Consider the following 57,671-nt stretch of genomic DNA (forward strand, 5'->3'; position numbering starts at 1 on the left):
CCCCCCCCCCCCCCCCCCCCCCCCCCCCCCCCCCCGAAACAATATCTTCAAAATTTATAATTTCTTCTGCTTAAGAAATCCCTTGTAACGATTCAGCTATTTTCAGGTCTAATTAAAATAAAAATGGATTTTGATTTAAGTTCTATAAGGAAATACTATCTGTTTAAAAGCAATGATAATAGAGTATTTCAGAATATTCCGGATGAAACGGCTGAAGATTTAAATCTTGATTTCCTTTTTTTTAAACTGGATCACACAAAATCCAAAATAGGAAAGCAGTATTTTTACTCCAAACTGAGGATCATCCCTCAAAATAAAGATTCTTTCTTTGACCATTACGTTGACTATTGTAGTGAAAATAAAACGGATATTATTGAGAAAGAACTCGGAAAACTGAATAAATTTCATGATTATGAAATCATTGATCTGATTGAAAACAGAATTTTTATCAATCAGAAATACCTTAATTACGCAAAACTTTCACTTACCTTACTCTGTATTATCCTGGTCTGCGGCATTTTTGTGAAACCTGTTCTCGGATTTATTATTCCCTTGTTTTTAGTCAATGCTTATTTTCATTATGCCAATAAAAGCTACGTGGAATATTACAATGCCATTATTTCCAGATTATATACTGCCGTTATAGTAGCGAAAAATATAAGCAAAACAAAGGCTCTGGCGGAAGAATATAAGACAATTGATCTCAAAAGATTGGTGCGGGCCATATGGTCGGCAAATGCAGCACAACAATTGGCGAAAAATGAGTTTCTGATTGTTTTCTGGTTATTGCTGGAAATTGTCAGAATCACCTTCAATCTGGAGATTTTCGGATTCAGCAGGAATGTAAACATTCTGAATGCTTCCAAAGACAATCTGCTGAAAATTTATGAATATATCGGTAAAATCGATACTGCTGTGACCCTTTCTGAAATTAAGCATCAATATACGGTTTGCAAACCGGTTTTCAGTGAAAAGAAAGAGATAAAGGTAGAAAGAATCTATCACCCTCTGATTGATGGATGTGTGAAAAATGATCTGCATATTTCAGATTCCGGTATTGTTCTTACGGGATCGAATATGTCCGGAAAAACAACCTTTATGAGAAGCCTGGCTGTCAATGCATTGATGGCCCAGCTATTCGGATTTTGCTTTGCAGACGCTTATGAAGCTCCTTTCATGAAGATCTTAACCTCAATTTCAATTAAAGACGACATTAATGAAAACAAAAGTTATTATCTGGAAGAAGTATTAAGAATCAAAGATTTCTTTAATGAAAAAGACGGTTTTAATCTGATCCTGATTGATGAAATTTTTAAAGGTACGGGTACCAAAGAGAGAATTGCCATAAGTAAAGCTGTTTTAAAAGCCATGAACTCTGAACGGAACTTAATCTGCATTACCACCCATGATCTGGAAATAGCCAATTTTCTGGAAAGAAATAATTATGCCCTGTACTATTTTTCGGAAGAAATACAGGAAGATAAACTGCAGTTTACTTATCAGCTGAACCGGGGAATCAATCAAAAACCAAATGCCATAAGAATTTTGAAAATGTACGGATACCCCGAAGAGCTCATCAAAGAGTCCTACACCTATCTTGAATAATTATGGCAATGGAATGCGTTTATAGAATACGGATCGGTTTCTTGAATTCATCAATCGCTACAAAAGTGAAATCCCCAACAATAGCTCTTTCCCTTTCATAAGAATACATCTGTTCCGTATAGATTTCAACATTTACTTTCATACTGGTTTTTCCTACATAGGAAACTTTTCCGATCAGTTCTACAATCGTTCCGGCGGGGATCGGTTTTTTAAAGTCGATCTTGTCGCTGCTTACCGTTACCACTCTTTTACGGGCAAAACGGGTTGCTGTAATAAAAGCTACCTCATCCATCAGCTGCATGGCTGTCCCTCCGAAAAGAGTATCATAATGATTCGTAGTATTGGGGAAAACCGCTTTGAAAATTCTGGTTTCGGATGCTTCAATTCTTTCTTCTGTTGTCATATATCATTATTAATTAAAGCGAAATGAAATCAATTAAAACAACAGAACAATAACAGGAACCATAGGAATTCCTGAAACAATTCATCGGATCAATAAACTTCAAATCGCGAAAGTTTTTTGTTTAAAGAAAAGGCAGGTCTCCTGACTTGTAACATCTTTTATCTCCTTCCCGTGCCCTGCACAGTGGATCTTTTGATAAAGACTTCAGTTACTTACAGTTGCGCGACAGTCCGTGATTTTCACACGGTTCCCTTTTAATCTGCGTTAAGCAGAACCACTTTCTATGATGAATAAGTGCAAAACTTTTTCGAGTGCAAAAATAAGGATAATACAGAAAAGAACAGCAATTATTCCGGATTATTATAAATGATCTGGCTCATTACCCTTCCTTCCTTGATGGTCCAAAGGGTAGTGTACCTGTTTTCACCGGAACCGTTGATCATATAAAGATAGATGTGGTCATTATCAAGAGCCGTTACCCCGATATTGTTGAAATCCATGGTGGGCTGAAACATATTTTTAATAGCTTCACGAACAAAGACAGAGCCTCTTCCCGGCTGCTGTACCCTGATTGACTTGATCTCCATCAACCCCTCAGGAAGTTCACCCTTGATGCCCCACGGTTTTACTTTGTCTATGGTTATAATTTTTCCGTCAGCATCTTTTTCCTGTTTACGGTAGCTGGCATTGGAAGGATATACATCAATCACCACTTTGGTTCTTTGGGACGTAGGAATTTTAGGATTACTGTTGTCTGTAAAAATTAAGGATTTCCCGTTTTTAGATTTGGAAGGGGTAAACTGGGGAAGCTGGTCGATAAAAGAAATACGTCCTTTGTTTACCATTCCTTCTTTGTCAAGTGTTTCATATCTTACAAAAGGTTTATCATCGTCCTGTTTTTCAGGATATTTTATCCATATCCATTCCGTTTCTCCCGGTGCAGGTTTTACATAAACAAAAACGTCCCCTTTACGCATACGGATCTTATCGACGATTTTTCTGTAATCCTCCTTGTGTACCCGTACATTGGCATACCCTTCCTCAGCTTTTACAACACCGAAAGGAACTTTATTCTGCCCTTTAACGGATGCCAATAAAGAGAAAATACTGAAAGCGGATAGATATAATGTCTTGTTTACGGAAATCATGATAATTTTTTTTTGACCTTCAAATATATAAATTAAAAACTTTTCGGAAGATAATTAAATCGCCTCAGTTCTTCAAAATCGTTGATCTTTCTTAAATAAGTCCGGGAAAGAAGATAAACATCATCTGCCATCCGGAAGACAGGCTCATAGTTGTGATCGGAAATAATAATACCTTTACCGGCGGCCTGCCCTTTGATAATGCTTTCCATTTCATCACATAATTTAGGGGAAACCCCGCTGAAAGGTTCATCCAGTAAAATAAAATCCGCGTCGGAGTACAGAATCATAAGAGTTTCCACGATTCTTTTTTCTCCTCCTGAAAGATGCCTGGTCTTTTCATCTAAAAACGGTTTTATCAGGTCAAGATGATAAAGTTTTTCCCTGTTTTCTTCGTCACAGAACAATGGGATTAAATTTCTGATTTTAATGCTTTTCGGAAGGAAGGACGTACGCTGAGGCAGATATGCAATTCTGTTTTTCCGGTCGGACAGGGTTTTAAGAACAATATCATTATATCTGATAAACTGGGTGTCGCCTTTTACCGTTCCGAAGATGATCTGAAGCAGAGTAGATTTTCCTCCGCCTGAAGGTCCCAGAATTCCTGAGATTCTTCCGGTTTCGCAACTTATAAAAACGTCCTGAAGAATTTTCCTGGTTCCGAAAGATTGGGTAATACTGTCTGCATGAAGCTTTTTCATAAACCGGATACGATTTTTACCATTACACTTAACGATAGGGTAAAGACCCAAAGAAACAGTCTTGAAAATCCAAAATTGGCATAAAAAAAATATTCACCTTTCAGCCTTATTTCATAGATGAAAAAATGAAGCAGGGGAAGAATTAATAGAAAACATAACCCGAAATTTCCCATACTGAATCCACTTAAAAAAGAAACCAACAGAGAAAATAACACTGCCGGAACAAGTAGTTTCTGATAAAAGATCCGGAGAACCCTGATGTTTTTAATCATATTTTTGAAAATACAGGAAAAGTGTCTGTATAGATCATAAATATAGAATCTTTACTTTAGAAAATATAAAAATATCCGATTTTTTTGGTTTAATTTTAGGACGAAAATGTAATAACCATTAACTATGAGAAAAAAACTACTTTTTATGCTCCTGCTCTGTGCAGGAACGATGTGGCTTCAGGCAGCAGAAATTACCGGGAAAACGATTTCCGTAAGCAACTTCAAAACACCGGTGAATGTTATGGTTTCCAATATCGGAATAACCTCTGCGGATATCACCTGGGACCCGGTTCCCGGCGCAACCAGTTATAATGTGAGATTCAGGCCGGTAGGTAGTCCCGCCTGGATAATGGCAGTAATTACTTCCGGAGCTACTGCTTATCAGATTACCTCTCTTTCTCCCTGCACGGCTTATGAGGTTCAGGTTGCAGATGGAAATGCCCCTTTTTCAGCTTCTGTATTTTTTTATACAGGACTTAATTACTGTTCTTCCGGATCTACGGATTCAGGCATTATGCATATCTCAAATGTGACGGTAATTCCTTACGGAGGAGTACCCCAGATGAACAGTTCTTCGGGACCTTCCGGATATACCGATTACCGGAATGATCCGTCAAGAAGAGTACAGCTGTCCGTTGGAAGCCCTGTCAATACCCTGGCAGTAACCCTGGGTTGGGCAGCTCCTCAAAATACAGTATATATAACAGCCTGGATCGATTTTAATGCCAACGGAATTTTTGAAGCCTCCGAAAGAGTGATGACACAGTCTGCCAACTCTTCAACTCCCGCTGTTTCTTCATTTGCGGTTCCTTCTTTGGCCGCTGTTACACAATGCGGAGTCACAATGAGGGTGATGGTGAGCCAGGCACAGCCTTCAGATGCCTGCGGAACATTCACTTACGGAGAAGTGGAAGATTACGGAATAAACCTGGCCAATCCCTCCCTGTCTGTGAATGAAAATATAAAATTAAATGAACTGGGTATTTATCCTAATCCTGCTTCCGACATTCTGAATATCGAAGGATTATCCTCAGATAAAGCATCCTATGAAATTTATACAGCAACAGGACAAAAAACAGCTGAAGGGAAAGTCTCAGGAAATACAATTACAATCAGCAGGCTTACAAAAGGAGTATATTTCCTGCAATTAAAAGACAAAGATCATACAACCTTCCTGAAATTTATAAAGAAATAAGATTTTGTTACCCTTAAAATCTATGATAAAATTTACATTTCTTCAGGTCTGCAAAAAAGATGAACGCAAAGTTGATAAATAATTCTGCCTTATTTTGAGTGATCAAAGTGATGCGACTTCGTCGATGATGAAAAGGTAGTTATACGTACGCTTCATCGAATCAACGGGGATTCTTATCTTTGTCTCCTAAAATCAACTTTGCCTATAAATGAAGCCTTTGTGTTGAAAAAACACAATGAATGTGAATTAAATAACGATTTAAATGTAATACAAAAAATCAAATTTAGAAATTTATCACATGATCTTAATACAAACTTGATGGTTAAAAAATAAAGACAGCATTGAAAATCAGCGCTGTCTTTTATGTCTGTAAGGATAGATCTGTTAAATTCTTTCTAATTCTTCAGCGTCAATCGTGGTTTTAAAAGTTCCGTAGTTTACGATTACTTTATTTCTCGAAATTTTCTCAATCGTTCCTACACTGGTACTTCCGGTGATTCGCACGCGCTGGCCTACCTTCATCCATACCGCACGGTCACTTTTACGTTTTTCTTCAAGCTTTTCATTGGTTTCAGCGATCTTTTCGATAACATCTTCCTTTTTAAGCTGCTGCGTGATCTTTCTCTTCACAACCTGCAGACGTTTGGACTCGTCCTTGTCGGCCCCCAGCTTTCTGAATTTCTCCTGTTCCAGCAGTTTAACGAAATCTTTTACCACATCCTTCCTGGATTTTCCTTTCGTATAGCTGTCGATAAAAGTTTCAATCTTATTTCCGAACTGAAGTTTGCGGTGTTCCTCTTCATACAGTTTCTGGAAATTAAACAGTTTCTGCTGAAGCTGTTCATTCAGTTTCTGAAGATTGTCGCGCTTATCCTCAACCGATTCTTTTCTTTCAGCAAGGTCGGATTTCAGTTTTTCAACCTCAAACTTTTCCTGCTGCAGCTTTACAATCGTTTTATCAAGGTTAACGATATCGTGCTCTACTTTTTTCTTGGCAGCATGAATGATAAATCTTGGAATTCTGTTCTTTTCCGCCACTTCAAATGTAAAGGAGCTTCCTGCCTGTCCCACTTCCAGTTTATACATCGGTTCCAGTGTTTCCTCATTGAAGAGCATGGCCGCATTCTGGGCGTTCGGAAGCTGTTCGATTACCAGTTTGATATTCGTATAATGCGTCGTAATAATAGCAAAACTCTTCTTGTCGTAAAAATACTCCATAAAGCTTTCAGCCAGCGCACCTCCCAATTCCGGATCCGAACCCGTTCCGAATTCATCAATAAGAAGCAGGGTTTCCGCATCCGCCTCACGGATAATTCCCGACATTTTCTTCAGCCTTGAAGAATAAGTAGACAGGTGGTTTTCGATCGATTGATTATCCCCGATATCCGTCATGATCTTATCAAAGAAAAACATTTCCGATCTGGGATGTACCGGAACCAGAATACCGCTCTGGATCATCAGCTGAAGCAGTCCTACCGTTTTAAGGGTAATAGATTTACCTCCGGCATTGGGTCCTGAGATACAAATAATCCTGTTATGCTCTGTAAGGGAGAGGGTTTGAGGATGGATGGTCTTGTTTTCCTGCTTATTTCTCAGCCATAACAGAGGGTGGAAGGCATCTTTCAGCCGTAATGTCTTGTGGCGGTTGATTTTCGGAAGAATTCCGTTAACCAGTTCCCCGAACTTGGCTTTGGCTCTCGTAAGGTCAAGATCAAAAATATACACCTGGTATCTCCAGAGCTGTGGCTGGAATTCGGCCAGTTCAGCGGTAAGTTTTCTAAGGATCTTATCGATTTCCTTTTTCTCTTCCTCTTCGTTTTCCCGCAGCTTGAAATAATGCTTTACCACACTGTCCGGCTGGATATACGTAATGGATCCTGTTTTCGAAATGCCGAGAACCCTTCCCGGAACCCTTTTCTTGAAGCCTGACTTTACAGCCAGAACCCTCTGGTCTTCAATAATACTTTCGCGGATGTCATCCAGAAACTCACTCTGTCCGTAATTGAACAGGGCACGGTTGAAATTTTCCTGAATCGCTTTCTTGGCATGCTGGATCTCGGTTCTCAGTTCCTTCAGCACAGGAGAAGCCTCACTTTTTACTTCCCCAAAACGGTTAAAGACCTTATCTACCTTATCAATGATCTCTTTTCTGAACTCCAGAACAGAAACTTCTTCCATTAAAGTAGGGAAGGTTTCCGGCATGGTGGGGAAAAACTTCTGAAGTTTTCCGATCTGTTCCGTGATGGCTTTTATTTTGATGAAAGCACTGTTTTCCAGACGGTAATTCTCGATCAGCATGAGCTTCAGCTCACTTTCAATATCTTCATATTCATCGAACGGAATTGCATTTGAACTTTCAAAACTCGAAAGATATTCCGACGTTTTTTTCAGTGAAAGTTCCGCCTCGTCAATTTCCATCGGACGAAGTTGAAGAATTTTTTCTCTCGTTTTCGGAGAATACGCAAATGGAGAAATTTCCGCGAGCAATTGCGGAAATTCTAATTCGTTTAAATCTTCTTTGTCTATATACACAAGGCAAATTTACGGATAATTTGAGAATGAGCAGATTTGATCGTTTGAAAATGTTTGTAATCATCAGGATTCATTATTTTTGAAAAATGAAACTGGAAACCGAAAGACTACAATTAAAAGAAATCAGCGAAAGCCATGTTGAAGATATTCTGAAAATCCGAAGCAACGAAATCACCAATCGGTTTGTTCAGAGAAACTCTCCGAAAAATAATTATGATGCCCTGCAGTTTATTTTAACCATTAAAGAAAGAACTCAAAACAATCAGACTGCTTATTGGGGAATTTCTTTAAAAGATCAACCGGATCTGATCGGAACGATATGTCTCTGGAATTTTTCCGAAGACAGAACCGTGGCCGAAGTCGGGTATGAATTATTGCCGGATTATCACAGACAGGGAATCATGTCGGAAGCTTTGAAAGCCGTTTTGAATGTTGCTTTTAATGACCTGCATTTTCAGGAAATTCTGGCCATGACCAATAAGCATAATGAAAACTCGAAAGGCCTTCTTGTGAAACATGGTTTTACTTTAATGGAAGGCAGAATAGATGAAGGTTTTCCTCACAATCTTGTTTTTAGCTTAAAAGCCGGCAAATGAAATTAGGCAGAAAGAAAAGACTGATCAGTGAATTTTACAGAAAGCTCAAAGAGAAATTCCCTCAAAGTTCCGGGATAATCATAGAGCTGACGGATTCTATTCACAGCAATAGCCAGATAAGAATCAATATTCCGGCGGATGAAGACGAATTCCTTAAAATACTTGCCGGCGGTTTTGAGTATAAGATCAATCATACCTGCTCCTGCTGTGGAAAAACAGGTGAAATGGCCGATCCTTTCTGTATGAAATGTGAATATAGGTTAAAGCGTAAATATGCCATAAAAAAGATTAATACTACAGGTTTTTCCGTTTTCAAAAATCTTTACCGGAAATATCAATGGATTTCTGTGCGATGGGATAGACTGGATAAAGTGGAGTTATCCGGATATGATACCGTTATATCCCTTAAATTTACTGTAAAACCGGAATACATATTCAATAAAAACACGGAATGGGAAGAAGACAGCATTTCCATATTTGAGTTTGAACAGGGATTTTACAGCCTGCTGAAAAATATTCCGGATCATTTGTTTTCCAGAAACAGCTTTCAGAAGAAAAAAGAAATACTGGATCTTGAAAGCTGTGGAATTTGCGGGTATAGGGCAAAAAATAAAAATAAAGACTGCCTGGTTTGCGGTGAGTGGTATTTAAAAGATGATGACCTGTCTGAAAGAATGAAACTGAAATATACCTCAATGTCTGAAATCAATAAATCTGCACAAATCCGCTATCATTTGCAGGCTCAGGCAAAATACAGGTATCCAAAAAGAGAAGAGGAATTCACGAGGGATCATCAGTACAAAATTTTATTTTCAAAGGAAGAGCTGCAGGAAAAACAGAAGGACTGAATTGATTTTTGATCCAACGTCTATCCTTTCTGATTTCAGCCGGAAATTTGATATTGCCTGTTTTTTAATTTATATTTGAACTTTTATCAGACAAACCATGAAGAAATTTTTAACCGTTATTGTTATTGTGGCACTTGTTTTCTTTGTTATTCTGCAGGTTTTTATGTGGTATAACAAAAATAATATAATGAGCAATCAGGCCGTTTTCAAAGTTTACCTGGATGTAAAAGATGAAGATATGGATGACTATTTCGGAATAGAAAAAGGAACCTATGATAAAGATAAACATATGATCGTCTGTGACCTTCCTGTAAATGCCGCTGCATTCAAACCGCACAGCCAGATTGTTGACCGAAATATTGCCGGGATCAGCTGCGATGAAAAATATAATCCGGAGATACACGATAAATACGATCAGACCGAGCTTACCGATGGCGGAAGCATGACCCTGATGATTCTTGATAACAATTCATCCGTTCCTGTTCAGATGGTTAATAAAAACCTGGGAGGATCAAGTATTGTAGCAAAAAGACAGGTCTACTTTGACTATGGAAAAGGAATGATCAATCATATCGTTTTAGCCAAAGACAAAGTATACGATTATTGTAATAAATAATAAACTGAAAGCAAAATTGATAACCGCCCGCCAATTTTCAAATTAACTCATTTTCAAATTTTCAAATTCCCCTATATGACCTGGACAGAAGTTTTAGCCCCGATAAAAAATACAGAATATTTTAAAACCCTTTGGGATAAAGTAAAGCAGGAATATGCCGTAACAAAGGTTTTTCCTCCGAAAGACCAGATCTTCAGAGCACTGGAAATTACTCCTTTTGACGAAGTTGAAGTCGTGATTATCGGGCAGGATCCTTATCACAACGATTATCAGGCAAACGGTCTTTGTTTTTCCGTTTCCGAACAGGTGGCAGCACCGCCTTCCCTTAAAAATATTTTCATCGAACTGAAAGATGATCTTGGAGTGGTAAGAACATCGAAGGAACTGGATGATTGGGGTAAGCAGGGAGTGCTTCTTCTGAATGCCACATTAACAGTCCGGGCACATACTCCTAATTCTCATAAAGATCTGGGATGGGAAAAATTCACAGATTTTGTGATCAAAGAAATTTCAGATAAAAAAGAAAATGTAGTTTTTGTCCTTTGGGGAGCTTTTGCACAGAAAAAAGCCGAACTCATCGATCCGGCTAAACATTTTATCCTAAAATCGGCGCACCCGTCTCCGTTTTCCGTTCACAGAGGATTTTTTGGAAGCAAGCCTTTCTCAAAGATTAATGAATATCTTGTTTCAAAAGGAAAGAAGCCTATTTCCTGGTAGGTAATGAAGCTTCATCTGCCTTTTTAATGCTGATGCCGATCCTGTATTTTCCGGAAAGAGCCCTGGCTCCGTCCTGGGATTTAGGGTAGGGCGTTACTTCTTCCAGCGTAATCATATACCCGTTGAATACCTCCGACTGATGATAATTTCGTCCGGGATGATTTAAAGTGGCCAGATTCAGAACCATAGGTCTGGAAGTGGTCAGCATGGCTTCTACCTGTGCCACGGCGGCTCCGGCCCATATACAGTTTACACCTTCGGGGCAGCGGCTGTCTTCGGAAATTCCTTTAAAGGTAACGTTCATCTGGTATTCATCCAGAAATTTATTTTCCCCTTCATTCAGATAGATCATTGCTTTCCGGTCTTTGGAAACGGTTTCTGAATGGTCAGAACTATTTGTTTCTGTCGTTTTAACCGGGACCTTATCTTTTTTCCGGGCATTGCATCCGGCTAAGACAGACATTCCCAGGGTTAACAGGATGACTTTATGGAACATAACTTTTTTTTGGTTTTTAAATAATATCAAGCATATCTAAAACTACTACCAAAAACATTGCCACACCCACTACAAAACTGAAACCGGTGCCGTAAATAAATCCTATAAAGGCTCCTTTGGTAGATTGTAAGGCCTTATTCATATCCTTGCTGTCATGAAGAAGTTCCCCGATGAAAACACCGGCAAACATACCCACCAGGAAACCTAAAGGAATAGGAATGAATAGCCCGACAATAGTTCCTATGATGGAACCGATGCTTCCCCAGCGGGTGCCTCCGTATTTTCTGTTGGTTTTGGCAGGAATCACATAGCTCAGAACCGCAGAAGCTGCCGTAAGAATTCCAAATGCCCATACATAGATCATGGGAAGATCAGAGTCTGTTCCGAACTTATAGATCAGAAGACCGCAAATGCTGAGCAGAAGACCCGGCAGGATCGGAAGAAATGTTCCGAGTATTCCCAGAAACAGTAAAATAAGGCATAGAATATTGATTAAGGCAGTATCCATTCTTTAAAAATATAAATGCAAGATAGGAAAAAAGAACATTTACAGAAGAGTTTTAAGAATTTGGGATGAAAATTGATGGGAATTGTAACATCATCCTTCTTAATTTTATAAATTTGCTGTAATGAAAGACGAAATTCAGGATACCAAAAATTTTTTGCAGGAAATCAGCGACCAGCTTTACATCTATATCAGCCAGGTAACCCCTGCCGGTCTGGATTGGGTGGTGCATATTATTGTGAAACTTGCCCTGCTCTGTGCTGTTTTTCTTGTGGTGGATTTTGTTTTTAAATTCATTATCAACTTTATTTTCCGGTTTTTCCGGAGCGATGAAAAATATCCGGTCATACGTTCGGTCTATCAGTCTAAGATCACCAATTCAGTAGCTCATTTTGCGGCTCTCCTTGTGGTGGGGGCTGTACATCCTTCTATTTTTCCGGCTACGGCACTGCCGAAAACAACTACATTTATCAACAGGTCGGTTAATTTAGGACTCGTGCTTATCCTCGCAGGGATGCTGTACCGCTCACTGACAGGTTTCAGGAACTACTTTACCATCAAACAGGATTTCTATAAGATCATGGCGCTGAATGCCATCTCGGAAACCGTTAAGATCCTGGGGATTTTTGTTTTTTCCGTAGTGGGAATCTGTGTGATTTTCGGGATCAAAGGAACAACCATTGTGGGAAGTCTGGGAGCGATTACTGCGGTACTGGTACTGGTTTTCAGAGATACTATTCTGGGATTTGTAACCGGAATACATGTGGCAACCTCTAAAAACCTGAAAGTAGGGGACTGGGTAAGTATTCCCAAATACAGCATCGAAGGAAATATTACCGAAATAAGCCTCCTGACCACCAAGATCACCAATTTTGACAAAACCGTTTCTACGATTCCTACTTATGACCTCCTGACCACAGAGATCAAAAACCTGCAGGTAATGTCGGAATCCAATACCAGAAGAATAAAGAAATCGATTTATTTTAACATTAATTCCTTTAAATTTTTAACGGAAGAAGATATCGAACGTCTGAAAGAGATCAATCTGATCTCGGATTATCTTGAAGAAAAGAACCGGGAGATCAAAAAAGAAAAAGAAAGTCTGAGGCATAACGATAAAACAATCAACGGCAGACAGCTTACCAATATAGGAGTGTTCAGATATTATGCCCAGAAATATATAGAGAATGATCCTGATATTGATAAAAACGGGGCTAAAATGGTCCGCCAGCTGGATATTACCCCACAGGGGCTTCCACTGGAGGTATACTGTTTTGCCAATGATTCCAAATGGGAACATTTTGAACAGATCCAGGCTGATATTTTCGATCACCTGCTGGTCGCTTCAAAAGAATTTGATCTGCAGGTAATGCAGGTGAGTGTAAAAGTATAGCAAAAACAGAGGGCTGTCCTTCGGAAAGATAATAATTATAAGAGATATAGAATCTGCTGGGCAACAATTGCACATCCTGATCCGATCTCGAACTTTTAAAAAGATATGACAAAATTAAGCGTAAACATCAATAAAATCGCAACATTAAGAAATGCCAGAGGAGGCGATACACCAAGCGTAACAGAAGCGGCGGTGAAAATCCAGGAATTCGGGGGACAGGGGATTACCATCCATCCCAGACCGGATGAAAGACATATAACCCGAAAAGATGTCTACGATCTGAAACCTCTGGTAACTACGGAATTCAATATTGAAGGAAATCCGCACCGTCATTTTATTGATATGGTGCTTGATGTAAAACCTGAACAGGTAACACTGGTTCCTGATGCCGACGATGCCATCACTTCCAACGCCGGCTGGGATACGAAAAAGCATCTTGACTTCCTTACAGAGATCATTGCTGAATTCCGGAATGCAGGGATCCGTACTTCAATTTTCCTTGATCCACTGCCGGAACTGGTAGGGTATGCAGCAAAAACGGGAGCAGACAGAATTGAACTCTACACCGAAGCTTATGCTAAAAATTACCTTTCCAATAAAGAGCAGGCCATAAAACCCTATTATGATACTGCGGTTGCTGCCGCAGAACATGGATTGGGAATCAATGCCGGGCATGATCTCAGTCTTGAAAATCTGAAGTATTTTGCAGACGGCATTCCCAACCTTCTGGAAGTATCCATCGGTCATGCATTGATTTCAGAGGCCCTGTATATGGGACTTGAAAATACAGTCCAGGCTTATCTGAAGAGACTGGCCAAATGGTAAAAGATAATCAGGCCGGATGAATATCTGGCCTTTTTCGTTTTTTAACCTTTGGCAAAACTGTTTATTAAAGAGGGGAGTATGCCATCTTTCTCTGTCTGATTGGTTTACTTGCTGATCATCAATCTTAAATTCTAATTTTTAAATCAAAACAATGGAAATTTTAAACTCAAAAATATTTGGTGAAAACTTAACGGAAACACCGCTTCTTGTTTTCCACGGATTATTTGGAATGCTTGACAACTGGGGAAGCTTCGGGAAAGACCTGGGAGAATATCTTCCGGTACATTTGATCGACCTCAGAAACCACGGCAGAAGTTTTCACTCAGACCAGATGTCTCATGATGATCTTGCGGATGACATTGCCCGTTATATGGATCATTATGGAATTCAGAAAGCCCATGTTTTAGGACACTCGCTGGGTGGGAAAGCAGTAATGCAGTTCGCTATAAAATACCCTGAACGGGTAGAAAAACTGATCGTGGTAGATATTTCCCCGAAAGCTTATCCTCCTCATCATCAGGGAATCATCAAAGCACTGGAAACGGTGAATTTTGATACAGTTGGTTCAAGAAGTGATGTGGAAGCTGCCCTTGCCCAATATATCCCTGAAAAATCTACCATTCAGTTCCTGGCTAAAAACCTGTATTGGGATGATAATAAAAAACTGAACTGGAGGTTCAATCTTAAAACACTTTCTGAAAAATATAACGAATTTGTTTCAAATGCCATAAAGTTCGGAGTATTTGAAGGGGATACCCTATTTATTGCAGGAGAAAAATCAAACTATATCCTGCCACAGGATGAATACGGTATCAAACAGCAATTTCCGAAAGCCAGGATAGTTACTGTAAAAAATGCAGGACATTGGGTGCAGGCTGAAAATCCGGTTGATTTTGCGATTTTTGTAAAGCAGTTTTTAGGTTTGGATTAAATTAATTCTATGTTTTTCATATTTTAGTTAAAATTTTCTTAAAATAAGATAATATTTCCCCGTATGATGAAATTTTTTGTACTTTAGTTTTAGAGAAAAACTAAAAATATTAACTTATGGAAAAGAAAAACTCAAAAAAACCGTTCTTTGCTTCGTTTTTAGAGAAACAAATTCAGGATCCTGAAAAAATCCAGGGAGGTGGAACCACCGATCCCTCTATGGATATTGTCACACTGCCGACAAAAGATCAGCTGACATCGGTTACGCTTGACAATGTAACTCTTCCCATCAGGGATAACGTTGTGACAATGAAACATCCTTCCGACAGTGACGAGGCCGGAGAACTGGATTATCTGTAACCACAAAACCACAGAAATTTTACTAACCAAACTAAAATACTATGAAAAAGAACAATTCTAAGAAACCGTTTTTTGCTTCATTTCTTGAAAAGCAGATTAATGATCCTGAAAAAGTACAGGGAGGGGGAACCACTCCTGATACTGACGTGATCACACACCCTGCGACAGATGCTTCTACATCACCTATTCTGGATAACATGACAACCCCGAAACAGGATTATATCGAAACTAAAAAGTATCCGTCCGACAGTGATGAAGCCGGAAATTTTTAACCCCCAAATTCTATTATTATGAAAAACAAAAATTCAAAAAAGAAACCGTTTTTTGCAGCTTTCCTTGAAAAGCAGGTTACAGATCCTGAAACTGTAAAAGGCGGAGAATCAGGAATTATCACCATCCCCGAAAGAGATGTGATTACAAGACCGTCAATCGATACAGCAACCTCTCCGAAATTAGATATGGATCATACCTTAAAGTATCCGTCAGACGGAGATGATGATTCACCTACTGTTCCGTTTTAATAACAGATAACAACGTTAATACAATCATATAAAGGAAACTTACCACTAAGTTTCCTTTTTTAATAAAACCGGCAAATGATTCTCTGTATAACCCATTCACAGGACTTTTATAATATCGATATCTTTTTTGAATACCTTACTTCTAAGAATATTCCATATTTCAGACTGAACTCAGACCGTATGAACCATCTTCAGAAAATAAGTGTGAATGAAGATTCATTCGAGCTTACCGACGAAGAAGGAAATACCATTCATTCTGATGAGATAAAAGCCGTATGGCACAGAAAAGCCTGGGGAATAAAAGCCCCTGAGGAACTGGATAAAGACTATGAAAAAATATTCCTTAAAGGGTATGAAAATATCCGTTATAACCTTATTACTGTGCTGGAAGACATTCCATGGATCAATCCTTATGAAAATGAGCGGAAGATTGATGGAAATAAAATGCTTCAGTTGAAGCTCGCCAAAAAAAGCGGCTTAACTATTCCTGAAACCATTTTTTCCAATGATGAAGAAAAGATACTTGCCTTTTTTCACACCATATGCGGGGGAAAAGCAGTGGCAAAACTGCACAGCCTGACCACAAAGTCTATGAGCGGAGAAAGCCTGATATCAACAATGGTTATTGAGGAAACAACATTGGATCATATCTCGGATATCGCATACTGCCCGATGATCTTTCAGCCTTATATTGATAAAGAATATGAACTCCGCATCGTATATATCGCAGGTGAGTTTTTTACCGGAAAGATCAATAACAGTGAGCATGCCGACTGGAGAATTGCCCGTGAAGGCCAGTTCTGGTCAGCATATGAACTGCCGCAGTCCGTTAAAACAGGATTAACCTCCATGATGGAAGAAATGGGGCTGTATATAGGAGCCATCGATATGATCAGAGGAAAAGACGGGGAATATTATTTTCTTGAGGTAAATCCTCAGGGAGAATGGGGAATGCTGCAGAAAGAACTGAATTTTCCCATAGCAGAAAGAATTGCCGACAATCTTATAAAAAGAATCCATACCCATGAATAAAATTTTAATTATTACCCATACCGCAGATAACTTCTCCATTGAAAAAGTAACAGAATACATAGAAAAAAACGGCTGTGAGGTCATCCGCTTTGATGTTGACCTTTACCCGCTTCAAAACAAACTCACCACTTCTTTTCAGGATGGTGAATGGGTAAGTATTCTTGAAACACCGGAAGCTAAACACCGCCTGGATGATATTGCTGCCGTATGGTATAGAAGGGCATACAATATGGGCCACGGACTTAAAGAAGAAATGGACCCTAAATTCTTCGGAGCTGCAATGGGAGAGATCCGGAATACCCTTTTTGGATTCCTGGAATCGATAGATACTTACGCTCTCGGAAAACCGAGCGTTTACAGGAGATTAGACAGTAAGGAAGAACAGCTGAAGATCGCTGACAAAATAGGCCTTAAAATTCCTGAATCCTGCATTACAAACAACCCGGAGGAAGCAAGGAAGTTTATTCTGAAGCATCAGAATGTAATCGCCAAAATGCAGACCGGATTTGCTATTTATGAAGATGGAGTAGAATGCGTGGTGTTCACCAATGTCGTACGTGAAGACAACCTTGAAGAGCTGGACTCACTCCTGTACTGTCCGATGCAGTTTCAGAAGAAAATTGAAAAGAAAAAAGAACTCCGCGTAACCGTTGTGGGCCGCGATGTTTATACTTTTGAAATCGATTCCCAGCAGTCTGAAGAAGCCAAAATAGACTGGCGAAAAGACGGGGTAAACCTTATTAAAAAATGGGAGAGAACAGAATTGCCAGCAGACATTGAAGCGAAAATCCTGGAACTTCTGGACGTTTATAATGTTGATTACGGAGCTATTGATATCATCGTTTCCCCGGAAGATGAATATTACTTTATCGAAATCAATGCTGCCGGCGAGTTTTTCTGGCTGGATAATCTTACAGAAGGGCATCTTATCTCAAAAAGTATTGCCGATGTTCTTTGTGATAAGGCTCCGAGAAGAAATAATATGGTCTTAGCTTAACGAAAGACAGAGATTTTATAGCTCTTGAGTTAAGAAATGATTTTTGTTGGAGAACGCCAAGACGCAAGGCTTTTGACCTGCGATGCAGCTTTTAAGGCGCAAGAAAATCCAAGATTTTCAGCAAGTAATACAGTATGAAATTTTATCGGAGATAAAATCCTCGCGCCTTATACCCATAAAGCTGGAAAAAAATAGCGCCTTTGCGCAAGCTCCAACAAAAAATATATAAATCAAAAAGATCTGCGTCATCCGCAAAATCTGCGAGCGTAAAAAAATCTCGCAGATTTGCAGATGTTTGCATAATAATTAAAACATTATGGGTTTCCAAAACCTATAACGTTTTTTCAATCATAAAGCTCCGGAAAGAAATAATATGGTCTTGGTTTAAGGAAAGTCAGAATTTATTCAATAGAGGTGGACTTTAATCCGCCTAAATAATAAAAAATAATTCTTTGGCTTTAGCCAAAACATCTGTAAATAAACAGACAGGTATATTTCCTATCATGTTATTTTCCTTTCAGAAACCCAAATATTTTATAAATTAAGCAGAATTCTGCTTTAAAAATCGCAAATTTGCAGAAGCAGTTTTTCAGGAGTTTCTGATGATACCGTGGAGAATTGCCGGATAGAAAATATTGTCATATTTTAGTCAGCAATCAAGTAGAAAAATTAATGGTTTTTGTAACGGGTGCAACCGGAATCCTTGGACGGATCATCGTTTTGGAGCTTCTTAAAAAAGGCCGGAAGGTAAGAGCTTCCAAAAGACCGGGCAGCAATTTAAACGATGTAAGGCATTCTTACAGCTTCTATACCGAAGATCCTGATGGTTTTTTCAATAAAATCGAGTGGGTAAATGTAGATTTCGACGATCTGGATTCTCTTCAGGATGCATTGAAAGATGTGGATGAGGTTTATCACTGTGCCGCAAAAGTGGGATTTGATCCGAAAGATGATAAAGAAATGTATCATACCAATGTAAAAGGTACGGAAAACCTGCTGTATGCGTGTGAGGGTTCGGGAGTTAAAAAATTCCTGCATGTGAGTACGATTGCTGTTTTAGATACTTATAATGAAAAGGGAGAGCTGGATGAAAGTTCAGACTTCAATCCCAAAGAAGAGCATTCCGCCTATGGGATTTCCAAACACCTTGCCGAAATGGAAGTGTGGAGAGCATCCGCCGAAGGTCTGAATACCGTAATTGTAAATCCCGGAATGATTATCGGAAGCGGTAACTGGGGGCAGAGCAGTGGAGATATTTTCCCGACCTTTGAAAAAAACAGTTTTACATTTTCCGGAGGAACCAGTTATGTGGATGTAAGAGATGCTGCGAAAATTTCCATAGAATTGATGGATAAAAATGTTTTCGGGGAACGCTTTATCCTTATTGCCGACAATAAAAGATATGCCGATCTGGGAAAACAGATCAGATCGGAGCTTGGTCTGAAAGAAGCCAGAATCCTTACAAAATCCCAGCTCAATATCGGAAGAATAGCCAATATTCTCTTCGGATGGCTGATTCCCAAACTGAGAATGATTACCAGATCAAACATTGAGTCCATCTCATCTCTCAACACCATTTCCAATAAAAAAATCAAAGAAAAGCTGGATTATCAGTTTATTTCCGTAGAAGAAAGCATCGATTTCCATCTTAAAAATTATATTAACGACAAAAAGCTGAATTAATGAACCTTGCAGAGGCAATTATCCTTAAAAATGTAGAAAAACATCCTGTAAAATCAGCAATCGGCTTTAAAAAGAAAGAAGGAGGCTGGAAAGAACTGAGCTGGAAAAAATTCGGTGAAATTGTTTTTAAAACAGCCAACGCACTGAAAAATGCAGGGATTCAGGAAAATGACAGAGTAGCTGTTTATTCAGACAACTCTTCTGAATGGATGATCTTTGACCTTGCTTCAATGGCAATAGGAGCCGTTACGGTTCCCATATATTCCACCAATAATGCCGAGCAGGCAGAATACATCATCAACGATTCCGGGGCTAAAGCCGTTCTCACAGGAAACCAGGCTCAGTACGACGCATGTCTGGAACTGCTTCAGAAAGAGGACAACAGCCTTGAGACGATTGTTGTATCTAAAAAAGCGGTCTGGATAAAGAAAGAATTCAACAGCTTTTACCTTGAAGATTTTATTGCTAAAGCATCCCCAAAACCGGAGATCTGCAAAAAAGAATATGAGGATACTGCTACCCTGATCTATACCTCGGGAACTACCGGAACTCCAAAAGGCGTTATGCTCACCCACGGAAATTTTATCAAAGCTTTTGATGCCCATTTTGAATTTTTTAAATTTAAGAACTTTGAAGAAGAACTCTCACTGGCATTTCTTCCGCTAAGCCACGTTTTCGAGAGAAGCTGGAGCTTACTTTGCCTTTATGGAGGTGCAAGAGTCTATTTTCTTGAAGATCCGAAGAATATTGCAAAGGCTTTGGAAGAAGTAAAGCCGACGATGATGTGCGCTGTACCGCGATTCTTCCAGAAAGTATATGCCGGAGTGCTGGAAAAGGCAGAAGAAGGTTCTTCAACGAAAAAGAAAATTTTTGACTGGGCCCTGAAAACAGGATGGCAGACTGCCGAACTGAGAAGAAACGAAAAACCGGTTCCTTTCGGATTAAAACTGAAAGAATCAGTGGCAGATGCTTTGGTATTCAGTAAAATCAAAGAGAAAATGGGCGGTAGACTGTGGTTCCTGCCATGCGGAGGAGCATCGCTTTCACCGGAAGTCACAAAATTCTTCGAATCCGTAGGAATCCACGTGACCGTAGGATACGGGCTTACCGAAACCACGGCAACCCTTACACTTTTTCCTTTAACTCATTTTGAACACGCCACCAGCGGAAAACCACTTCCCGGAGTGGAAATCCGTATCGGGGAAAGCGACGAGATCCAGGCCAAAGGAAACGGGATCATGAAAGGCTATTACAACAAACCTGAAGAAACACAGAAAGTATTTACAGAAGACGGCTGGTTCAAAACAGGAGATGCCGGAAAATTTGATGATAAAGGAAACCTCATCATTACAGACCGGATCAAAGACCTGATGAAAACATCAAACGGAAAATATATCGCTCCGCAGCAGATCGAAAACCTTCTGACCAACAATAATTTCATTCAGCAGATCATGCTGGTTGCAGAAGGAAGGCAGTTTGTTTCCGCATTGATTGTTCCGAATTTTGAATTCCTTCAGGATTATATGAAGAAAAACAATATTCCGTTCAGCAGCTGGGAAGAGGCCGTGAAAAATGATGATATCAACAGCCTTTATAAAGAAAAAATTAAAGAACTGCAGAGCCATCTGGCCGATTTTGAAAAGGTGAAAAAGTTCACTTTAATGCCTGCTGAATTCGACATCAACACAGGAGAGATCACTCCCACGCTGAAAGTCAAAAGAAATGTAGTGCTTAAAAAGTATGCAGATATTATAGAAAAAATGTATTAAAATAAAATAGTAAGAATCCCCAAAAGCAGATATAAGAGATAAAATCTTAATTTTTGTAACTTAAGTGAGCTTGAATATGCACATTGCTGTAACTAAAACTTAAGTGTTAAAAAAGCTTTTCAGGGTTGCCTCATTTTATCATTCAAATCAGATTATGACAACACAAGAATTTCTGGGAAAACAGGATTTTACCATACATACACAAACCGTTTCAGAGAGCTGCCCGTCTAATATTGCCCTGATCAAATATTGGGGGAAATATGAGAAACAGATTCCGGCCAATCCAAGTATAAGCTATACGTTGAATCATTGTAAAACCAATACTTCAATGGAGTTTCTGGCCAATGAACCTTTCTCTGTGCAGACGTTCCTGGCAGGAAATGAAGAGGTGAAATTCGCGGAAAAAATAGAAAAATATTTCAGGAATATTGAAGAATACCTTCCATGGATTCTGAAAGGAAAATATATCATCCGTACAGAAAATACATTCCCGCACAGTTCAGGAATTGCCAGCTCTGCATCCGGATTCGGAGCGATTGCCAAATGCCTGATGAAACTGGATGAAACCTTTTCCGGGATAGTTTCTGAAGAGGAGTCTTTGAGAAAAGCTTCTTTTCTGGCACGTTTAGGAAGCGGAAGTGCCTGCCGGAGCCTGTATAACGGACTTGTAGTATGGGGAACTTCGGATGAGGTAAACGGAAGTTCAGACCTGTTTGCGGTAAAATACCCGGACAGTGATATTCACGGGATATTTAAAAACTTCAACGACTGGGTTCTGCTGATCCACGAAGGACAGAAAAGTGTTTCTTCAACAGTGGGACACGGACTGATGAACACCAATCCGTACGCTGAAAGAAGGTTTCAGGAAGCCAGAGAAAACTTTGTTCCCATGAAAGAAATCCTGAAAAACGGAGATATGGAACAGTTTATCAAACTGGTAGAACACGAAGCGCTTACCCTGCATGCAATGATGATGATGAGCGATCCTGCTTTTATCCTGATGAAAACCGGAACCCTTGAAGTCATAAACAGCATATGGGATTTCAGAAGAGAAACCGGATTGCCTTTATTCTTTACACTGGATGCCGGAGCCAATGTGCACTTACTGTTCCCGAATGACGGTTCGGAAGAAAAGATTAAGACATTTATAGAACGAAAATTACTGCAGCATACTCAGAAAAACGGAGTAGTGAAGGATGTAATGAAATTTTAACAGCAAAATTATAAATCAGATAATAAGAATCGGCAGAAGACTACTTTTCTGCTGATTTTTTTGAATGATATAGGCTTAAAAAGTTTGTCCTTTTGATTAATCTGCTGAGAAATCAAACTATTCTAATATCTTTTGAAAAATGCAGCCGCAAACCTATAAGGTTTTTATCACCGCGCAAATATTTGCCAATCTGCGAAAAATTTTTTACGCTCGCAGATTTTGCAGATGACGCAGATTTTTTTCTGTGAAATTTGTGCCATCTGTGGGAGCCCTTTTTAGTAAAGGTGAGAATTAGTTGCTGAAAATCTTGGATTTTCTTACGTCTTAAAAGCAGAATAGCAGGTCAAAAACCTGGTGTCCTTTGCGTTTTCCAACGAAATTCCTATAAAAAGGGAGCATTCAGAAAATCATTAAAAGGCTTCATGACCTTAAATATTTTCGCCAGATTCTTTACAGCGTTTTTATTTAAAACATCCTCATCCTTCAAAGAATACACAACGATGAAGTTTTTAAGCTTCAGATATTCGGCCATCGGATCTTCCTTTTCAAATCCCTGGGGAACTTTTTTCAGTTGATCCTCCTGATCCAGCTCCGGGAAATGTTTTTTAAAGTCTTTATGATTGATGATCTTCAGAAAATCTTCCCCGTATAAAGAAATCTCTTTCCTTACCTCTTTCAGAACAGAAGATTCCGGCATATAAATACCTCCTGCCAAAAATGATTTACCGGGTTCCAGATGAAGATAGTATCCTCCTTTCCGGCTTCCTTTTCCCATTCCCAAAGAAGCCCCGAAATTGGTCTTATAAGGAGCCTTGTCTTTAGAAAACCGGGTGTCTCTGTAAATACGGAACAGCGATTTTTTAGCATCAATTTTACCAAGCTCTTCATCAAAGCCGGACATTTCCCTGATCAGTTCATCAAGAAAACCAACAACATTTTCCTGGGAAGCGGTGTAAAGGCTTTTGTTTTCATTAAACCATTCGCGGTTGTTGTTTTCCGTTAATTTCTTTAAAAAATCAAATGTTTTGGGAGAAATGCTGGCTGACATATTAATGGATTTATTTACCGTTGTTTTATCCAAATTTACATAAAACTATTGATATCGCAATGCTTCGGTAGGGCTGGTTTTTGATGCTGTTTTCAGTGGTCTGTGTCTGCGGATACGGGTGGCCTGTGTGAAAATTTCAAATGCCGGAAACGGAAAAATTAAAAAGAAAAATTTACATTTCATGGTCTTATTTTTGAAAATTCATAAATAATACAGAAAAAATCAATCCAATTTAATAAAAAAAAATAATGTTTAACATGTTTTTAACCAAAAGCTTCTTTTTTTGGATTTAATTTTTTAAAAATTAAAAATATATTAAAAGATTCTGAATTTAAGTTTACATATTTAAAACTTTGTTCAAAAACAAATCAAATATTTATTGTATCTTTGCAAAAATTTTAAAATATTTAATGAATTTATTTACGGAGACCAGTTTAAGTCCTGACATCCTTAAGGCAATTGGCGAACTGGGCTATGAGAGCCCGACAGAAATCCAAAAACAGACTATCCCTTTTATTCTTTCAGATATTCGCGACTTGATCGCACTTGCGCAGACAGGGACAGGCAAAACAGCAGCGTTTTCGCTTCCGATTTTGGATATGATTGACGATACGAGTCGCAAAATCCAATTATTGGTGCTTTGTCCGACACGGGAATTATGTCTTCAGATTTCTAAAGACATCAAAAATTACTCCAAATACATGAAAGACATCAAAACCACAGCGGTTTACGGTGGAAGCAGTATTATGGATCAGATCCGCTCTTTGAAGGATAAACCGCAGATTATTGTGGGGACTCCGGGAAGAGTAATCGACCTTATCAACAGAAAAGCACTTGATTTCTCTGCTATTCACTGGCTGGTTTTAGATGAAGCTGATGAAATGCTGTCGATGGGTTTCAAAGACGAATTGGAAACAATTTTAAGTGAAACACCGGAAACCAAGCAGACTTTCTTATTCTCGGCTACGATGAATAAAGAAGTGGAGAGAATTTCTAAAAATTATCTTACCAACCCGCACCGTATTTCAGTAGGTTCCATTAACGAAGTTAAGAAGAACATTAAGCATGAATACTATGTGGTAGGATACCGTCAGAAAAAAGAAGCTCTTAAGAGATTAATCGATGCCAACCCTAACCAGTATTCTATTCTTTTCTGCAGAACAAGAATGGAGACTCAGGAGGTGGCCGATTTCTTAATGCAGAACGGCTATGCGGCAGACGCGCTTCACGGGGATCTTTCCCAGGCGCAGAGAGATACTGTAATGAAGAAATTCAGACTGAAAAATATCGATATTCTTGTCGCGACTGATGTGGCAGCAAGAGGACTTGATGTGAACTCTTTAACGCACGTTATCCATTATTCTTTACCTGATGATCCGGAAGTATTCGTTCACCGTAGCGGAAGAACCGGGAGAGCTGGAAAAGACGGGGTTTCTATGGCGCTGATCAAGCCTGAAGAAAGCAGAAAGCTGAAACAGATCAAATCTGCAACGAAAATTGAAATTACCGAGAAAACAATACCAACAGGAGATGATATTATCAAAGCTCAGGTAGGTGGTGTTTTTGAAAAGCTGTTTACAGAGCACGAAGAAGATATCTTTGAATTTGATGACAGCCTGATTCCTGATTTAAGTGCATTCACCAAAGAGGAACTGGTTCATAAATTATTACAGTTCCAGCTGAAGGATCTTGCTCTTTATTACAAAGATAAACATGATCTTATTGAGCAGAAACTGAGCAGCAGGGATGATGATTACTCAAGAAGAGACAGAGGACGCGACAGAGACAGAGGAAGAGACCGTGACCGTGACAGAGGACGCGACAGAGACCGTGGCGGAAAACCTAGAAGAAGGGATGAAAACATGGTAAGATTCTTCTTCAACTTAGGGAAAAAAGATCATCTGAAGAAGCTTGATGTATTGGATATTATCAATAAGGCAACAGCCGGAAAAAGCAAAAAAAGAGCAGAAATCGGTGATATTGAGATCCTGGAGAAATTCTCCTTCTTTGAAGTTGAAAAGTCATTCAAAGACAATGTGATAAGCAATATTCCTTCGATGAAATTCAAAGGAAAAGAAATGAGAGCCGAAGTAGCAAACTAAACCTCTCAAAATGATACAGAACCGGCCTTGCAGCCGGTTTTTTTATTTGATAATCAGATGTTAACCGAATGTTAACAAAACTTAATGTTATATTGTTTCAGGTAAAATCCTTTTTTAAGAAATTTGCACACGAATTATAAATACTTAAAAATGGGAATTGGTAATATTTTCCACGCTTTTCAACCAAAAGATAAAATTTTCTTTGTACTTTTCGAAAAAGTAACTGAAAACTTAGTTGCAATGTCTGAAGACTTTAACAACGGTATCAAAGATTTCGATCTTAATGACGATACAATGCTGAAAAAGATGAGCGACTATGAACACAAAAATGATGAACTTACCCACGAGATCTTCGTTGAACTAGGAAAAAACTTCATTACACCGTTTGACCGTGAAGATATCCACACGCTGGCTACCGGTCTTGACGATATTGCCGATTATATCTACGCTTCTACCAAATACATTTTCTTATATAAATCACCTGAGATGAAGGCTTATTCAGACTTCTCCCTGCTGATTCACAAAGCTTGTCTTGAGATCCAGAACGCGATGAAGAACCTTAAAGGCTTCAAAAACATGGATCAGGTAAAAGAGGCCTGTATCAAAGTAAACTCTATCGAAAACATCGCAGACGACCTTCTTTCCAACTCAATGGTAGAACTGTTCGAAACCAACGATGCGATCAATATCATCAAAGTTTCATCTGTACTTAATTATCTTGAGGTAGTAACCGACAAAGCTGAGGATGTTGCCAACACGATTGAGAACATCATGATTAAATACGCCTAAAAACAATATAACTTACAGAAATGGAATTTCCTATTTTACTTATAGTTATTATTGCCCTGGCGCTGATTTTTGACTACATCAACGGTTTTCACGATGCAGCCAACTCAATTGCAACAATAGTTTCTACAAAAGTTTTAACTCCATTCCAGGCGGTACTTTGGGCGGCGCTCTGGAACTTTGCAGCCTTTTTTATCGCTGCCTATATCATTGGAGAATTTAAAATCGGTAATACAATTGCCAAAACCGTCAACGAGAATTTTATCAACCTTGAAGTGATCTTTTCAGGTCTTGTGGCAGCTATTGCCTGGAACCTGTTAACCTGGTGGTTTGGAATCCCTTCTTCATCGTCCCACACGCTGATCGGTGGATTCCTGGGAGCAGCTCTGATGCACGCTTTCATGATGGATTACCACGACGTGGCAGCAGCACAGCCCGATCTCGGACTCTGGGGAACCTTAAAAGAGGCTTTCAATCAGGTAACTCACCAGAGTGTCGTGAAATTTGATAAAGTAATTCCTATTTTCCTGTTCATTTTCATGGCACCGGTAATAGGGATGATTATCTCGATTATTATTACCTTAATTATCGTTCACCTTTATAAAAGATCAAACCCTCACAAAGCAGACCAGTCTTTCAAAAGATTACAGCTGGCTTCTTCAGCACTGTTCAGTTTAGGACACGGTCTGAATGATGCGCAGAAAGTAATGGGGATCATCGGGGCAGCCCTGATCTTCTACCACGTTGAAATGCTTCATGATCCGGTATATCTTAACATACCGTCTGCCGGACGTTTCGATTATTTTGCAGAACATTACCTTTGGGTTCCTCTGGTTTCATTCCTTGCGATTGGTTTAGGTACCATGAGCGGAGGATGGAAGATCATCAAAACGATGGGAACAAAAATTACCAAAGTAACTTCCCTGGAAGGAGTAAGTGCTGAAACAGCAGGAGCTATCACTTTATTCATTACGGATCACTTCGGTATTCCTGTATCTACAACCCACACGATTACAGGTTCTATTATCGGGGTAGGGTTAACGAAAAGGATTTCTGCCGTAAGATGGGGAATTACCGTAAGTCTTCTTTGGGCTTGGGTACTGACAATTCCAATCTCTGCCATTGTTGCAGGAGTTACTTATCTTCTGGTAACATTTTTTAGCTAAAATATTTATTTTAACATATTGAACATATACGGACGTTTTAACTGAAACGTCCGTATATGTTTTTATTACTATATGGAAATGCTTAATATTTAAGGTTACATTGAAAATAATAAATCAAAAAGTATTTTCCATTTATATTGTTAATTTGTTGTTGTCTTTTTTTTATACTATTTTCTTATTTGATTGAAGTTTATTGCTTTATGTGTTTTTTGTTTTTACATTTAGGAAAAGTTATCGCGAATACTTTTGTGTAAAAAATTATCATTAACTACAAATTCCAATTAAAATGAAAATTTCCTTAAAATTCGCGTTACCATCATTGGTAATTGTATTGACCTTTATTTTAACTTTACTACCTTCCAAAATGGAAGCAAAAGGTTTTGGCTTAGATACCAGTTACGGACCATGTTTGGAGACATCTCCAGGTAATTATGAAAGACCTGTCTATGAAGACTTGTACGTTTTTTGGATTAGAATACAGCATGAGCCAACTGGAGAATGGGTTTCTTGTTAAAAAGAATTTATAAGTTATTAAAATTAAGTGGTTGTTTTCATTTTTATGAATCAGCCACTTTATACTGTTTATATATGAAAATAATTAAATTATCTTTTCTTTTATTAATGTCTATTTCTTTTGGACAGAAGATAAAGATTATAGATAGTATTGACAATAAATCTATTCCGTATGCTAAAATTTATTTAGATGACAAACTTTTAATAGCAGACTCTTCTGGGCAATATTTTTTTGATAAACAACCCAGTAATTTTATTATCAGATCAAATAATTATCTGGATAAGAAAATATTGAACCTTGAGAGTGATATTATAAAATTATTACCCCACTATAAGAAAATTGATACCGTGAAATTATCGAAAGATCATTTCCCCACCCAGAACCACGTAGGTTTTAAAAAGAGTAAAAATGTTATAGCTATTGATAATAATAGAGAATTTGCTGTTAAGATTATAAACCCTTTTGGTTTATGTAAACTTGAAAACATTGAAATCCCATTCAAAAAATTCCTGCATAATAAAGGATATTTGATTGTTAATGTGTATGGTGATGAAAATAATATGATAGGAGATAAGCTGAACGAAAATGAGTATGTTATACCCCTTGTTGATATAAAGAGAAATAATTCTGTTGAGATTAAAGAAAGGGTCATTGTGGAACAGGCATTCTATATTTCTGTGATGTGGGTTGAAAATATTTATAGTAAAAGTGATGTATTTACTAATAAGGTATATCTTTATGTGAAAAATAATATGGATTTGGGTGAAATGCTTGTCAGAAGAACAGTATACAATTCCTGGAATATAAAGCCATTTAAAGAAAGTTCATCTTCTGAAAATAGCATAATTCCCGCTTTCTCAGCTTCCATTAAATGTAAAGAAAAGTAATTCTTTTTATTTATTATCTAATACAAAAACTTTGTTCTTCCGGGCAAAGTTTTTTGTTTTATAAAGCCTCGAAAAATCGTATTTTTGTTCAAATTATAAGATTTTATGGAATTTTTAGACAGATACCAGCAGATTGTTGCTGATGCCATCAATAAGTATACTTTCAAAGATAAGCCGGCTGAGCTGTATGACCCGATGAACTACATCATTTCACACGGTGGAAAGCGTCTTCGTCCTATTATGGTGCTGATGGCCTGCGACTTATTCGGAGGTGATCTTCAACAGGCGATCAAACCTGCACTGGCTATTGAATTTTTCCATAATTTCACCCTGATCCATGATGATATTATGGATGAAGCACCTTTAAGAAGAAATAAGCCTACCATTCATACCCTGCACGGAATTAATGTAGGAATCCTTTCCGGGGACGGGCTGATGCTTAAAGCTTACAAATTCTTTGAAGACCTTGAACCTGAAATTTTCAAAGCCTGCATCAGAATCTTTACCCATACCGGACTTCTACTGTGTGAAGGGCAGCAGTATGATATTAATTTTGAAACCCAGGAAAATGTGACGTTTGATGATTACATCAGAATGATCACCTATAAAACCGGCGTATTAAGCGCCTCTTCCTTTGAAATCGGAGCACTGATTGCAAAAGCTAATTTTAAAGACGCCAAAGCCATCTTCAATTTCGGAAAACATATCGGTATTGCTTTCCAGATCATGGATGATTACCTTGACGTATTCGGAGACCAGGCCCAGTTTGGCAAGAAGCACGCAGGAGATATTTACGAGAACAAAAAAACCGTTCTTTACCTTCTGGCGAGAGAACATGCTACGGAAGAAGAAAGAAAAGAGCTGGATTACTGGTATGGCAAAAAGACCGATAATATCGATAAAGTATATGGGGTGGAAAAGATCTTCAGAAGAACGAAAGTAGATGAAAAAGCCCTTCGTCTGATCGAAAAACATAACGAGATCGGACAGAGCTATTTAGAGAAGATCAATATTCCTGAAGATAAGAAAAAACCTTTTATAGAATTGGCAAACTACCTTTTAAGAAGAGAAAGCTAAACAGTGGTAAGAGGTTGCAGATTGTAGGCCGCAGAGGTTACCTATGACCTGCAGCCTGCGACCTGAAATCTTTACAATGAAATTCAGAACAGAAGTAAACATCCCCGCGTCGGAAAAGAAAATTGAGATTGAAGATAAAATATTTTCAATAGGTTCATGTTTTGCATCTGAAATGTCGGAACTGTTACAGCAGGGACAGCTTCAGACGCTAAATAATCCTTTTGGAACGATCTTTAATCCTTTTTCCATCTATAAGGAAGTAAGGGTGCTTCATGAGTCGGCATTTTATGAAGAGGATGATCTGATCACGTATAATGAGGAATTTATTTCGCTGGATCATCATACCGCTTTTGATACCCGGTATATTCATCAGACACTGGAAAAGATCAACGGGGCCATAGAAACCGGAAATGCATTTTTACAGGAAGCAGACTGGATCATTGTGACGTACGGAACTTCATTTATTTATGAATTTACCCCTAAAAAACAGCTGGTAGCCAACTGTCATAAGATTCCGCAGAAATACTTTGAGAAAAGACTGCTTTCCCATCAGGAGCTTACCCACGCTATTTACAATACAGTTTTAGATCTTAAAGACATCTGTAAAGAAGGCGTACAGATCCTGTTCAGTGTTTCGCCGGTAAGGCATACCAAAGACGGCATGGTTGAAAATCAGCTGAGTAAATCAAAGCTGATTACGGCAATCCATGAATCTATCTCCATGTTTGAAGACTGTCATTATCTGCCGGTGTATGAGATTTTAATGGATGACCTCCGGGATTACCGTTTTTATAAGGAGGATATGATCCATCCGAGTACCCAGGCGGTTAACTATATTTTTGAAAAATTCGGCGACTCTTATTTCTCTGATGAAACAAAGGATTTTATCAGGGAAAATTTTAAGATCATAAAGGCGCTGGAGCATAAAACCAACGATACAAAAGACCCTAAATTCATTGAATTCAGGGAAAAACTGAATCATAGAATTAATAACCAGAGAAATAAAGTTAAACATAAGATTTTTTAAAAACTATGGCCGCTATTAAAAATATGGAAGGCTTAACCGATGAACAGGTCAATCATGAGCTGCAGAGGGGTGCCAGATTTGTACATTTTCAGTACACCATTTCTATTATTATCATGACCTTTAAAAGAGGGAGTGATATTTATTTTATTAAAAGTGATGAATCTTCTGCGAAATACAGCTGGAAGTACTCTTTAATGACTTTCTTTTTGGGATGGTGGGGAATTCCTTTCGGTCCTATTTACAGCGTTTCTTCATTGTATAGAAATTTTACGGGAGGAAAAGATATTACCCGGGAGGTACTGAATCATTTTAATTCAGCACAGATTGCAAAGGAGACAGCAGTTTAGCCTCTTTACTTTTACAGCTGAAAAGATAAAAACACAGAAATGATTGATTTCACTGATATTGAATATCTGAAAGACGGGAACGAAAGGCAGCAGAGAGCTTATGAGCTTCTCACAAAATATCAGGTTTTTCCTAAACTGAAACCATATGCTCCGGTTCTGGCAGGAACAGTTCCTATCGGGATTGATATTGAGGGCAGCGATCTGGATATTATCTGTGAAGTTGATTTACAGTTTGAAGAGGACTTTCTGGATGATATCATGTTCAGCAGGTTAATTCCCGCAGAGGCTGAAGTAAAAGTGGAAAATATCCTGATAAACGGAGAAAAAAGTATTACGCTGAATTTTATGCTGGAAGAGTTCCCAATAGAGATTTTCGGGCAGAATAAACCGTCTCTGGCACAGAATGCTTACCGTCATATGATGGCTGAATACAGAATATTAAGAGATAGAGGAGAAGAATTTAAACAAAAAATAATAGAACTTAAAAAACAGGGAATCAAGACTGAACCGGCATTCGGACTATTGCTGGGTCTGGAGAATCCTTACAAAGATCTGTTAAAATTTTAAAATAATGATTGATACACATACCCATTTATACGCAGAAGAATTTGATGAAGACAGAAAAGAAGCTATTCAGAGGGCTTTGGATAAAGGAATTACAAAATTTTATCTTCCTGCAATAGATTCGGAATCCCACGGGAAAATGCTTCAGCTGGAAACAGAATATCCCGGGCAGATTATTTCCATGATGGGACTTCATCCATGTTATGTAAAGCCGGAGTCCTGGGAAAAAGAGCTGGAAACCGTTAAGCATTATCTGGATCAGAGACCCTTTCCGGCCATAGGAGAAATAGGAATAGATCTTTACTGGGATAAAACAACTCTGGATATTCAGGTAAAGGCATTTGAGCAGCAGATCGACTGGGCGATAGAAATGGATTTGCCGATCGTAATCCATACCCGCGAAAGCTTTGATGAAACATTTGAAGTGCTGGAAAGAAAGAAACACCCTAAACTCCGCGGAATCTTTCACTGTTTTTCAGGAAACCCCGAACAGGCAAAACACGCTATTGACCTGAATTTCATCCTGGGGATCGGGGGAGTGGTGACTTTCAAAAACGGGAAAATCGATCAGTTTTTAAATGAAATTCCTCTGGAAAAAATTGTTCTTGAAACAGATTCCCCTTATCTCGCTCCCGTTCCGTACAGAGGAAAGAGAAATGAAAGTTCTTACCTGGATCTGGTGGCAGGAAAGCTGGTGGATATTTACGGCAAAGACTTTAGTGAGATAGACAGGGTGACTACTGAGAATGCCGTGAAAATTTTTGGTATCTGACAATAGATATGAAGCTACTTCCCAATATTACTTCATTAAGGTTTTTTCTGGCCTCTCTGGTGATGCTTTTTCATATTCCGCAGTTTCTTGAAAACAGGGGACTGCCCGCGTTCAGAGATTTACCGGTACTGAATAAGGGAGGTGAAGCTGTATATATGTTTTTTTCGCTGAGCGGTTTTCTTATTATAAGGCAGCTGTTTGAGGAAAAAACAGATTCCGGGAAAATTGATCTTAAAAATTTCTATACCAGAAGAATGCTCAGGATTTTCCCGTTATACTATCTTGTAGCCATTATCGGGATGGTATATTATCATATTATCCTTCCCGGAATGGGATTTGATTTTAAGAATAATTATAACCTGGCTGAAGGTATTATTCTCCTGTTCACATTCTTTCCCAATATTTTTGCCAACTTTCATCCGGGAGGAATCCTTGAAATGCTCTGGTCTATTGGTGTGGAAGAACAGTTTTATCTCCTGGTGGCTCCCCTTATCCTTTTTACTCCGAAGAAATATATTAAAGCATTTCTGCTCATTTTCAGTTTTCTATTTGCCGGATTATATTTTTCGAAGATCCTGCCGTTTTTAAGTGAGTATAAAATGATGTTTTTTTACTTTTCCTTTACCGGCTGGTGTTCCCTCATCAGGATTAAAGAAAATAAGTATAACGGTTTCATCCGTATGGGAAGCAGTATTCTGCTGCTGCTATATTTTACAACGGATATTTTTGTTCATTCCATGCCGGATCTGCTGTATCACATTTTTGGGATGCTGCTGTTCGGGGTGTTTCTGATATTCTTCACGCAGAAACCTATCCGGTTTTTCGAAAATAAGAAGCTGGTTCACCTGGGGAAAATTTCTTACGGGATCTACATGTATCATGCTATTGTAATGCAGCCTGTGGGCTTTTTTTTACTTAAGCTGGTATCCGGATACAACATAAGTGACCCCGTAATTATTATTTCCGGTTTCCTGTCGGTTATTCTGCTGACTGTATTAATTGCCCATCTCTCATACACCTACTTCGAAAAGAGATTTCTTGTTTTGAAGGGAAAATACAGGACAACATCCCGGTAAAATCTATTTTTTCCGGGTAAAGTTCTTGTTCTTAGGCTTCTTGAAACCCAGTGGAGGAGTATTTCCTGTGGCAGGTTTCTTTTTATTGGCCTGAGGTCTTCCTGATCTCTGGTTAGGAGCTTTTTCTCCCGCTGGAACAGGTTTGTTGTTGGAATCCCTTTTCTGGGCTACCAGGTCATCTGTATGGAAAGGATGATCCTTCACAATCGGGATTTTCTTACCGATCAGTTTTTCAGTATTTCTCAGGTTAAGCAGATCAAGACCGTCTACAAAAGAGATGGACGTTCCTTCGGCACCTGCTCTTCCCGTTCTTCCGATCCGGTGTACATAAGTTTCGGAAACATCGGAAAGTTCAAAATTGATCACGAACTTCAGTTCGTCAATATCAATTCCTCTGGCTGCAATATCTGTGGCTACCAGAACTCTTGTTTTTCCGGATTTAAAATTGGTTAAGGCATTTTGCCTTGCATTCTGGGATTTATTCCCGTGAATGGCTTCTGCCGAGATTTTATCTTTCTGAAGTTTTCTGGCAATCTTATCAGCTCCGTGCTTGGTTCTGGAAAAAACCAGTACAGAATCTGAAATATCATTCTTTAAAATATGGGTAAGAAGGTTCAGTTTATTTTCTTTTTCAACAAAATAAACAGACTGTTTGATGGTTTCCGCAGTAGAAGAAACGGGAGTGACTTCCACCTTCACAGGATTGCTCAGGATAGAATCTGCCAGTTTCTGGATTTCAGAAGGCATGGTTGCAGAGAAAAATAAAGTCTGCCTTTTCTGTGGCAGAAGTTTGATGATTCTTTTCACATCATGTACAAAACCCATATCCAGCATTCTGTCTGCCTCGTCCAGAACAAAGATTTCAAGATTTTTTAAGCTGATGATCCCCTGGGCGATAAAATCAAGAAGTCTTCCCGGTGTGGCTACCAGAATATCCACTCCCTTTTTCAGGGCAGCTTCCTGGTTCCCCTGTTTCACTCCGCCGAAAATAACAAGCTCTTTCAAAGGAAGATATTTCCCGTAAGCATGGATGTTTTCTTCGATCTGTATAGCCAGTTCTCTGGTTGGGGTTAAGATCAGGGCTTTTATATGTTGTGTTGAAGTTTTGTTTCCGGATAAATTCTGCAGAATAGGAATGGCAAAAGCAGCTGTTTTTCCGGTTCCTGTCTGTGCGCACCCTAAAAAGTCCCTGCCTTTTAAAATTTCAGGAATAGATCTTTCCTGAATGGGAGTAGGATGGGTGTATCCCTGTTCCTGAATTGCTTTAGCAATAGGTTCTATTAAGTTAAGGTCTGTAAAATTCAAATGAATTATTTTAAAATTTAAATAAAAATTCCTTCAGCCTGAAAGAATTGCATTCTGCAAAGGTAGTTTAAAAAAAATTAAGAACACGATCTTGTTTTTGAGCGTCCGGTGAATACAGAAAACAGAATGTTTTTTCAGGAATTTACACCATGTGGTGATATGTTGGAAATGTATAACGATTAATGGAAATTACGTAAAAGATAATCAGCATAGGGCATTTATATTTGATAAAATCTTTAGACAAAATAACCATGAAAAAAACAATCATTATGCTTGCAGCTCTTGCAGGTTTACAGTTCAGTGCACAATCCTGGAATCTTACCGGAAACGCAGGAACTTCTCCCACAGGCAATTTTATCGGAACAACGGATAACCAGTCATTGGTTTTTAAGACCAATAACGACGAAAAAATGAGAATCACTCCGGAAGGAAGATTCATTTTTTACAATATAGGAACTCCGGGAATGGTTTGGGATAAAAATTTATTCTTCGGAGGAGGAACAGATAATACGGCATCCACTAATAATGTAGCCTTCGGAATGGGAACTCTTACCCAGATTGCAGACGGAGGCGGAAATACTGCTTTTGGAAATAATGCCCTGTCATCATTCAGTAAAGGCTTATGTAATGTTGCCATAGGTTTCAATTCCATGCGGCATACAGGTTCCGGAAATTATAATACGGCTTTGGGGATGAATGCACTGGAATACTTTAAAGACGGTTTAGGGAATATTGGAGTAGGAAACAGTGCTATGGGATCAGGAAGTCTTACCGGAGACTTCAATGTAGCAGTGGGAACAAGTGCGTTAAGGTATCTCAACAGCGGAAATTATAATACGGTTATAGGAGGAGAATCTTTCCGGAGTATTGCCAAAGGATCCAATAATATCAATATAGGTCATGCCAATGTACCATTAATTACTTCAGGAAACAATAATATTCTTATAGGAAATTTTATTAAAACATACAATGCCACCTCTCCTGAAAACGAATTAAACATCGGGAACTGGATCGTAGGGAACAACGGGACCATAGGAATCGGCCAGTTCACAAATCAGCTTCCTGCGGATGGGATCTCAACAGACGGGGCAAAATACAAACTTTTTGTAAAAGACGGAATCAGAACAGAAAGAGTGAAAGTGGATATTTCTGCGAATAACGGCTGGGCAGATTATGTTTTCGAAAAAGATTACAAGCTGATGCCGCTGAAAGAACTGGATCAGTTTATCAGTAAAAACGGACATTTACCGGAAGTGCCAACTACCGAAGAAGCCATTAGGAATGGAGTAGAACTTAAAGAAATGAATATTCTTTTACTGAAAAAGGTAGAAGAGCTTACTTTGCACCTGATTGATCAGAATAAGCAGTTAACCGATCAGAACAGCCAGTTGAAAAAACAGAATGAAGAAATTGAAGCGCTGAAAAATAAAATCAATGCATTAAAATAATTTTAAAATCTGAAAACTATGAAGATTAAAAATTCTTTCCTGCTTTTTCTCATTCTGGGAACCAGTTCTTTATGGGGCCAGCATGAGAATGACAACTGGAGGTTCGGTAACAGCAAATGGCGTTTCGATAACACGGCTCCTCCCAACGGATTTGTTCATACCACGAATTTAACACCTTCCATAAGGTATGGCAGCTCCACGATCAGCGATAAAAATACAGGCGATCTGCTTTTTTATTCAAACGGATATAATATTTATAATAAGAACAATGCGGTAATGGACAACGGAAATGATCTGTTTGGCGTATCGCAGCCTGAATATAATTATATAGGAAATCCGTCCGACCAGTCTTCCATCATAGTACCGATGCCCAACTCGGCGTCACTGTATTATGTATTCACGATTAACGGAAACAGGACATTAAAAGATCAGGACTTTATTCCGAGCCCCAATCCCGTTACCAATTACGGTTTAAGGTATGCCATCGTCGATATGTCCCTGAACGGAGGAATGGGTAAGGTAATTTCAAAAAACAATGTATTGTTTACCAATTCACCTACCAATGCTCTTACCTCTACATTTGCGAGTGACGGAAGTTCTTACTGGATTGTAACAGCCAATAACGGAAATTTTCTTTCCTATAAGCTTGATGCCGGCGGTTTGAATACGAATCCCGTGGTAAGTCCCGGTACCGGTTATGGCTCTTTTATTAAAATATCACCCAACTCAAAGAAGCTCTTAACAAGAGGATACCAGAGTGTATGGCTGCATAACTTTGATAACGCCACGGGAAGCATTACAAGCCCTGTCAATATTATAGCCAATAACAGTTTTACCGCATCTTACGATGACGATAGTGATTCGCCCAACAGTGCGGAATTTTCTCCGGACAGTAATATTGTATATTTTATCAGTGCTTCGGCATGTCTGTGTTTATATCCTGCCGGGCTCATCGGCTGGTCCGGCCTGTCTATGTATAACATTAGTACAGGAAGTCTTGTAGGCGCAGTAAATACATCTGCTCAGTATGAATTCTCACTGAACGGCAGAACAGCCAGTATGCAGCTTGCCAAAAACGGAAAAATATACCTGATCTATAATTCAAAACAGCAGAATGACGGATATGGATATTACAATGTTTATTTTGGATCTACCATTCCCAGTACATCTGTCTTTACTTCTTTCAACTGGGGGGTGATCAATACTCCGAATGTGTGGAGCCCTACGGTAAATCCTCTGAGCTCAATTACCCCTCAGTCAGGAACGGTGAACGGATTTTCATTCCCTCAGCTGATTCCGTCTTTTGATAATGCCGCGAATTCCTGCCCTGATGTACTGACGATAACAACACCTGTTACTTCTTCACATATTTATCAGGCCGGAAAATCTATTTATGCATCATCCGCTATCAATACCAATATTGCTGTGGATTATAAAGCAGGAATCAATGTAGATCTGCTTCCCGGATTTTATATGGAAGCTGCCGGAACAAACGGTGTTTTCAACGCCTATATCAGCCCATGCAGTATAAACAGCTTTAACAGTAACAGTGCTGCAATGGGCAGAATCATGCCGGCGGCTGACAAAGCGCTTACCGTTCATGCTTCTTCCGAAGTGAAAATTTATCCTAACCCAGCTTCTACAATAGTTAATATTGATGCAGGAAACAGTAAAATATCCGGCTGGATACTTTACGATCTTTCAGGGAAAAGCGTGCTGAGCGGAAATAGTACAACCATTTCTGTTGTCAATCTGCCTAAATCATCTTACCTGCTCAACATTAAACTGGATAACGGGAAAAGTATATCCAAAAAAATTATTGTGCAGTAGTAGAGTAAAAAATACTCAGCATTCAGGTTGATACCTGATTATAACAGAAAAGTCCGGTGTAATGCCGGACTCTTTTTATTAAAATGAAAATATTTTAAACGAAACTATTTTATCTTCGTCCACTGCTGGTTCTTTCTCAGGTCTTCAAAAAAGCGGTAAACTTCTGACAGTTTTTCACTGCCCCGTTTTCCGTAATCTTCCACATTTTTTGACGTTCCGTCTGTAAATTGAACTCTCAGGTAAGAGGTAGGAAGATCGGTAATATTTCTTTCCCCATAACGATCATTTAAATTTTTTACATTCAGTCCATTCAGTAAACTTATCAATTTATTGTAATCTTCCTGTTTAATGGTTCCTTTAAACGTTCCTTCGCGGGGTTTTGAGAAGTCATCCTTAGACGGCTTGTCGCTGAAATTGAAATGTTCGGCTTCAAAAATTGCCGTTCTGTCCGGACTGACCGTTATTTTGAAAACAGGACAGAACCCGAAACACGCAGTTGCTTCGTATTCAATGGTAGAGTACTGAGTACTGTCTTTTTGAGGGGTGCATGAAAACAGAAACACAAATGCACATAGTCCCAGAATATATCTCATAGCTTTATTTTAGGAAATGTTCTCAATAAGTGTTCCAAAATCAAATAGGATTTCTATCTGAAAAACAAAAAGAACCCCGGAACAGCTCCCGGGGTTATTATCTTTTGCAACTTCAGCCGAAACCAAAGCCCATGAATTTTTAATATCAATGTTATCCGTGAAGTTTTTTCCAGATCGCATCTTTCAGTTCCACAAGGCCTTCACCTGTAACGCCGGAGAAGAACAGCGGCTGTCTGTTTTCAGGGAACTCCGCAGAGATTTCTTTTTTCAGCTCGTCATCCAGAAGATCGGATTTTGAAACCGAAACAATAAAATCTTTATCCAGAAGTTCAGGATTATATTCCTTTAATTCATTCTCCAGAATTTTAAATTCCTGGAAATGATCTTCAGAATCAGCCGGAATTAAGAATAACAGGATAGAGTTTCTTTCAATATGTCTTAAGAAGCGGTGTCCTAATCCTTTTCCTTCAGCAGCTCCTTCAATAATCCCCGGAATATCAGCCATTACAAATGACTTGTAATTTCTGTAGTCTACGATTCCCAGGTTAGGTGTCAGCGTGGTAAACGCATAATTGGCGATTTTAGGCTTTGCTGCAGAAACTGAAGCCAAAAGAGTAGATTTTCCGGCATTTGGAAATCCTACAAGACCTACATCCGCAAGAATCTTAAGTTCGAAGACGATATAGCCTTCTTCTCCCGGAAGCCCGGGCTGTGCGTATCTTGGTGTCTGGTTGGTAGAAGATTTGAAATGTTCATTTCCCAAACCTCCTTTTCCACCACGCATCAGGATAATTTCCTGCTTGTCTTCAAGGATTTCGCCGATGATTTCGCCCTCTTCATTTTTGGCAATCGTACCAATGGGTACATCAATATAAATATCATCTCCATCTGCCCCTGTAAGCTGGCTTTTCCCTCCGTTTTCACCACGTTCCGCCTTTACATGACGGGTATAGCGTAAGGGAAGAAGCGTCCATTCATTGGCATTTCCTCTCATGATGATGTGCCCGCCGCGGCCTCCGTCACCACCGTCAGGACCTCCTTTAGGAATATATTTTTCACGGCGGAGATGGGCAGAACCCGCGCCTCCGTGTCCACTTTTACAATGGATCTTTACGTAATCTACAAAATTTGACATTTCTTATAATTAGGAGTTATGAGTTATGAATTATGAGCTATGAATTGTAAAAACTTATAACTCATCACTCACAACTTTTAACTATTTTATTTTCTCTACTTCAGCAAAAAGCTTCTGGGAAATCTCATCGATTTCGCCTACACCGTTTACCTCAACATATTTGCCCTGCTTTTTGTAAAGTTCGGCTACTTCTGCTGTTTTAGCATAATATTCTTTGATTCTGTTTTCAATGATCTCCATGTTGCTGTCATCAGATCTTTTACTGGTTTCTCCTCTTTTCAGGATTCTTTCCACCAGAATTTTATCTTCTACCACCAAAGAAAGACAGATATCGATCTTGTCGTTCAGCTCTTCTTTCACGATTCTTTCCAGAGCTTCTGTCTGTGCAGCTGTTCTCGGGTAACCGTCAAAAATAAATCCGTTGGTGTCAGTCGGCTTTCTGATTTCATCTACCAGCATATCTGTTGTCACCTGATCCGGAACCAATTCGCCCTTATCAATGTAAGACTTTGCCAGTTTCCCAAGTTCAGTATCATTTTTCATGTTATACCTGAAAAGGTCACCTGTTGAAATCTGTTTTAAATTGAATTTTTCGATCAGATTTTGGGCCTGTGTTCCTTTTCCACTTCCTGGAGGGCCAAACAGAACTATGTTTATCATAATTGTGATGCGCTTCCGGCCTGGGCAGTACAGCTTCCGGCCTTTAGCTTTTTTAGTTAATATTTTACTTTTATTTCGATTAAATTTTAAAGCTAAAGGCTAATAGCCGATAGCTAATAGCAGTGATTAATGATTGATCTGTCCTTCTTCCAGCTGATAAAGGTTAGAAAGGTTTCTTCCCAGTTCATCATAATCAAGTCCGTATCCCAGAACAAATTTATTAGGAATCTCTTTTCCGATATAATCCAGTTTGAAATCTTTCTTGTACACTTCAGGCTTTAATAGGAAAGAAGCCAGTTTTACTGATTTCGGACGTTGGGTTTCCTTGAAATATTTGAAAAGACTTTCCACAGTGTTTCCGGTATCAACGATATCTTCCACAAGAATGATGTGACGGTCTTTTACGTCTTTGGTAAGTTCCATTTTCTGGTAAACGATTCCCGTAGATTCTGTTCCCACATAAGAACTCATTTGGATGAAAGCAATTTCGCATTCGCCCGGATAGTATTTTAAAAGATCTGAGAAGAACATGATCACCCCGTTCAAAACACCGATGAAAACAGGAACCTCATCCTTGTAGTCTTCATAAATCTTTAAAGCTGTTTCTTTTACAATTTCCTGAATTTCGGCGTCCTTCAGATAAGGAACGAAAGTTTTGTCGTGAACTTTAATGCTTTCCATAAAAAATTTTAGTAGGTGGCAAAGTTACGGATTTTTGGCAGAATGCAGAAATCTATACCGCTTCCATTTTCATAAAGCTGTTTCTGAATAGGTTTGATTCTCCGAAATTGCAGTGTCGGGATGAAAAAGAACTGAAATTAAATGATTTGTAGTATATTTGTACTTTCAAAACCCAAAATACGGATATGTAGGATTCAGTTTCTTTCAGACTTTTATCATAGGTAGCAGGACTGTTACCATCGTTTAACATTATATCAGAAAGAAATTATGATTTTACTTCATTCTATATCCTACGGGTTCCCGGGAGGGAATCTCCTTTTCAATCATATTCATTTAAGTATACAGCCTCATACCAGATCGGCTTTCACCGGAAGTAACGGGATGGGAAAATCGACCCTGCTGAAAATCATAGCAGGAGAAATTCAGCCGTTGGAAGGCAGTGTTACCGTCAAAGGTGAGCTGTATTATGTCCCGCAGATGTTCGGAAATCTGAATAACCGGACCGTGGCAGAATGCCTGAAAATTGACAAAAAACTGGAAGCCCTTCAAAAAATTACGGAAGGTGAGGTGGATGAAGAATATTTTGAAACCTTAAATGATGACTGGGACATTGAGGAGCGCAGCCGGAATGCTTTACGCCACTGGAATATTGAACATCTTGAACTGAGTCAGAAACTGGAAAACCTGAGCGGAGGGGAAAAAACAAAAGTCTTTCTGGCAGGAATTCAGATCAGTCAGCCGGAAATTATCCTGATGGACGAACCTACCAACCACCTGGATCTGGAAGGCAGAAAGCTCCTGTATGACCTTATTGAAAAAACAGATGCAGCCGTGGTAATGGTAAGCCATGACCGTGCTTTACTTAATCTTGCCGATACTATATTTGAACTCAGCAGCCAGGGAATTCATGCTTACGGAGGGAACTATGATCTTTATGCAGAACAGAAACTTATTGAGCAGGAGGCCCTTCAGAATGATATTCATGCAAAAGAACGCGCTCTGAAAAAAGCAAAGGAAAAAGAACGCGAAACCCTGGAACGTAAGCAGAAGCTGGATGCAAGGGGAAAACAGAAACAGGAAAAATCGGGAGTGGCCAGGATCATGATGAATACCCTCCGGAACAATGCCGAAAAAAATACTTCTAAGCTGAAAAATATTCATGCCGAAAAGATCAGCGGTATTTCCGGAGATCTCAGAAGTCTTCGTTCTTCTGTAAAGAATGCGGACCAGATGAAAGTTATTTTCAACGATTCCAATCTGCATTCCGGAAAAATTCTGATTACAGCGGAAGAGATGAACTATCAGTATACATCTGAAAATCTGTGGAAAGAAAATCTGAATTTTAAGATTTTCAGCGGAGACAGGATTTCAGTGAAAGGTTCAAACGGATCGGGAAAAACGACCTTAATAAAGCTTCTGATGGGAAGTCTTCAGCCTGAATCGGGAAAAATAATCAGATCAGATTTCAGCATTCTCTATATCGATCAGGAATATTCAGTGATTCGTGAGGATATTGCTGTGGAGGAGTTTGTGCAGCAGTTTAATGATGGTGCTTTAGAAGAATCTGAGGTGAAAACCCTGCTGACCAGATTTTTATTCAGAAAGGAAACCTGGGATAAGAAATGCGGGGCATTAAGTGGCGGAGAACGCCTGAGACTGCTCCTTTGCGGACTTTCAGTAAGCAATACAGCTCCCGATATGATTATTCTGGATGAACCCACGAATAATCTGGATTTACAGAACGTTGAAATTTTAACAGAATCTGTGAAAGACTATCACGGAACCCTGATCGTGATTTCCCATGATGAAATCTTCCTGGAGGAAATAGGAATAGAGAAGGAGATCATTTTATAAGTATAAATTGGTACTTTATAGTTGGAAAACGCAACGGGCACAAGTTTTTTTTGATTATTCTGCACTATAAAAATCTGCTCAATCTGCTTTATCTGCGAGCGTAAAAAAAATCTCGCGGATTTGCAGATGTTTGCGTAATAAATTAAAACGTTATAGGTTTCCAAAACGTTTATAGTTGCATCTTTTCAACAGAAATTATAAAAAGATCTGCGTCGTGAGATTTGTGAGAGCCATATTTATACAGGTCTTGAACATCAATACTATAAAAATCTGCTCAATCTGCTTTATCTGCGAGCGTAAAAAAAATCTCGCGGATTTGCAGATGTTTGCGTGATAAATTAAAACATTATAGGTTTCCAAAACGTTTATAGTTACATCTTTTCAACAGAAATTATAAAAAAAGATCTGCGTCATCTGTGGGAACTATATCGATGTAGGTTTTGAACATCAATACTATAAAAATCTGCTCAATCTGCTTTATCTGCGAGCGTAAAAAAAAATCTCGCGGATTTGCAGATGTTTGCGTGATAAATTAAAACATTATAGGTTTCCAAAACGTTTATAGTTGCATCTTTTCAACAGAAATTATAAAAAGATCTGCGTCGTGAGATTTGTGAGAGCCATATTTATACAGGTCTTGAACATCAATACTATAAAAATCTGCTCAATCTGCTTTATCTGCGAGCGTAAAAAAATATCTCGCGGATTTGCAGATGTTTGCGTGATAAATTAAAACATTATAGGTTTCCAAAACGTTTATAGTTACATCTTTTCAACAGAAATTATAAAAAAAGATCTGCGTCATCTGTGGGAACTATATCGATGTAGGTTTTGAACATCAATACTATAAAAATCTGCTCAATCTGCTTTATCTGCGAGCGTAAAAAAATATCTCGCGGATTTGCAGATGTTTGCGTGATAAATTAAAACGTTATAGGTTTCCAAAGCCTATAACGTTTGTAGTTATATTCTCACAAAGGTATTTATTTTGTTGTTTTTTTGATAGCATCCAGATAAATCTTTTTGATGCTGCTCTTTTCCTCCTTCCCAGAGATGCTTTCAAGGGTAGGAAGAAGATCTGTATTATATTTTGTTTTCAGCTTAAGGATTTCTCCTAAAGCAAAGGCAGCACTCCATCGTACCACAGTTCCTTCGTGACCCGTATTGGCAAGCAGTCCGCTGATTGGTTTCTCCAGCTGATCGGGAAAGAGATGAGCGATATTTCCGATTACTTTGGCGCTTTCCCATTTTATCCGGGGTGCTTTTTCAGGAAGGGTAGAGGTTACAAAAGTCAGGATGGTTTCATCGGCAATATCGGGCTTTTGTTTGGTAGCGTATTCCAGGGCTTCAACGCAGGTAGCTTTTACCGGATCTTTAGCTTTTTCAGCAAAGGCAATGAGTTCATCGGCGGGCAGTGACCTGTCCAGTATCCATTTACTGATGATATCTGTTTTTTCTTTGGCTTTTACAGACTTGTCTTTAAAAAGTTCTTCAATGGTCATTGTATTTTTCAGTTTTTGTTTTTCCAACGTTCTAATTTAGGAATTCCTTTTGAAAATAAACCGGCCAGAAATCCCGGAAATCCCATTTCTTTCATTTTAAGCTTTACAAAATGCTGCATTTCCTGAGCGTTGATATCAGGCTGTTTAAATTTTCCGTTTTCATAACAGTAGCCGCAGTACATTTTGCTGATGCTTCCATCCCGATTCGTTCCTCCTCCGTTGGGTGATTTTTTCAGAGACATTCCGCAGCTCTGACAGTTTTTGCAGGTTTGATCCATATTTTCTCGTATTTTCCTGCAAAGGTAAAAGGGGAGAATGACAACCCTATGTCAGTCTGTTTTAAAAATTATGTCAAAGAATTAATATACTCCTGAAGGGTAAAATGATCTTCTTTCCTGAAGGGCTGTCCGGTATTTTTCAGATCCCTGATCTGAAACACTTTAAAATCCCGGTATGCCTTACGGATCCGGCACCAGCCGATAAGATGCCACTGATTGGTGTAAAAGCTCATGCCAATCGGTTCTATTTCTCTTTCACTGGCTTCATTTTGATTATTGACGTAGCTTATTTTCAGGATCTGCTTATCGACAATTGCATTTTGAATGATGGTAAGATGATCCCGGTTGCGGCCTGTTTCCGGAGAAACATAAATACCGATCTTTTCCTGGAGAAGATCCGCCTTTTCTTTTTCCCTGTGCTGCAGTACCGACTTTATCTTATCAATGGCATTGGAAACATTTTTATGAATGGTCTTGTCTGTGTAGCGTTCCGAAAGCTTTGCGATCATGATCAGGGAATTCGCTTCATCACTGGTTAACAGTACAGGAGGGAGAAAGAATCCCTGCAGGACAGTATAGCCTTTCTGTGGTTCATAATCAATGGGAACGCCAATTTCTCCCAGGGCTTTTATATCCCTGTATACTGTTCTCACACTGATCTCATATTTATCGGCAATATAATCTGCAGTCACGAACTTTTTAGACTGAAGGGTCGTCAGTACAGAGATAAGCCTGTCAATTCTGTTCATGGTTTTCTCATATTCCGTAAGGTACACAAATGTATATAAAAATGTTCAGGAAGATTTTACAGACTTATTTCTTTTGATAATGCACCTGAAATCTTTCCCTGATACTCAGCATAGAAAGATGCAGCAGTAAAAGAAATCCAAAAACAAACAGAAGGCCTTTCTGTGGAAGCTTTACCAGATGTTGGGTAAACAGAGTATAGTGTTGGGACGAACTGAAATCTTCGATATAGTTCCAGATGTTTTTTTGAGAAGTATCTCCGTATGAGGAAATGGTGCCACAAAGAACAAAATCTTCTTTTTCCCCGCTTTTTACAGGAGAAATGTACTCATGCAGAGCAAAGATATGCCCTGTTTTTCCGGCATCTACTGCAAACATATCCATTCTGGCTTTATGCAGGTCATTAAGAACAGAAACAAAATCTCCATAAGTATTCCGGTCTGAAAGAACAAACTCAATCCCGGAGTTCTTTTTATTATCTGCTCTGAGCTTTTTAAGCTGTGAAACATGGAATTCAGATTTTTTTCCGGCTTCATGGGGACCGACGGCAATCTGTTGATAATCCCGGTTTCTTAAAGGTTCAAAAGAGGCCTGGTCATAAGGATCATTAGGAACACTCTTTGAAGGCAGCCCAATATCAATCACACTGTAAACGGTTCTGTCAATATGCGGAGAAATATAATACCAGAACAGAACAGGCATTAATAAGGCACTGATCAGTCCTGGGAAATAATATATTTTTTTCATTCCTGTCATGTTGATAAAAGTAATAAAAAAAAGTATATAGCTGCATACATTGAGAATATTTTTAACATTTTCAGGTCAATCCCGCAGCCATAAAAAAAGTGATCCCCGGGACCACTTTGATTTTTAATATTTGAATACGGAAGGCTTACCAATCCCTTTTTCTCAGGATCCAGTAAGAACCGAAAATAAAGATACCGGACCATACGATGCAGGCGATAAGACTTTCAACAGGATAGGTGAATTCATACTGAAGTCCCATCATTTTGGCTGTTTTCAGACGCATCATAGGGTTAGGAATAAGGCTGGACATACTTTCCAATGGCAGAAGATGGGTAATGAAAAAGTCGTCTTTCATCACTTTCAGTCTTTCAGGCTCCTGAAGCCCTTTTACTTTCCGGAAGGTTTCAATGACCGTCAGAATTCCTTCAGCGATCCAGTAGACAAAGAATCCCAGGAAGACAAACATTGATTTTCTGAGCAATACGGAAAGAAACATCAGGAAACAGAAGAAAGTAAAGAGCTTTACAAAATAATTTCCGATAAAGAATATCTCTTCAAAAACTTTAGCCGAATCTGTCGTATTGGAGTACTGATAACCCAAAAACAGAGTAATAATGAATACCAGCAAGGTAGATATAGCCGTAAAAATAGTAATGGTCAGCAGCTTGGATCCGATAAACTCCTTTCTGCTCAACCCGTCGATGGTATTCTGTTTAAACATCCGGTTGGTAAACTCCTGGGAAATTGAAAATACAATGATGAGCCCAAGAAAGATCTTCAGCAGAGCTACGATCCAGGTGGTAAAGTTCCATATTTCGGGAAAGTTGTAAATGCCCTGCTCTTTCAGATTGATGGTAGCACCGAAAACATCAAGATCCACAAGTCCGATGAAAAGAAGGACCGTGAGAATAGCAAAATATAACACTGTGAAAATCTTGAACGGTCGGTAGTTCAGGTTTTTATAATATTCGAGTTTTAATAATCTAAGCATGGCTGTTGGTGTTTTTTACAAGTTCAAGGAATTGGGATTCAAGAGACAGTTTTTTTCTGGTCAGATGAGAAAGGAAAATCCCTTTTTCCACCAGTTTTTGGTTCAGGGTGGAAGCCGAAACAGAAGCGTCTTCACGAATCTGGGCTTTGATGATTTCACCTTCTGCTTTTACCGAGGTAAACCATTGCAGTTCTTCCAGAGCACTTAAAAGCTGAGTATTGTTATCTGCTTTTAATTCAAAATAGCCGTTGTTGGCCGTCATTTCATCTACTCTTCCACAGTAGATTGAATTTCCTTCTTTCAGTACGATCACGTGGCTGCATATCTTTTCAATTTCATCAAGAAGATGGCTGGCAATGATGATGGTGATGCCCTGTTTGGCAATAGCACTGATGATTTCCCGTATCTGTATAATTCCTTCCGGATCAAGACCATTGGTAGGCTCATCCAGAATCAGAACTTCCGGATTGTTCAGCATGGCAGAAGCAATGGAGAGACGCTGTTTCATACCCAGGGAGTACGTTCTGAAAGGATCCTTTTTCCTTTCCAGAAGACCTACGGTTTTCAGAACCTCATCAATTCTGGTATGAGGAGTTCCTTTGATTTCCGCAACGATCTTGAGATTGGTTTCCGCATTCAGGTAAGGATAAAAATTGGGCTGCTCAATAATGGCCCCGATCTTTTTCAGGGTATCAGGCTGCGTTCCCTTCTGTCCGAACCAGTACCAGTCACCACTGGTTGGATTGATGGTAGATAACAGCATCCCGAATGTTGTAGATTTACCGCTTCCGTTAGGACCCAGTAATCCGTAAACATTTCCCCTTTCCACATCGAAAGAGATATTGTTTACGACAGTTCGCTTGAATTTTTTAGTTAAATTCTTTACTGACAAAATTTTTTCCATGATAATTGTTTTACATGGTAGTAGGTCTCATAAAATTTCAGATTGTTACAGAATGCGGGCTGTTTTTCTGATGCACGATATTGCTGATTTTTTTATAAAGATTTAATAAACAGTAGATTATCATTGTTTTATAGGTGTAGCTTTTTTTGTGAAAAAGAATACCTGTTCAGAAAATAATAATCACAGGATATTAAAAATATAACGTATGAAAATTCTCAAATGGCTGAAAATATTCGGAATGGGACTGCTTGTTCTCATTATTCTTTGGTTTCCGGATCTGTTCCCCTGTATATAATTACAGCGGCAGATAAAACGAGGTATAACAGTTTTGTTAAAGATGAAAAACTGAAGAATGAAATGCTGACCGCCTGGGATAAAATGCAGAAAGATCCCCTGAAACTATCATCAGACAGCAGGCAGATTATTGCCCCCGAAAGCGGACATTACATCAATCAGGATGAGCCGGAAGTGATTGAGAATGCCATTAATGATATGCAGCATAAGCTTTCGGAAAAATAAGAAAATGCAGAATCAGGTGAGGGTATCCCTGTTTTCAGGATTGAATATTTAGCAAATTTTAGCAAATTTTTCAATAGATTTTCGAGATTAAAATGCTAAATTTGATAGAATTAATAGGGAATTATGAAGTTAATTGAACTTGCCAGAGAACTGAATGTTTCGGCAGAAGCCATCAAACAGTTTATCCAGGATTTCGACCTTGAATTGGGAATCTGCATCAGCACCAACTTTGAAGTAAAAGAAGATTTTGAAAAATTTGCACGTGAAAATGCAGATTTTTTAAGGCTTTACGAAAAAGACCTGGATAAAAATAAAACTGTGGAACAGATCGCTGAGGTTATCAATCAGCCCAAAGAAGATATAGAAAAAGCCATTAAAGAGACCAATCCCAATATCTTTGACAACGGTTTCTTCCGTTCATCAATCTCCAGTTACGGTATCGATAATAAATTGGGAGGCAATTACCAGTTCGTCTATGATTATTTCGGACATAAAACCAGCCTGAAGCACAGAGATTTTATAGGTTACAGAGACCTTTTCTTTTACATTTCAGGGGTTTTGGAGCCATTCCTCAATCCGCAGCAGATCAAAGACTGGGGAATCAATAAACCGGCCGGAATTGTTCTCTACGGACCTCCCGGAAGCGGAAAGATATTCTGGGCCAACAAGATAGCCGAAATTATAGGGTATCATTTCAAAGAAGTCAAAAAACATTATCTGGGAACTTCATTTATTAACGGTAATAAAACCAATTTCAACGATTTTCTGCTGACGATGATGAAAGAAGATAAAGTACTGCTTTTCCTTGATGATTTTGATGAGATTATGATGCAGCGAAAAGCAGAAACAGATATTGCTTCCTGCAACCTGGAAACCCAGGAACTCATCCTTCATTACATCGGGAAATTTGAAAAAGAAGAACTGCTGATGGTAGGCTCAGCCAATTCAATTGCAGAAATTGATGAAGAAATCCTGGCTCCCGGAAGATTTGATGTGATGATCCCCGTTTTTCCACCCAACGCTGCCGAACGCTCAGAAATCATCCTGTATGCGATGACGAAAGATCTGGAAGCAGATTCTCTTCTGTTCAAGATCCTCAAAAAGAATAAAGCCGATAAAGTTCCGTTCTGGCACGACATTTCTTCAAAAATGAAAGTATTCAGCAATACCATGCTGATCGACTTTACTCAAAGTCTGAAAAAACGGATCAAGAATCTTTATCAGAGAACGCGGAATGAAAATCTGAAGATCGATCAGAACCTGCTGAATGCTGCTTTGAGAGATGCCGCCGGAAAACTGACTGAAGAATATCTGGACCAGATCGCCAGATTCCTGGCAGATGTGATCATCAATAATTTCGACGAATTCCGTTACAGGATACAGGCTTTGAAAAAAGAACTTGAGACCTACCAGGTCGTGGAAGAACCTAGAAGAGCGATCGGGTTTCACCATAACGGAGATGAAGATGATGCGCAGGGATAATAAACATACAAAAAATATCATTTTAAAGCAGATCAATCTTTCTTACTCATTATCCATTACTCATGAACAGCATCTGGGAGCTTGAAACCTTTTACAGAAAAAGAAATATCATCATTATCGGATCCGGTTTTTCAGGATTATGGACAGCTCTGGCCGTTAAAGAAAAATATCCTGAAAAATCAGTTCTCATCATTGAACGGAATACGGTTCCGCTGGGGGCTTCAACAAGAAACGCCGGTTTTTCCTGTTTTGGCAGCTTAACGGAAGTGATTGCCGATTCAGAGAAAATGGGATGGGATAAAACGCTGGAGCTGGTCACGATGAGGTTTGAAGGCCTTCAGAAAATTCAGAAGTATTTTAAAAATGATGAAATAGATTTTGAGCTGGATGGAGGGTATGAGATTTTAAAAGATGATCAGCCTCTGCAGAAGCTGGATCTGGTGAATGAAAAACTGAAACCGATAACCGGGCTTGAAAAAACGTACCGTCTGGAACAGGAAAAGATACTGCAGTTCGGTCTGGGAAAATCTGCATTTTTGATTGAAAATCCCTGTGAAGGAAGCCTGCATTCAGGAAAGCTGCTGCATAAACTTCAGGAAAAATGCCATGAACTGAAAATTGAATTTCTGTTCGGAACAGAAGTCAAAAGCGTGAATGAAAAAACGGATGCTGTGGAGATCAGGCTTTCGGAAAGTCTTTCTGTGGAAGCTGAACAGCTGATCTACTGTACCAATGCTTTCAGTTCAGAATTTCTGGCTAATGAAGACATCATTCCTGCCCGCGGACAGATCATCCTGACAGAACCCGTCGGGAATCTGAAATTAAAGGGAACATTCCATTATGATGAAGGCTTTTACTATTTCAGAAATCTGGGAAACCGTGTATTATTGGGAGGAGGCAGAAATCAGGATTTCAAAACAGAAGAGACAACTGCTTTTGAAACCACGGAATTTTTACAGAATCATCTGGAAAGATTCCTGAAAGAAGTCATCTTACCGGAACAGGACTTTAAAATTGCACTCCGCTGGTCAGGAATTATGGCGATGGGAGCTGAGAAAAGTCCGGTGGTAAAACAACTTTCGGAAAGACAGTTCTGCGGAGTAAGACTTTCAGGAATGGGAGTAGCACTGGCTCCGAAAATCGGAGAGTTGCTGACAGAAATGATTTAATACTTGTTTATCAAAATCGAAATTATTTTGCATAAAACTTTGCGTTTAATTTTTTTTGTTTTTTGAAAACGCAAAGTTTACATCTTTTTGCTTCACATTTTAAGGGAGTAAAGATTAGAATCAACAAAGTTGATTCGATGAAGCAAGCGTTTTAACAGCTAGCTTTATCAGCGACGAAACCGCATCACTTTGCCTCATTCAAGATAAAGCGAAATTATTCATCAACTTTACGTTTAATCTTTTTTACTAAATCTAATATAATTTATTGAGTATCTGGTGATCAGTTCGTAATGATATTTAAAGGGACTTGATGAAGTCATAGGTTTTCCCACCAATCCATAATATCACAGGTGATTTTTTCAGAATTGAATTCAGATCTGTAAAGACCATATCCCACACAAAGTTCGGTTTCTATTATACCCTGTATTTTCTGTGAATCTGCTCCTTTTTCCAATTGTTGAAGAGTTTTTTCCGCGAGATAAGCACAGAAGTCTTTACCCATTCCCGGGCTTATATTCATTGATATGATCAGCTTTTTCAGTTGCCCGGAATTGGCCCGGTGCTCATTAATTAAAATATTGATGTAGTTTTTATCCATTCAGATGATATTGGGATCAGGCGCAAATCTTGAGAAGCAGCAAAAAAAATACAAAACTCAAGCCCGCAAATATCTTCTCAAACCTTGTATTTAAAATATTTCTCTCCAACTTTTGAAACCGATCTGTATTTTGTCAGGATAAATATACATTTTTGAAAAAAGAAAAGGTAAATTTTAAGAAATCTTCTGTTCAGCCGCCTCTGTGAAACATGAAACATTAAACCCTGAACTTTAAAGAGGAAACCTTGAATTCTGAATCCTCAACTGACAAAAGAATTCGTATTTTTGTATAAAATTAAAAATTCGTGATCAACAACGACCAGATAAAAGAAGTTCAGTCCAGAATAGAAGACTTACATAAATATCTTCAGATTGAAAAAAAGAAGATAGAAATTGCCAATGATGATGAGAAAACAGCCGCTCCGGAATTTTGGGACAGCCCGAAAGAAGCCGAGGCTTTTCTGAAGCAGCTCCGTTCCAAAAAAAGATGGGTAGAAGATTATGAAGAGATCAGAACCCAGTTCGAAGACATGCAGGTGCTTGTAGAATTTGCCAAAGAGGATCCGGATTCCGAAAAAGAGCTGGACGATACTTTCCCTCAGCTGGTAGAAAAGATAGAGGACCTGGAATTCAAAAATATGCTTTCCAATGAAGGGGATGAACTTTCGGCAGTACTTCAGATCACGGCAGGAGCCGGAGGTACGGAAAGCTGTGACTGGGCTTCCATGCTGATGAGAATGTACACAATGTGGGCAGAAAAACAGGGGTACAAGATCCGTGAACTCAACTTCCAGGAAGGTGATGTAGCCGGAGTGAAGACCGTTACCCTGGAAATTGACGGAGAATATGCTTTCGGATACCTGAAAGGAGAAAACGGTGTACACAGGCTGGTAAGAATTTCACCTTTTGACAGCAATGCAAAACGTCATACGAGTTTCGTTTCAGTATATGTTTATCCGTTGGTAGACGATACCATCGAGATCAATATCAATCCTGCCGATATTTCATTTGAAACGATGAGATCATCCGGAGCAGGAGGGCAGAACGTAAACAAGGTAGAAACTGCCGTACGTCTACGCCACGCACCAACAGGAATCATTATCGAAAACTCCGAATCCCGTTCACAGCTTCAGAACAAAGAAAAAGCCATGCAGCTCCTCCGTTCAAGACTCTATGAAATGGAATTGGAAGAACGTATGAAAGCAAGAAACGAGATCGAAGCCAATAAAATGAAGATCGAGTGGGGAAGCCAGATCAGAAACTATGTAATGCATCCGTATAAACTGGTAAAAGACGTACGTTCAGGCCATGAAACCTCAGATGTGGATTCTGTAATGAACGGAAATCTTACGCCATTTCTAAAAGCCTTCCTTATGGCCGACGGTACCGCAGTTTCCGATGATGATCTTGACTTGTAAAATATCATGTTTTTATTTTAGTTAAAATCTTATAATTAATTTTTGTTTCAGACTTTTTACGCTTATTTTTGTTGCTAATCGTTATTTATGGAAGATTTCAATAGCTGGAAAGACTTACTGAACCCTGAATTTTATATCAAAATGGGTGGGTTCTGGCTTATTTTATTCATTGTTTTTGCCGAGACCGGACTTTTTGTAGGATTTTTCCTTCCGGGTGATTCTCTGCTTTTTGTTTCAGGGATTTATGCCGTTGAAATCATCAAAGAGACTTTTGGCTCTACCGGGAGCGATTTTTTAGATACCACACTGCTGGCTACCGGGGTGGCTCTGGCTGCCGTGATAGGAAATGAAGTGGGATATTATTTCGGAAGAAAAACAGGTCCTGCCTTATACAAGAGACCGGATTCAATGCTGTTTAAGAAAAAATACCTTTACCAGGCTCATGATTTCTTCGAAAAACACGGAGCGCTCGCAATTATTATGGCCAGGTTTTTACCGGTGGTAAGAACATTTACTCCAATTGTAGCCGGAATTGTAAAGATGGATAAAAAGGAATTCCTCAGAGATAATATTATCGGTGGGGTTCTATGGTCGTTCATTCTGATCTTTGCCGGACATTACCTTGACAAGCTGTTCATGGATCAGTTTGGAATCAATTTGAAAGAAAAACTGGAATACATCATCATTGTTATTGTACTTGTTACAACCCTTCCGGTGATCATTAAATTTGCTTTCGGGAAAAAAGAGGACTTCTCTAAATACGAAAACAAAGACTTTGAATAGACATTCAACAATACAGTATAACCGATAACCTGCTTTTGAGCGGGTTATTTTTTTATCCATTCCAGGATATTCGGATAGATGATGCTGTCTCTTTTTCTTTTGCTGAAAAGCCTCGGAACATGGCCTGTTCTTTCCATAAAGATAAGTTTATGCGGAATATGCTCCCGGCTAAGTGCTGAATCCATCGCAATCCCCTGATGCCGGTTAACCAGAAAATCATTATTTCCCTGAAAAAGAAGGGTAGGTACGTTCGTAATATTGGCGATAGGGCTGGCTTCTTTAAAGTCTTCGGATATGTTTTTGCGGTCAAATTTCGTACCCACTACTTTCTGAAAAGTAGGAGAGGTGTATTTGGAGTAAAATGAATTCAGATATTCCGGGCTGTAAAAATCGGTCGGTCCGCTCAGGGAAATGATCTTTCGGATCTGGTCTGGATGTTTGTATCCGTAAAGGAGAGCGAGATGCCCTCCGGCACTTTCCCCCAGCAGGATGTAATTGTCAGGCTTCAGTTCTGCTTTTTCCGAAAGAGAGTTGAACTTTTTTATAGCCAGACCTATATCTTCCAGCTGTTGTTTATAGGTGATTTTTTTCCGTCCGGAAACCAGCCTGTAATTCATGTTGATGCTTGGAATCTGGTTTTTGAAAAGCATTTTCTGGATCTGGATCATATGTTCTTTTTTTCCCAGCGTCCATGCCCCGCCGTGTACAATAAGCACTACCGGGCTGTCTTCAGGATAATCCAGAGGAAGGAAAACATCCATCTTTTGTCTTTTATGTTCCCCGTATTTTAAATTATAGATTTTCTGCTGGCCGTCGGGACCTACCCATACCCTGAATTTGGTATTACATGACTGAAGCAGGAAACTTATGGATCCGACCACAAAAAAATGGTATCTCAGAATGAGCTTTTTCATAGATTAAAAATACAAAATAAACACGGAGAAATATTGAAGAAAACAGAATTACTCAAGGATCGTTTTATCTCTGCATTTATCCTCATCCCAGTAAATAATTCTGGTTACATACCCTTCACGGCAGTTGCATGGGATGGAAACCGGAACATAGGCCGATTTCATTAAAAAGGGTCTGTTCTTTTTATCCAGCCGGTAAGACTCATCTACCGGATATTCCGTAATGGTTTTTTCATAGGTATCTTCATTTTTATAATAGGAATATTCTTCGGAAAGGATATTATTTTTATATACTTCAGCGAGTTCCGGTCCGTACAGCGAATTCTGGTAGACGAATGTATATTCACTGAACTCATTACCATGCTGATGAAAACCATATTCTAACCGTTCCTGCTGATTGTAGAAGTAATAAAAGACTTCATAATCCCGGTTGTTCTCATTTTCTTTGCTGTAAAGCTGAAGGTATTTCTGAGGGGAATTGATATTAATATCTTTGATTTTTTTCAGATCTTCAGTTCCTTTATATCGGATTACAGGATTATATTGCCCGGAATAAATAAAATGAAATTTTCTGTCATCTCCGGAATTTTGGGCGTAGTGAATCCTATTGATGCTGTCATACTGTATATTTTCGTTACAGATTAAGCGGATCCTGTCCTGATACTTTTCAAAAGCTCTTTCAGGTAATTCCCTTTTCAGATCTTTCAGCCGTCCGTATATTCTGATACCTCCTTCGCTGCTGATCTCAGAAATAATCTTTCTGCTGTTTCCTTTGCAGACTGTTTTCAGAGATTTTAAATCACATTGAAGATAGTCATGTGCTTTCTGGGCAGAAAACAGCAGGGGAATAGTACCCAACAGCAGAAACCTGATTTTTATATGGAGACTTTTTAATAACATTTTTATTTTTTAAGAAGATCAATTTCAATGATATTATTATCTTTTTTGATTTGATCAAGTCTGATTTTTTCGATTTCTCTTACCTTTTGCTGTCCGCTCACCGTATTGCCGTTTTCATCAAGATAATCAGGGATCTTACCAATCAGATTGGCAACGGGATTGAGACGGTAATTTTTATACAGTTTAATAAATTGAAGATACGATATTTTTGATGTTTTATAGTTGTTTAAATCCGGATAAATCAGTTCTTCCTGACTCTCTTTGATTCCCTTAATGAGATAATGATGACTTTTGGTACTGTCTTCCAGCTCAAGGATCAGCCCCGGAAGCCCATAGAATTTATAAGGTCCGTCCTGAAACGGAATATCTTTGGCAAACCATGCTGTCCATTGCCTTCCGCCAAATGAAACCGTTGCTTTCTGTACTTTATGATCCAGGATTGTTTTGAATTCGGATGCCAGTTTCCAGGGAAGTTTTACATCCTGACTAACAATATATTTCTCGTAAGAAACTATTTTTACATATTCAATTTCAGAGGAATTGGGATATTTAATGATCTGTTCACTGATCATCGGTTTATCAGGAGGCATGGAGAGTATTCCTTTTTTTGAATCACTGAGCAGGGTAGAATCAGACCTGTACATCTCCTGTCCGAAAAACATAGATCTTTTTTTATTGATATCCAGTACCATTATTTCTGTCATGCTCTGGTTCTTTTGAGCTGAATCAGGAACAAAACGGTATTCATAGAAAAACTGTCTGTTTTGGCTGGAGCATAAATTACATAAGAAAAGAGAGAAAAGCAGAATCAAAGATTTCATATTTATATTTTTCAGTGCATTACGAATATACAAAAATAATACAGCAGACTATTCTTCAGTTTAATCAGGATGAATTTACCATAATTTCCACCACGGCCTGGGCCTGGGTACTGTCTGGTTCTCTCCGGATGGCTTTTCTGTTTCATCATAAAACAGTTTTCCACACTCATTCATTCCGATAGGATAGGATGTCCGTTCCAGCCAGTCTTTATCTGAAAGCTCAGGAAGGGGTTCAAGCTGTATTTTGGATAAAAAGTTCTGTTTTGCTTTTTCAGTAATTTCGTTTTCAATACCGGAGGTATTCCGGGTAAAGAAATCAATAGTATCAGAAGGAATTTCCAGCAGAAAAATCTGTGTTTTGTTTTCCGCTTCCGAGATATCCAGTACTTTGAAATAAGATCCGGCAGTAAGCAGGATGTGCCCGTAATCTTTCATATCAGGAGAAAGTGCGGAAATATCTTTTCCGTTGGCTGAGGCAATCAGGTAGCGGGTGTTACCGGACAGGCCGCCACCTTTGTATGTCATGTCTGTAAAACCCCGTTCGTGAAGGATCTGTCCGGGATAATACTTTGAAATCAGCTTTTCGGTAAGATCGGTATCACGGTAATACAGGGTAAGCCCGGCAAAAGTGCGGTTATAGATTTCTTCGATGTCTGAATGAGTCATGATTATTAC

At 38.9% G+C, this 57,671-nt stretch carries 58 protein-coding genes and 1 riboswitch; of the genes, 35 read left to right on the forward strand and 23 right to left on the reverse strand.

The window, feature by feature from the left end; translation table 11 throughout:
* Positions 1-123: 123 nt before the first annotated feature.
* On the forward strand, positions 124-1,605 hold the full coding sequence (locus tag AC106S_RS10680) for a MutS-related protein (RefSeq protein WP_482439053.1): 1,482 nt from the start codon (positions 124-126) through the stop codon (positions 1,603-1,605).
* Positions 1,606-1,624: 19 nt separating this feature from the next.
* Here AC106S_RS10680 and AC106S_RS10685 read toward each other — a convergent pair whose 3' ends face one another.
* From AC106S_RS10685 to AC106S_RS10695, 3 genes are all read right to left on the reverse strand, one after another.
* Complete coding sequence (locus AC106S_RS10685) at positions 1,625-2,008, reverse strand: acyl-CoA thioesterase (RefSeq protein WP_153399259.1); 384 nt, start codon at positions 2,006-2,008, stop codon at positions 1,625-1,627.
* 114 nt (positions 2,009-2,122) lie between these two features.
* Positions 2,123-2,302, reverse strand: a riboswitch (cobalamin riboswitch).
* 53 nt (positions 2,303-2,355) lie between these two features.
* Entirely contained in the window at positions 2,356-3,156 is an 801-nt protein-coding gene (locus tag AC106S_RS10690) for a hypothetical protein (protein ID WP_482439054.1), read from the reverse strand.
* 32 nt (positions 3,157-3,188) lie between these two features.
* Positions 3,189-3,854 (reverse strand): ATP-binding cassette domain-containing protein, encoded by a 666-nt coding sequence (locus tag AC106S_RS10695; RefSeq protein WP_482439055.1) that lies wholly within the window; start codon positions 3,852-3,854, stop codon positions 3,189-3,191.
* Positions 3,855-4,250: 396 nt separating this feature from the next.
* Between AC106S_RS10695 and AC106S_RS10700 the strand changes: the two genes are divergently transcribed.
* Positions 4,251-5,321 (forward strand): GEVED domain-containing protein, encoded by a 1,071-nt coding sequence (locus tag AC106S_RS10700; protein WP_482439056.1) that lies wholly within the window; start codon positions 4,251-4,253, stop codon positions 5,319-5,321.
* A gap of 384 nt (positions 5,322-5,705) precedes the next feature.
* Here the strand turns inward: AC106S_RS10700 and AC106S_RS10705 are convergent, their stop codons facing one another.
* Complete coding sequence (locus AC106S_RS10705; RefSeq protein ID WP_482439057.1) at positions 5,706-7,853, reverse strand: endonuclease MutS2; 2,148 nt, start codon at positions 7,851-7,853, stop codon at positions 5,706-5,708.
* 86 nt (positions 7,854-7,939) lie between these two features.
* Between AC106S_RS10705 and AC106S_RS10710 the strand changes: the two genes are divergently transcribed.
* The 4 genes from AC106S_RS10710 to AC106S_RS10725 all read left to right on the forward strand — a co-directional run bounded on the left by AC106S_RS10710 (position 7,940) and on the right by AC106S_RS10725 (position 10,630).
* Positions 7,940-8,449: a GNAT family N-acetyltransferase gene (locus AC106S_RS10710; RefSeq protein ID WP_482439058.1), complete on the forward strand. Its 510-nt coding sequence runs from the start codon at positions 7,940-7,942 to the stop codon at positions 8,447-8,449.
* On the forward strand, positions 8,446-9,297 hold the full coding sequence (locus tag AC106S_RS10715; protein WP_482439059.1) for a hypothetical protein: 852 nt from the start codon (positions 8,446-8,448) through the stop codon (positions 9,295-9,297). The genes AC106S_RS10710 and AC106S_RS10715 overlap by 4 nt, the downstream gene beginning before the upstream one ends.
* Positions 9,298-9,394: 97 nt before the next feature.
* A complete protein-coding gene (locus AC106S_RS10720; protein WP_482439060.1) occupies positions 9,395-9,913 on the forward strand; it encodes a hypothetical protein in 519 nt (172 codons plus the stop codon).
* A 75-nt stretch (positions 9,914-9,988) separates the two neighbouring features.
* Positions 9,989-10,630: a uracil-DNA glycosylase gene (locus AC106S_RS10725; RefSeq protein WP_482439061.1), complete on the forward strand. Its 642-nt coding sequence runs from the start codon at positions 9,989-9,991 to the stop codon at positions 10,628-10,630.
* Here AC106S_RS10725 and AC106S_RS10730 read toward each other — a convergent pair.
* Complete coding sequence (locus AC106S_RS10730; RefSeq protein ID WP_482439062.1) at positions 10,617-11,126, reverse strand: hypothetical protein; 510 nt, start codon at positions 11,124-11,126, stop codon at positions 10,617-10,619. The genes AC106S_RS10725 and AC106S_RS10730 overlap by 14 nt on opposite strands.
* A gap of 16 nt (positions 11,127-11,142) precedes the next feature.
* The gene (locus AC106S_RS10735; RefSeq protein ID WP_482439063.1) at positions 11,143-11,634 is read right to left on the reverse strand and encodes a DUF456 domain-containing protein; all 492 of its coding nucleotides are present in this window, start codon (positions 11,632-11,634) and stop codon (positions 11,143-11,145) included.
* A gap of 121 nt (positions 11,635-11,755) precedes the next feature.
* Here AC106S_RS10735 and AC106S_RS10740 point away from each other — a divergent pair, with 121 nt between their 5' ends.
* The 11 genes from AC106S_RS10740 to AC106S_RS10790 all read left to right on the forward strand — a co-directional run bounded on the left by AC106S_RS10740 (position 11,756) and on the right by AC106S_RS10790 (position 22,354).
* Positions 11,756-13,024 carry a mechanosensitive ion channel family protein gene (locus AC106S_RS10740; RefSeq protein ID WP_482439064.1) on the forward strand — a complete coding sequence of 423 codons (1,269 nt, stop codon included), beginning with the start codon at positions 11,756-11,758 and terminating at the stop codon, positions 13,022-13,024.
* A 105-nt stretch (positions 13,025-13,129) separates the two neighbouring features.
* Positions 13,130-13,849 (forward strand): pyridoxine 5'-phosphate synthase, encoded by a 720-nt coding sequence (locus AC106S_RS10745; RefSeq protein ID WP_482439065.1) that lies wholly within the window; start codon positions 13,130-13,132, stop codon positions 13,847-13,849.
* A gap of 151 nt (positions 13,850-14,000) precedes the next feature.
* Positions 14,001-14,780 carry an alpha/beta fold hydrolase gene (locus tag AC106S_RS10750; RefSeq protein ID WP_482439066.1) on the forward strand — a complete coding sequence of 260 codons (780 nt, stop codon included), beginning with the start codon at positions 14,001-14,003 and terminating at the stop codon, positions 14,778-14,780.
* Positions 14,781-14,896: 116 nt separating this feature from the next.
* Complete coding sequence (locus tag AC106S_RS10755; protein WP_482439067.1) at positions 14,897-15,139, forward strand: microviridin/marinostatin family tricyclic proteinase inhibitor; 243 nt, start codon at positions 14,897-14,899, stop codon at positions 15,137-15,139.
* A gap of 41 nt (positions 15,140-15,180) precedes the next feature.
* Entirely contained in the window at positions 15,181-15,411 is a 231-nt protein-coding gene (locus AC106S_RS10760) for a microviridin/marinostatin family tricyclic proteinase inhibitor (protein WP_482439068.1), read from the forward strand.
* Positions 15,412-15,429: 18 nt separating this feature from the next.
* Positions 15,430-15,660 (forward strand): microviridin/marinostatin family tricyclic proteinase inhibitor, encoded by a 231-nt coding sequence (locus AC106S_RS10765; protein WP_482439069.1) that lies wholly within the window; start codon positions 15,430-15,432, stop codon positions 15,658-15,660.
* Positions 15,661-15,735: 75 nt separating this feature from the next.
* Entirely contained in the window at positions 15,736-16,692 is a 957-nt protein-coding gene (locus tag AC106S_RS10770) for an MvdC/MvdD family ATP grasp protein (RefSeq protein ID WP_482439070.1), read from the forward strand.
* Positions 16,685-17,689, forward strand: coding sequence for an MvdD family ATP-grasp ribosomal peptide maturase (locus AC106S_RS10775; RefSeq protein WP_482439071.1), 1,005 nt, complete (start codon positions 16,685-16,687; stop codon positions 17,687-17,689). The genes AC106S_RS10770 and AC106S_RS10775 overlap by 8 nt, the downstream gene beginning before the upstream one ends.
* Before the next feature lie 672 nt (positions 17,690-18,361).
* Positions 18,362-19,372 (forward strand): NAD-dependent epimerase/dehydratase family protein, encoded by a 1,011-nt coding sequence (locus tag AC106S_RS10780; RefSeq protein WP_482439072.1) that lies wholly within the window; start codon positions 18,362-18,364, stop codon positions 19,370-19,372.
* Complete coding sequence (locus AC106S_RS10785; RefSeq protein WP_482439073.1) at positions 19,372-21,141, forward strand: AMP-dependent synthetase/ligase; 1,770 nt, start codon at positions 19,372-19,374, stop codon at positions 21,139-21,141. Before AC106S_RS10780 ends, AC106S_RS10785 begins: the two co-directional genes overlap by 1 nt.
* 154 nt (positions 21,142-21,295) lie before the next feature.
* A complete protein-coding gene (locus tag AC106S_RS10790; protein WP_482439074.1) occupies positions 21,296-22,354 on the forward strand; it encodes a diphosphomevalonate decarboxylase in 1,059 nt (352 codons plus the stop codon).
* Between the two features lie 382 nt (positions 22,355-22,736).
* Here AC106S_RS10790 and AC106S_RS10795 read toward each other — a convergent pair whose 3' ends face one another.
* Entirely contained in the window at positions 22,737-23,402 is a 666-nt protein-coding gene (locus AC106S_RS10795) for a DUF2461 domain-containing protein (protein WP_482439075.1), read from the reverse strand.
* 410 nt (positions 23,403-23,812) lie between these two features.
* Between AC106S_RS10795 and AC106S_RS10800 the strand changes: the two genes are divergently transcribed.
* The 10 genes from AC106S_RS10800 (at position 23,813) to AC106S_RS10845 (ending at position 33,720) form a co-directional block, all read left to right on the forward strand.
* Complete coding sequence (locus AC106S_RS10800; protein ID WP_482439076.1) at positions 23,813-25,504, forward strand: DEAD/DEAH box helicase; 1,692 nt, start codon at positions 23,813-23,815, stop codon at positions 25,502-25,504.
* A gap of 150 nt (positions 25,505-25,654) precedes the next feature.
* The gene (locus tag AC106S_RS10805; protein ID WP_153399306.1) at positions 25,655-26,293 is read left to right on the forward strand and encodes a DUF47 domain-containing protein; all 639 of its coding nucleotides are present in this window, start codon (positions 25,655-25,657) and stop codon (positions 26,291-26,293) included.
* A 20-nt stretch (positions 26,294-26,313) separates the two neighbouring features.
* Positions 26,314-27,456: an inorganic phosphate transporter gene (locus AC106S_RS10810; protein ID WP_482439077.1), complete on the forward strand. Its 1,143-nt coding sequence runs from the start codon at positions 26,314-26,316 to the stop codon at positions 27,454-27,456.
* 588 nt (positions 27,457-28,044) lie between these two features.
* Positions 28,045-28,857, forward strand: a complete 813-nt coding sequence (locus AC106S_RS10815) for a hypothetical protein (RefSeq protein ID WP_482439078.1) — start codon at positions 28,045-28,047, stop codon at positions 28,855-28,857.
* Between the two features lie 105 nt (positions 28,858-28,962).
* Positions 28,963-29,934 (forward strand): polyprenyl synthetase family protein, encoded by a 972-nt coding sequence (locus tag AC106S_RS10820; RefSeq protein ID WP_482439079.1) that lies wholly within the window; start codon positions 28,963-28,965, stop codon positions 29,932-29,934.
* 76 nt (positions 29,935-30,010) lie between these two features.
* Complete coding sequence (locus AC106S_RS10825) at positions 30,011-30,961, forward strand: GSCFA domain-containing protein (RefSeq protein WP_482439080.1); 951 nt, start codon at positions 30,011-30,013, stop codon at positions 30,959-30,961.
* Between the two features lie 5 nt (positions 30,962-30,966).
* On the forward strand, positions 30,967-31,308 hold the full coding sequence (locus tag AC106S_RS10830; RefSeq protein ID WP_482439081.1) for a hypothetical protein: 342 nt from the start codon (positions 30,967-30,969) through the stop codon (positions 31,306-31,308).
* A 39-nt stretch (positions 31,309-31,347) separates the two neighbouring features.
* Positions 31,348-31,875 carry a DUF4269 domain-containing protein gene (locus AC106S_RS10835; protein WP_482439082.1) on the forward strand — a complete coding sequence of 176 codons (528 nt, stop codon included), beginning with the start codon at positions 31,348-31,350 and terminating at the stop codon, positions 31,873-31,875.
* Between the two features lie 4 nt (positions 31,876-31,879).
* Positions 31,880-32,644: a TatD family hydrolase gene (locus AC106S_RS10840; protein ID WP_482439083.1), complete on the forward strand. Its 765-nt coding sequence runs from the start codon at positions 31,880-31,882 to the stop codon at positions 32,642-32,644.
* Positions 32,645-32,652: 8 nt separating this feature from the next.
* Positions 32,653-33,720: an acyltransferase family protein gene (locus tag AC106S_RS10845; RefSeq protein ID WP_482439084.1), complete on the forward strand. Its 1,068-nt coding sequence runs from the start codon at positions 32,653-32,655 to the stop codon at positions 33,718-33,720.
* A gap of 3 nt (positions 33,721-33,723) precedes the next feature.
* Here AC106S_RS10845 and AC106S_RS10850 read toward each other — a convergent pair whose 3' ends face one another.
* Positions 33,724-35,025, reverse strand: a complete 1,302-nt coding sequence (locus AC106S_RS10850) for a DEAD/DEAH box helicase (protein ID WP_482439085.1) — start codon at positions 35,023-35,025, stop codon at positions 33,724-33,726.
* 251 nt (positions 35,026-35,276) lie between these two features.
* On the opposite strand from AC106S_RS10850, the gene AC106S_RS10855 reads away from it, so the two are divergent.
* Together AC106S_RS10855 and AC106S_RS10860 are read left to right on the forward strand one after the other, a co-directional pair.
* Complete coding sequence (locus tag AC106S_RS10855) at positions 35,277-36,473, forward strand: hypothetical protein (RefSeq protein ID WP_482439086.1); 1,197 nt, start codon at positions 35,277-35,279, stop codon at positions 36,471-36,473.
* Between the two features lie 18 nt (positions 36,474-36,491).
* Entirely contained in the window at positions 36,492-38,303 is a 1,812-nt protein-coding gene (locus tag AC106S_RS10860; RefSeq protein WP_482439087.1) for a T9SS type A sorting domain-containing protein, read from the forward strand.
* Positions 38,304-38,407: 104 nt separating this feature from the next.
* Here the strand turns inward: AC106S_RS10860 and AC106S_RS10865 are convergent, their stop codons facing one another.
* From AC106S_RS10865 to AC106S_RS10880, 4 genes are all read right to left on the reverse strand, one after another.
* The gene (locus tag AC106S_RS10865) at positions 38,408-38,896 is read right to left on the reverse strand and encodes a DUF6438 domain-containing protein (protein WP_482439088.1); all 489 of its coding nucleotides are present in this window, start codon (positions 38,894-38,896) and stop codon (positions 38,408-38,410) included.
* Between the two features lie 151 nt (positions 38,897-39,047).
* Positions 39,048-40,031 (reverse strand): GTPase ObgE, encoded by a 984-nt coding sequence (gene obgE, locus AC106S_RS10870; protein WP_482439089.1) that lies wholly within the window; start codon positions 40,029-40,031, stop codon positions 39,048-39,050.
* A gap of 81 nt (positions 40,032-40,112) precedes the next feature.
* Positions 40,113-40,691, reverse strand: coding sequence for an adenylate kinase (locus AC106S_RS10875; protein ID WP_482439090.1), 579 nt, complete (start codon positions 40,689-40,691; stop codon positions 40,113-40,115).
* Positions 40,692-40,817: 126 nt separating this feature from the next.
* The gene (locus AC106S_RS10880; RefSeq protein ID WP_062696882.1) at positions 40,818-41,372 is read right to left on the reverse strand and encodes a phosphoribosyltransferase; all 555 of its coding nucleotides are present in this window, start codon (positions 41,370-41,372) and stop codon (positions 40,818-40,820) included.
* A 267-nt stretch (positions 41,373-41,639) separates the two neighbouring features.
* Between AC106S_RS10880 and AC106S_RS10885 the strand changes: the two genes are divergently transcribed.
* A complete protein-coding gene (locus AC106S_RS10885; RefSeq protein WP_482439091.1) occupies positions 41,640-43,226 on the forward strand; it encodes an ABC-F family ATP-binding cassette domain-containing protein in 1,587 nt (528 codons plus the stop codon).
* Positions 43,227-44,209: 983 nt separating this feature from the next.
* On the opposite strand, the gene AC106S_RS10890 is transcribed toward AC106S_RS10885, so the two are convergent.
* The 6 genes from AC106S_RS10890 to AC106S_RS10915 form a co-directional block, all read right to left on the reverse strand.
* Complete coding sequence (locus AC106S_RS10890; protein ID WP_482439092.1) at positions 44,210-44,755, reverse strand: HEAT repeat domain-containing protein; 546 nt, start codon at positions 44,753-44,755, stop codon at positions 44,210-44,212.
* Positions 44,737-45,006, reverse strand: coding sequence for a zinc ribbon domain-containing protein (locus AC106S_RS10895; protein WP_482439093.1), 270 nt, complete (start codon positions 45,004-45,006; stop codon positions 44,737-44,739). Before AC106S_RS10895 ends, AC106S_RS10890 begins: the two co-directional genes overlap by 19 nt.
* A 68-nt stretch (positions 45,007-45,074) precedes the next feature.
* On the reverse strand, positions 45,075-45,755 hold the full coding sequence (locus AC106S_RS10900) for a helix-turn-helix transcriptional regulator (RefSeq protein ID WP_482439094.1): 681 nt from the start codon (positions 45,753-45,755) through the stop codon (positions 45,075-45,077).
* Positions 45,756-45,819: 64 nt separating this feature from the next.
* Positions 45,820-46,500, reverse strand: coding sequence for a hypothetical protein (locus AC106S_RS10905; RefSeq protein ID WP_482439095.1), 681 nt, complete (start codon positions 46,498-46,500; stop codon positions 45,820-45,822).
* A 145-nt stretch (positions 46,501-46,645) separates the two neighbouring features.
* Complete coding sequence (locus AC106S_RS10910) at positions 46,646-47,491, reverse strand: ABC transporter permease (RefSeq protein ID WP_482439096.1); 846 nt, start codon at positions 47,489-47,491, stop codon at positions 46,646-46,648.
* Positions 47,484-48,395: an ABC transporter ATP-binding protein gene (locus AC106S_RS10915; RefSeq protein WP_482439097.1), complete on the reverse strand. Its 912-nt coding sequence runs from the start codon at positions 48,393-48,395 to the stop codon at positions 47,484-47,486. Before AC106S_RS10915 ends, AC106S_RS10910 begins: the two co-directional genes overlap by 8 nt.
* A 219-nt stretch (positions 48,396-48,614) precedes the next feature.
* Here AC106S_RS10915 and AC106S_RS10920 point away from each other — a divergent pair, with 219 nt between their 5' ends.
* From AC106S_RS10920 to AC106S_RS10930, 3 genes are all read left to right on the forward strand, one after another.
* The gene (locus AC106S_RS10920; protein WP_482439098.1) at positions 48,615-48,914 is read left to right on the forward strand and encodes a hypothetical protein; all 300 of its coding nucleotides are present in this window, start codon (positions 48,615-48,617) and stop codon (positions 48,912-48,914) included.
* A gap of 123 nt (positions 48,915-49,037) precedes the next feature.
* Positions 49,038-50,396 carry an AAA family ATPase gene (locus AC106S_RS10925; protein WP_482439099.1) on the forward strand — a complete coding sequence of 453 codons (1,359 nt, stop codon included), beginning with the start codon at positions 49,038-49,040 and terminating at the stop codon, positions 50,394-50,396.
* A 62-nt stretch (positions 50,397-50,458) separates the two neighbouring features.
* A complete protein-coding gene (locus AC106S_RS10930) occupies positions 50,459-51,565 on the forward strand; it encodes an NAD(P)/FAD-dependent oxidoreductase (RefSeq protein WP_482439100.1) in 1,107 nt (368 codons plus the stop codon).
* Positions 51,566-51,881: 316 nt separating this feature from the next.
* Here the strand turns inward: AC106S_RS10930 and AC106S_RS10935 are convergent, their stop codons facing one another.
* Complete coding sequence (locus AC106S_RS10935; RefSeq protein ID WP_482439101.1) at positions 51,882-52,163, reverse strand: hypothetical protein; 282 nt, start codon at positions 52,161-52,163, stop codon at positions 51,882-51,884.
* Between the two features lie 305 nt (positions 52,164-52,468).
* Here AC106S_RS10935 and prfB point away from each other — a divergent pair, with 305 nt between their 5' ends.
* The gene (gene prfB, locus AC106S_RS10940) at positions 52,469-53,581 is read left to right on the forward strand and encodes a peptide chain release factor 2 (RefSeq protein ID WP_482439102.1); all 1,113 of its coding nucleotides are present in this window, start codon (positions 52,469-52,471) and stop codon (positions 53,579-53,581) included.
* Positions 53,582-53,668: 87 nt separating this feature from the next.
* Positions 53,669-54,364, forward strand: a complete 696-nt coding sequence (locus AC106S_RS10945) for a DedA family protein (protein WP_482439103.1) — start codon at positions 53,669-53,671, stop codon at positions 54,362-54,364.
* Between the two features lie 44 nt (positions 54,365-54,408).
* On the opposite strand, the gene AC106S_RS10950 is transcribed toward AC106S_RS10945, so the two are convergent.
* From AC106S_RS10950 to AC106S_RS10965, 4 genes are all read right to left on the reverse strand, one after another.
* Positions 54,409-55,278, reverse strand: coding sequence for an alpha/beta hydrolase (locus AC106S_RS10950; RefSeq protein ID WP_482439104.1), 870 nt, complete (start codon positions 55,276-55,278; stop codon positions 54,409-54,411).
* A gap of 48 nt (positions 55,279-55,326) precedes the next feature.
* Complete coding sequence (locus tag AC106S_RS10955; RefSeq protein ID WP_482439105.1) at positions 55,327-56,175, reverse strand: hypothetical protein; 849 nt, start codon at positions 56,173-56,175, stop codon at positions 55,327-55,329.
* Between the two features lie 2 nt (positions 56,176-56,177).
* Positions 56,178-56,996, reverse strand: coding sequence for a GLPGLI family protein (locus AC106S_RS10960; protein ID WP_482439106.1), 819 nt, complete (start codon positions 56,994-56,996; stop codon positions 56,178-56,180).
* Positions 56,997-57,071: 75 nt separating this feature from the next.
* Positions 57,072-57,662, reverse strand: a complete 591-nt coding sequence (locus tag AC106S_RS10965) for a hypothetical protein (RefSeq protein WP_482439107.1) — start codon at positions 57,660-57,662, stop codon at positions 57,072-57,074.
* Positions 57,663-57,671: the final 9 nt, after the last annotated feature.

The sequence above is a fragment of the Chryseobacterium sp. FR054 genome (assembly GCF_056844565.1).

Coding starts and splice junctions, on each gene's coding strand:
- AC106S_RS10680 (WP_482439053.1), top strand. CDS start 124: ATGGATTTTGATTTAAGTTCTATAAGGAAATACTATCTGTTTAAAAGC.
- AC106S_RS10685 (WP_153399259.1), bottom strand. CDS start 2,008: ATGACAACAGAAGAAAGAATTGAAGCATCCGAAACCAGAATTTTCAAA.
- AC106S_RS10690 (WP_482439054.1), bottom strand. CDS start 3,156: ATGATTTCCGTAAACAAGACATTATATCTATCCGCTTTCAGTATTTTC.
- AC106S_RS10695 (WP_482439055.1), bottom strand. CDS start 3,854: ATGAAAAAGCTTCATGCAGACAGTATTACCCAATCTTTCGGAACCAGG.
- AC106S_RS10700 (WP_482439056.1), top strand. CDS start 4,251: ATGAGAAAAAAACTACTTTTTATGCTCCTGCTCTGTGCAGGAACGATG.
- AC106S_RS10710 (WP_482439058.1), top strand. CDS start 7,940: ATGAAACTGGAAACCGAAAGACTACAATTAAAAGAAATCAGCGAAAGC.
- AC106S_RS10715 (WP_482439059.1), top strand. CDS start 8,446: ATGAAATTAGGCAGAAAGAAAAGACTGATCAGTGAATTTTACAGAAAG.
- AC106S_RS10720 (WP_482439060.1), top strand. CDS start 9,395: ATGAAGAAATTTTTAACCGTTATTGTTATTGTGGCACTTGTTTTCTTT.
- AC106S_RS10725 (WP_482439061.1), top strand. CDS start 9,989: ATGACCTGGACAGAAGTTTTAGCCCCGATAAAAAATACAGAATATTTT.
- AC106S_RS10730 (WP_482439062.1), bottom strand. CDS start 11,126: ATGTTCCATAAAGTCATCCTGTTAACCCTGGGAATGTCTGTCTTAGCC.
- AC106S_RS10735 (WP_482439063.1), bottom strand. CDS start 11,634: ATGGATACTGCCTTAATCAATATTCTATGCCTTATTTTACTGTTTCTG.
- AC106S_RS10740 (WP_482439064.1), top strand. CDS start 11,756: ATGAAAGACGAAATTCAGGATACCAAAAATTTTTTGCAGGAAATCAGC.
- AC106S_RS10745 (WP_482439065.1), top strand. CDS start 13,130: ATGACAAAATTAAGCGTAAACATCAATAAAATCGCAACATTAAGAAAT.
- AC106S_RS10750 (WP_482439066.1), top strand. CDS start 14,001: ATGGAAATTTTAAACTCAAAAATATTTGGTGAAAACTTAACGGAAACA.
- AC106S_RS10755 (WP_482439067.1), top strand. CDS start 14,897: ATGGAAAAGAAAAACTCAAAAAAACCGTTCTTTGCTTCGTTTTTAGAG.
- AC106S_RS10760 (WP_482439068.1), top strand. CDS start 15,181: ATGAAAAAGAACAATTCTAAGAAACCGTTTTTTGCTTCATTTCTTGAA.
- AC106S_RS10765 (WP_482439069.1), top strand. CDS start 15,430: ATGAAAAACAAAAATTCAAAAAAGAAACCGTTTTTTGCAGCTTTCCTT.
- AC106S_RS10770 (WP_482439070.1), top strand. CDS start 15,736: ATGATTCTCTGTATAACCCATTCACAGGACTTTTATAATATCGATATC.
- AC106S_RS10775 (WP_482439071.1), top strand. CDS start 16,685: ATGAATAAAATTTTAATTATTACCCATACCGCAGATAACTTCTCCATT.
- AC106S_RS10780 (WP_482439072.1), top strand. CDS start 18,362: ATGGTTTTTGTAACGGGTGCAACCGGAATCCTTGGACGGATCATCGTT.
- AC106S_RS10785 (WP_482439073.1), top strand. CDS start 19,372: ATGAACCTTGCAGAGGCAATTATCCTTAAAAATGTAGAAAAACATCCT.
- AC106S_RS10790 (WP_482439074.1), top strand. CDS start 21,296: ATGACAACACAAGAATTTCTGGGAAAACAGGATTTTACCATACATACA.
- AC106S_RS10795 (WP_482439075.1), bottom strand. CDS start 23,402: ATGTCAGCCAGCATTTCTCCCAAAACATTTGATTTTTTAAAGAAATTA.
- AC106S_RS10800 (WP_482439076.1), top strand. CDS start 23,813: ATGAATTTATTTACGGAGACCAGTTTAAGTCCTGACATCCTTAAGGCA.
- AC106S_RS10805 (WP_153399306.1), top strand. CDS start 25,655: ATGGGAATTGGTAATATTTTCCACGCTTTTCAACCAAAAGATAAAATT.
- AC106S_RS10810 (WP_482439077.1), top strand. CDS start 26,314: ATGGAATTTCCTATTTTACTTATAGTTATTATTGCCCTGGCGCTGATT.
- AC106S_RS10815 (WP_482439078.1), top strand. CDS start 28,045: ATGAAAATAATTAAATTATCTTTTCTTTTATTAATGTCTATTTCTTTT.
- AC106S_RS10820 (WP_482439079.1), top strand. CDS start 28,963: ATGGAATTTTTAGACAGATACCAGCAGATTGTTGCTGATGCCATCAAT.
- AC106S_RS10825 (WP_482439080.1), top strand. CDS start 30,011: ATGAAATTCAGAACAGAAGTAAACATCCCCGCGTCGGAAAAGAAAATT.
- AC106S_RS10830 (WP_482439081.1), top strand. CDS start 30,967: ATGGCCGCTATTAAAAATATGGAAGGCTTAACCGATGAACAGGTCAAT.
- AC106S_RS10835 (WP_482439082.1), top strand. CDS start 31,348: ATGATTGATTTCACTGATATTGAATATCTGAAAGACGGGAACGAAAGG.
- AC106S_RS10840 (WP_482439083.1), top strand. CDS start 31,880: ATGATTGATACACATACCCATTTATACGCAGAAGAATTTGATGAAGAC.
- AC106S_RS10845 (WP_482439084.1), top strand. CDS start 32,653: ATGAAGCTACTTCCCAATATTACTTCATTAAGGTTTTTTCTGGCCTCT.
- AC106S_RS10855 (WP_482439086.1), top strand. CDS start 35,277: ATGAAAAAAACAATCATTATGCTTGCAGCTCTTGCAGGTTTACAGTTC.
- AC106S_RS10860 (WP_482439087.1), top strand. CDS start 36,492: ATGAAGATTAAAAATTCTTTCCTGCTTTTTCTCATTCTGGGAACCAGT.
- AC106S_RS10865 (WP_482439088.1), bottom strand. CDS start 38,896: ATGAGATATATTCTGGGACTATGTGCATTTGTGTTTCTGTTTTCATGC.
- obgE (WP_482439089.1), bottom strand. CDS start 40,031: ATGTCAAATTTTGTAGATTACGTAAAGATCCATTGTAAAAGTGGACAC.
- AC106S_RS10875 (WP_482439090.1), bottom strand. CDS start 40,691: ATGATAAACATAGTTCTGTTTGGCCCTCCAGGAAGTGGAAAAGGAACA.
- AC106S_RS10880 (WP_062696882.1), bottom strand. CDS start 41,372: ATGGAAAGCATTAAAGTTCACGACAAAACTTTCGTTCCTTATCTGAAG.
- AC106S_RS10885 (WP_482439091.1), top strand. CDS start 41,640: ATGATTTTACTTCATTCTATATCCTACGGGTTCCCGGGAGGGAATCTC.
- AC106S_RS10895 (WP_482439093.1), bottom strand. CDS start 45,006: ATGGATCAAACCTGCAAAAACTGTCAGAGCTGCGGAATGTCTCTGAAA.
- AC106S_RS10900 (WP_482439094.1), bottom strand. CDS start 45,755: ATGAACAGAATTGACAGGCTTATCTCTGTACTGACGACCCTTCAGTCT.
- AC106S_RS10905 (WP_482439095.1), bottom strand. CDS start 46,500: ATGAAAAAAATATATTATTTCCCAGGACTGATCAGTGCCTTATTAATG.
- AC106S_RS10910 (WP_482439096.1), bottom strand. CDS start 47,491: ATGCTTAGATTATTAAAACTCGAATATTATAAAAACCTGAACTACCGA.
- AC106S_RS10915 (WP_482439097.1), bottom strand. CDS start 48,395: ATGGAAAAAATTTTGTCAGTAAAGAATTTAACTAAAAAATTCAAGCGA.
- AC106S_RS10920 (WP_482439098.1), top strand. CDS start 48,615: ATGGCTGAAAATATTCGGAATGGGACTGCTTGTTCTCATTATTCTTTG.
- AC106S_RS10925 (WP_482439099.1), top strand. CDS start 49,038: ATGAAGTTAATTGAACTTGCCAGAGAACTGAATGTTTCGGCAGAAGCC.
- AC106S_RS10930 (WP_482439100.1), top strand. CDS start 50,459: ATGAACAGCATCTGGGAGCTTGAAACCTTTTACAGAAAAAGAAATATC.
- AC106S_RS10935 (WP_482439101.1), bottom strand. CDS start 52,163: ATGGATAAAAACTACATCAATATTTTAATTAATGAGCACCGGGCCAAT.
- AC106S_RS10945 (WP_482439103.1), top strand. CDS start 53,669: ATGGAAGATTTCAATAGCTGGAAAGACTTACTGAACCCTGAATTTTAT.
- AC106S_RS10950 (WP_482439104.1), bottom strand. CDS start 55,278: ATGAAAAAGCTCATTCTGAGATACCATTTTTTTGTGGTCGGATCCATA.
- AC106S_RS10955 (WP_482439105.1), bottom strand. CDS start 56,175: ATGTTATTAAAAAGTCTCCATATAAAAATCAGGTTTCTGCTGTTGGGT.
- AC106S_RS10960 (WP_482439106.1), bottom strand. CDS start 56,996: ATGAAATCTTTGATTCTGCTTTTCTCTCTTTTCTTATGTAATTTATGC.
- AC106S_RS10965 (WP_482439107.1), bottom strand. CDS start 57,662: ATGACTCATTCAGACATCGAAGAAATCTATAACCGCACTTTTGCCGGG.